This is a genomic window from Allochromatium warmingii (assembly GCF_900107145.1).
Taxonomy (GTDB): Bacteria; Pseudomonadota; Gammaproteobacteria; order Chromatiales; family Chromatiaceae; genus Thermochromatium; species Thermochromatium warmingii.
In genome coordinates, this window is record NZ_FNOW01000003.1 from 1 (window position 1) to 57671 (window position 57671).

The 57671-nt window shown below is 53.5% G+C and carries 52 protein-coding genes (1 of these 52 running past the window's edge); 18 read left to right on the forward strand and 34 right to left on the reverse strand.

Annotation, left to right across the window (positions count from 1 at the left end; genetic code table 11):
* Positions 1 to 122: 122 nt before the first annotated feature.
* From BLW10_RS01295 to BLW10_RS01310, 4 genes are all read left to right on the forward strand, one after another.
* Positions 123 to 1256, forward strand: a complete 1134-nt coding sequence (locus tag BLW10_RS01295) for an NAD(P)/FAD-dependent oxidoreductase (protein WP_091331725.1) — start codon at positions 123 to 125, stop codon at positions 1254 to 1256.
* Between the two features lie 444 nt (positions 1257 to 1700).
* Positions 1701 to 3296, forward strand: a complete 1596-nt coding sequence (gene ilvA / locus BLW10_RS01300; protein ID WP_281241121.1) for a threonine ammonia-lyase, biosynthetic — start codon at positions 1701 to 1703, stop codon at positions 3294 to 3296.
* Positions 3293 to 4585 carry a nucleotide sugar dehydrogenase gene (locus BLW10_RS01305; RefSeq protein WP_091331729.1) on the forward strand — a complete coding sequence of 431 codons (1293 nt, stop codon included), beginning with the start codon at positions 3293 to 3295 and terminating at the stop codon, positions 4583 to 4585. Before ilvA ends, BLW10_RS01305 begins: the two co-directional genes overlap by 4 nt.
* 21 nt (positions 4586 to 4606) lie before the next feature.
* The gene (locus BLW10_RS01310; protein WP_091331731.1) at positions 4607 to 5614 is read left to right on the forward strand and encodes an NAD-dependent epimerase; all 1008 of its coding nucleotides are present in this window, start codon (positions 4607 to 4609) and stop codon (positions 5612 to 5614) included.
* 121 nt (positions 5615 to 5735) lie between these two features.
* Here BLW10_RS01310 and gorA read toward each other — a convergent pair whose 3' ends face one another.
* Together gorA and BLW10_RS01320 are read right to left on the reverse strand one after the other, a co-directional pair.
* The gene (gorA, locus tag BLW10_RS01315; protein ID WP_091331732.1) at positions 5736 to 7112 is read right to left on the reverse strand and encodes a glutathione-disulfide reductase; all 1377 of its coding nucleotides are present in this window, start codon (positions 7110 to 7112) and stop codon (positions 5736 to 5738) included.
* Between the two features lie 112 nt (positions 7113 to 7224).
* Positions 7225 to 7959, reverse strand: a complete 735-nt coding sequence (locus BLW10_RS01320; RefSeq protein ID WP_091331734.1) for a glutathione peroxidase — start codon at positions 7957 to 7959, stop codon at positions 7225 to 7227.
* A 305-nt stretch (positions 7960 to 8264) separates the two neighbouring features.
* Between BLW10_RS01320 and BLW10_RS01325 the strand changes: the two genes are divergently transcribed.
* From BLW10_RS01325 to fliT, 3 genes are all read left to right on the forward strand, one after another.
* Complete coding sequence (locus BLW10_RS01325; protein ID WP_177168956.1) at positions 8265 to 13196, forward strand: cadherin-like domain-containing protein; 4932 nt, start codon at positions 8265 to 8267, stop codon at positions 13194 to 13196.
* A gap of 152 nt (positions 13197 to 13348) precedes the next feature.
* Positions 13349 to 16852, forward strand: coding sequence for a DUF4347 domain-containing protein (locus BLW10_RS01330; RefSeq protein ID WP_091331737.1), 3504 nt, complete (start codon positions 13349 to 13351; stop codon positions 16850 to 16852).
* Positions 16853 to 17057: 205 nt separating this feature from the next.
* Complete coding sequence (fliT, locus tag BLW10_RS01335) at positions 17058 to 17393, forward strand: flagellar protein FliT (protein WP_091331739.1); 336 nt, start codon at positions 17058 to 17060, stop codon at positions 17391 to 17393.
* A gap of 6 nt (positions 17394 to 17399) precedes the next feature.
* Here the strand turns inward: fliT and BLW10_RS01340 are convergent, their stop codons facing one another.
* The 4 genes from BLW10_RS01340 to BLW10_RS01355 all read right to left on the reverse strand — a co-directional run bounded on the left by BLW10_RS01340 (position 17400) and on the right by BLW10_RS01355 (position 22645).
* A complete protein-coding gene (locus tag BLW10_RS01340) occupies positions 17400 to 18209 on the reverse strand; it encodes a competence/damage-inducible protein A (RefSeq protein ID WP_091331740.1) in 810 nt (269 codons plus the stop codon).
* 145 nt (positions 18210 to 18354) lie between these two features.
* Entirely contained in the window at positions 18355 to 19644 is a 1290-nt protein-coding gene (gene hemL, locus BLW10_RS01345) for a glutamate-1-semialdehyde 2,1-aminomutase (protein ID WP_091331742.1), read from the reverse strand.
* Positions 19644 to 20285, reverse strand: a complete 642-nt coding sequence (gene thiE / locus BLW10_RS01350) for a thiamine phosphate synthase (protein WP_091331743.1) — start codon at positions 20283 to 20285, stop codon at positions 19644 to 19646. Before thiE ends, hemL begins: the two co-directional genes overlap by 1 nt.
* A 44-nt stretch (positions 20286 to 20329) precedes the next feature.
* Positions 20330 to 22645, reverse strand: a complete 2316-nt coding sequence (locus tag BLW10_RS01355) for a DNA internalization-related competence protein ComEC/Rec2 (RefSeq protein ID WP_091331745.1) — start codon at positions 22643 to 22645, stop codon at positions 20330 to 20332.
* Between the two features lie 58 nt (positions 22646 to 22703).
* On the opposite strand from BLW10_RS01355, the gene BLW10_RS01360 reads away from it, so the two are divergent.
* Positions 22704 to 23258 (forward strand): DUF2062 domain-containing protein, encoded by a 555-nt coding sequence (locus BLW10_RS01360; RefSeq protein ID WP_091331747.1) that lies wholly within the window; start codon positions 22704 to 22706, stop codon positions 23256 to 23258.
* On the opposite strand, the gene BLW10_RS01365 is transcribed toward BLW10_RS01360, so the two are convergent.
* The 3 genes from BLW10_RS01365 to BLW10_RS01375 form a co-directional block, all read right to left on the reverse strand.
* Positions 23201 to 23917, reverse strand: coding sequence for an ABC transporter ATP-binding protein (locus BLW10_RS01365; RefSeq protein ID WP_091331749.1), 717 nt, complete (start codon positions 23915 to 23917; stop codon positions 23201 to 23203). The two genes, BLW10_RS01360 and BLW10_RS01365, sit on opposite strands and share 58 nt — an antisense overlap.
* Positions 23910 to 25160, reverse strand: coding sequence for a lipoprotein-releasing ABC transporter permease subunit (locus BLW10_RS01370; RefSeq protein ID WP_091331887.1), 1251 nt, complete (start codon positions 25158 to 25160; stop codon positions 23910 to 23912). Before BLW10_RS01370 ends, BLW10_RS01365 begins: the two co-directional genes overlap by 8 nt.
* 248 nt (positions 25161 to 25408) lie before the next feature.
* A complete protein-coding gene (locus BLW10_RS01375; RefSeq protein WP_091331751.1) occupies positions 25409 to 25987 on the reverse strand; it encodes an OmpA family protein in 579 nt (192 codons plus the stop codon).
* Between the two features lie 386 nt (positions 25988 to 26373).
* Between BLW10_RS01375 and BLW10_RS01380 the strand changes: the two genes are divergently transcribed.
* Positions 26374 to 28509 (forward strand): HAD-IIB family hydrolase, encoded by a 2136-nt coding sequence (locus BLW10_RS01380; RefSeq protein WP_091331753.1) that lies wholly within the window; start codon positions 26374 to 26376, stop codon positions 28507 to 28509.
* Positions 28506 to 29345: an HAD-IIB family hydrolase gene (locus tag BLW10_RS01385; RefSeq protein WP_091331755.1), complete on the forward strand. Its 840-nt coding sequence runs from the start codon at positions 28506 to 28508 to the stop codon at positions 29343 to 29345. The genes BLW10_RS01380 and BLW10_RS01385 overlap by 4 nt, the downstream gene beginning before the upstream one ends.
* 152 nt (positions 29346 to 29497) lie before the next feature.
* Here BLW10_RS01385 and BLW10_RS01390 read toward each other — a convergent pair whose 3' ends face one another.
* The 10 genes from BLW10_RS01390 to BLW10_RS01435 form a co-directional block, all read right to left on the reverse strand.
* A complete protein-coding gene (locus BLW10_RS01390; RefSeq protein WP_091331757.1) occupies positions 29498 to 30298 on the reverse strand; it encodes a DUF4412 domain-containing protein in 801 nt (266 codons plus the stop codon).
* A 110-nt stretch (positions 30299 to 30408) separates the two neighbouring features.
* Positions 30409 to 31071, reverse strand: a complete 663-nt coding sequence (gene lipB / locus BLW10_RS01395) for a lipoyl(octanoyl) transferase LipB (protein ID WP_091331888.1) — start codon at positions 31069 to 31071, stop codon at positions 30409 to 30411.
* Positions 31068 to 31337 (reverse strand): YbeD family protein, encoded by a 270-nt coding sequence (locus tag BLW10_RS01400; protein WP_091331759.1) that lies wholly within the window; start codon positions 31335 to 31337, stop codon positions 31068 to 31070. Before BLW10_RS01400 ends, lipB begins: the two co-directional genes overlap by 4 nt.
* A gap of 4 nt (positions 31338 to 31341) precedes the next feature.
* Positions 31342 to 32481: a D-alanyl-D-alanine carboxypeptidase family protein gene (locus tag BLW10_RS01405; protein WP_091331761.1), complete on the reverse strand. Its 1140-nt coding sequence runs from the start codon at positions 32479 to 32481 to the stop codon at positions 31342 to 31344.
* Positions 32482 to 32601: 120 nt separating this feature from the next.
* Entirely contained in the window at positions 32602 to 33132 is a 531-nt protein-coding gene (locus BLW10_RS01410; protein ID WP_091331890.1) for a septal ring lytic transglycosylase RlpA family protein, read from the reverse strand.
* Positions 33133 to 33177: 45 nt separating this feature from the next.
* Positions 33178 to 34308, reverse strand: a complete 1131-nt coding sequence (rodA, locus tag BLW10_RS01415; RefSeq protein WP_091331763.1) for a rod shape-determining protein RodA — start codon at positions 34306 to 34308, stop codon at positions 33178 to 33180.
* Positions 34298 to 36172: a penicillin-binding protein 2 gene (gene mrdA / locus BLW10_RS01420; protein WP_091331765.1), complete on the reverse strand. Its 1875-nt coding sequence runs from the start codon at positions 36170 to 36172 to the stop codon at positions 34298 to 34300. The genes rodA and mrdA overlap by 11 nt, the downstream gene beginning before the upstream one ends.
* Before the next feature lie 5 nt (positions 36173 to 36177).
* The gene (mreD, locus tag BLW10_RS01425; protein ID WP_091331767.1) at positions 36178 to 36696 is read right to left on the reverse strand and encodes a rod shape-determining protein MreD; all 519 of its coding nucleotides are present in this window, start codon (positions 36694 to 36696) and stop codon (positions 36178 to 36180) included.
* Complete coding sequence (gene mreC / locus BLW10_RS01430) at positions 36693 to 37583, reverse strand: rod shape-determining protein MreC (protein ID WP_342707495.1); 891 nt, start codon at positions 37581 to 37583, stop codon at positions 36693 to 36695. Before mreC ends, mreD begins: the two co-directional genes overlap by 4 nt.
* Before the next feature lie 84 nt (positions 37584 to 37667).
* Complete coding sequence (locus BLW10_RS01435) at positions 37668 to 38714, reverse strand: rod shape-determining protein (RefSeq protein WP_091331771.1); 1047 nt, start codon at positions 38712 to 38714, stop codon at positions 37668 to 37670.
* A 235-nt stretch (positions 38715 to 38949) separates the two neighbouring features.
* On the opposite strand from BLW10_RS01435, the gene gatC reads away from it, so the two are divergent.
* Together gatC and gatA are read left to right on the forward strand one after the other, a co-directional pair.
* A complete protein-coding gene (gatC, locus tag BLW10_RS01440) occupies positions 38950 to 39237 on the forward strand; it encodes an Asp-tRNA(Asn)/Glu-tRNA(Gln) amidotransferase subunit GatC (protein WP_091331892.1) in 288 nt (95 codons plus the stop codon).
* Positions 39237 to 40691 carry an Asp-tRNA(Asn)/Glu-tRNA(Gln) amidotransferase subunit GatA gene (gene gatA, locus BLW10_RS01445; RefSeq protein ID WP_091331773.1) on the forward strand — a complete coding sequence of 485 codons (1455 nt, stop codon included), beginning with the start codon at positions 39237 to 39239 and terminating at the stop codon, positions 40689 to 40691. The genes gatC and gatA overlap by 1 nt, the downstream gene beginning before the upstream one ends.
* A gap of 83 nt (positions 40692 to 40774) precedes the next feature.
* Here the strand turns inward: gatA and nifM are convergent, their stop codons facing one another.
* The 10 genes from nifM to BLW10_RS01495 form a co-directional block, all read right to left on the reverse strand.
* A complete protein-coding gene (nifM, locus tag BLW10_RS01450) occupies positions 40775 to 41626 on the reverse strand; it encodes a nitrogen fixation protein NifM (protein WP_091331894.1) in 852 nt (283 codons plus the stop codon).
* Positions 41627 to 41688: 62 nt separating this feature from the next.
* Positions 41689 to 42141 carry a nitrogen fixation protein NifZ gene (locus tag BLW10_RS01455; RefSeq protein WP_091331774.1) on the reverse strand — a complete coding sequence of 151 codons (453 nt, stop codon included), beginning with the start codon at positions 42139 to 42141 and terminating at the stop codon, positions 41689 to 41691.
* Complete coding sequence (gene nifW / locus BLW10_RS01460; protein ID WP_091331776.1) at positions 42125 to 42475, reverse strand: nitrogenase-stabilizing/protective protein NifW; 351 nt, start codon at positions 42473 to 42475, stop codon at positions 42125 to 42127. Before nifW ends, BLW10_RS01455 begins: the two co-directional genes overlap by 17 nt.
* Positions 42468 to 42995, reverse strand: a complete 528-nt coding sequence (locus BLW10_RS01465) for a hypothetical protein (protein ID WP_091331778.1) — start codon at positions 42993 to 42995, stop codon at positions 42468 to 42470. The genes nifW and BLW10_RS01465 overlap by 8 nt, the downstream gene beginning before the upstream one ends.
* Before the next feature lie 11 nt (positions 42996 to 43006).
* Positions 43007 to 44161 carry a homocitrate synthase gene (gene nifV / locus BLW10_RS01470; protein ID WP_091331780.1) on the reverse strand — a complete coding sequence of 385 codons (1155 nt, stop codon included), beginning with the start codon at positions 44159 to 44161 and terminating at the stop codon, positions 43007 to 43009.
* Positions 44162 to 44291: 130 nt separating this feature from the next.
* Positions 44292 to 45107, reverse strand: a complete 816-nt coding sequence (locus tag BLW10_RS01475; protein WP_091331782.1) for an undecaprenyl-diphosphate phosphatase — start codon at positions 45105 to 45107, stop codon at positions 44292 to 44294.
* Between the two features lie 12 nt (positions 45108 to 45119).
* Positions 45120 to 45542, reverse strand: a complete 423-nt coding sequence (locus BLW10_RS01480; protein WP_091331895.1) for a universal stress protein — start codon at positions 45540 to 45542, stop codon at positions 45120 to 45122.
* Between the two features lie 80 nt (positions 45543 to 45622).
* Positions 45623 to 46618: a DUF4124 domain-containing protein gene (locus BLW10_RS01485; RefSeq protein WP_091331784.1), complete on the reverse strand. Its 996-nt coding sequence runs from the start codon at positions 46616 to 46618 to the stop codon at positions 45623 to 45625.
* A gap of 3 nt (positions 46619 to 46621) precedes the next feature.
* On the reverse strand, positions 46622 to 47263 hold the full coding sequence (gene pyrE, locus BLW10_RS01490) for an orotate phosphoribosyltransferase (protein ID WP_091331785.1): 642 nt from the start codon (positions 47261 to 47263) through the stop codon (positions 46622 to 46624).
* Between the two features lie 79 nt (positions 47264 to 47342).
* The gene (locus BLW10_RS01495; protein WP_177168957.1) at positions 47343 to 47954 is read right to left on the reverse strand and encodes a D-sedoheptulose-7-phosphate isomerase; all 612 of its coding nucleotides are present in this window, start codon (positions 47952 to 47954) and stop codon (positions 47343 to 47345) included.
* Positions 47955 to 48296: 342 nt separating this feature from the next.
* Between BLW10_RS01495 and nifB the strand changes: the two genes are divergently transcribed.
* From nifB to draG, 6 genes are all read left to right on the forward strand, one after another.
* Positions 48297 to 49808: a nitrogenase cofactor biosynthesis protein NifB gene (gene nifB / locus BLW10_RS01500; protein ID WP_091331787.1), complete on the forward strand. Its 1512-nt coding sequence runs from the start codon at positions 48297 to 48299 to the stop codon at positions 49806 to 49808.
* Between the two features lie 37 nt (positions 49809 to 49845).
* The gene (locus BLW10_RS01505; RefSeq protein WP_091331788.1) at positions 49846 to 50124 is read left to right on the forward strand and encodes a 4Fe-4S dicluster domain-containing protein; all 279 of its coding nucleotides are present in this window, start codon (positions 49846 to 49848) and stop codon (positions 50122 to 50124) included.
* Positions 50125 to 50229: 105 nt separating this feature from the next.
* A complete protein-coding gene (locus BLW10_RS01510; RefSeq protein ID WP_091331790.1) occupies positions 50230 to 50514 on the forward strand; it encodes a 2Fe-2S iron-sulfur cluster-binding protein in 285 nt (94 codons plus the stop codon).
* 40 nt (positions 50515 to 50554) lie between these two features.
* Positions 50555 to 50902 (forward strand): 2Fe-2S iron-sulfur cluster-binding protein, encoded by a 348-nt coding sequence (locus tag BLW10_RS01515; protein ID WP_091331791.1) that lies wholly within the window; start codon positions 50555 to 50557, stop codon positions 50900 to 50902.
* Between the two features lie 2 nt (positions 50903 to 50904).
* The gene (locus BLW10_RS01520) at positions 50905 to 51489 is read left to right on the forward strand and encodes a nitrogen fixation protein NifQ (protein ID WP_091331793.1); all 585 of its coding nucleotides are present in this window, start codon (positions 50905 to 50907) and stop codon (positions 51487 to 51489) included.
* A complete protein-coding gene (gene draG / locus BLW10_RS01525) occupies positions 51461 to 52384 on the forward strand; it encodes an ADP-ribosyl-[dinitrogen reductase] hydrolase (protein ID WP_091331794.1) in 924 nt (307 codons plus the stop codon). The genes BLW10_RS01520 and draG overlap by 29 nt, the downstream gene beginning before the upstream one ends.
* On the opposite strand, the gene BLW10_RS01530 is transcribed toward draG, so the two are convergent.
* The 5 genes from BLW10_RS01530 to pstC form a co-directional block, all read right to left on the reverse strand.
* A complete protein-coding gene (locus BLW10_RS01530; protein ID WP_091331796.1) occupies positions 52343 to 53176 on the reverse strand; it encodes an SIR2 family protein in 834 nt (277 codons plus the stop codon). The two genes, draG and BLW10_RS01530, sit on opposite strands and share 42 nt — an antisense overlap.
* A gap of 235 nt (positions 53177 to 53411) precedes the next feature.
* Complete coding sequence (gene phoU, locus BLW10_RS01535; protein WP_091331797.1) at positions 53412 to 54182, reverse strand: phosphate signaling complex protein PhoU; 771 nt, start codon at positions 54180 to 54182, stop codon at positions 53412 to 53414.
* Between the two features lie 18 nt (positions 54183 to 54200).
* A complete protein-coding gene (gene pstB / locus BLW10_RS01540) occupies positions 54201 to 55067 on the reverse strand; it encodes a phosphate ABC transporter ATP-binding protein PstB (RefSeq protein WP_091331799.1) in 867 nt (288 codons plus the stop codon).
* A gap of 76 nt (positions 55068 to 55143) precedes the next feature.
* Complete coding sequence (gene pstA, locus BLW10_RS01545; protein ID WP_091331800.1) at positions 55144 to 56448, reverse strand: phosphate ABC transporter permease PstA; 1305 nt, start codon at positions 56446 to 56448, stop codon at positions 55144 to 55146.
* Positions 56441 to 57671, reverse strand: partial view of a phosphate ABC transporter permease subunit PstC gene (pstC, locus tag BLW10_RS01550; RefSeq protein WP_091331898.1) — the 3' portion only. Its footprint extends 161 nt past the window's final position; only the last 1231 of its 1392 coding nucleotides appear in the window; the start codon falls outside the window, past its right edge — the gene reads right to left on this strand; it ends in the stop codon at positions 56441 to 56443. Before pstC ends, pstA begins: the two co-directional genes overlap by 8 nt.

Here is a 57671-nt window from a genome sequence, read left to right on the forward strand (position 1 = left end):
CAATCAACTGATCAGTCGACAGTGTGTAGTTAAGCATAAACTAAATGAATGCAAAGCTGGTTTCAAAAACGAAAATTTCAAATGAGCTTAGTATAACTTCTGTCAATTGGAGCAAGTGCATCATGCAGCAACAGCGCATCACGATTGTCGGCTCAGGTTTTGCGGCACTCACCGCCGTTATAGAACTGCGTCAACGCGCACCGAATGCGGCGATTACGCTGGTGAGTCGCCGTCCGGAATTTGTTTATTATCCGGGCTTAATTTGGGTGCCCTGCGGTTTGCGCACGGGTGATGATTTAGTCATTGATCTGCGACGCTTTTTTGAGCGGATGCGGGTGCAGCATGTCGCGGCTGAAGCGACTGGCTTACAAAGTGGTGGGCGGCTGCTGGAAACCACAGCAGGCACAATTGACAACGACGGTTTAATTATTGCGAGCGGCGGGCGCTTTATTAAAAAGCTTCCGGGTATTGAACATGCGATTGTTCCATGCGAAGGCGTCGAGGCGGCCAAAGCCATCCGCGACCACGTGCGGGCGATGAGCGGCGGGCATATTGCGATGGGCTTTGCCGGCAATCCGAATGAACCTAGCTCGATGCGCGGTGGCCCGATTTTTGAGTTTTTATTCGGGATGGATAATCAACTCAAGCGTGAAGGGCGGCGCGAACAATTCACACTGCATTTCTTTACCCCCGCCGAGCGCCCCGGTAATCGACTTGGCCCGAAAGCCGTTGATGGGCTGCTGGCCGAAATGCGGCGGCGCACTATTCAGACCCATCTCGGTCATAAACTCAAAAGTTTCAGCTCAACGCAGGTGATAACCGAGGCCGAGAGCTTCGACGCGGATTTAATTCTGTTTATGCCCGGCATGACTGGCAATGCTTGGTTTGATAATACGACGCTGCCGCGTTCTTCGGGCGGACTGCTGCAAGCGGATGCCCAGTGCCGCGTGTCTGGTTTTGAGCGCGTTTATGTTGCCGGTGATTCGGGCAGCTTCCCCGGGCCGGATTGGATGCCCAAACAAGGCCACATGGCCGATCTGCAAGCGCGAGCGGCAACGCGGAATTTGCTCGCTGAGTTCGCTGGGCACACGCCAAAAGAAACCTTCCGTGTTGAGCTGATCTGTATCGTGGACACCAACGACAGCGGGATGCTGGTCGCTCGTAACGAGAAATTCAATCTGGTGCTGCCCTCGCTGCGGCTATTTCACTGGCTCAAGCGGTTTTTTGAGTGGCTATATTTGCGCCGCTATCGTTAAGTCAATCAGTCACTTAAGACTAATTCCGCAGTAAAATAGTGCGAAATAACCCCTGACTTAAAGCGGTATTCGTTGAAGTCGCTGGAACAGTAGCCATCTTGCTCACCGTAGGCGGCGCAATGTAGCGACTGAGCACCAAAAGCTCACGCTAGATCATGCGCCGTCTCATCTCCATCAACCCTCGATTGACACGGTGATCATCATGAGCGAAGAAACGTTGCGTGCCCAAGACCGTCGTGCCTTCTGGTATATCGTTGCAATTTGCTTGCTGCCGTTGGTGCCTTACGCACTTCGCGGTTAAGTGTGTAAGCACGCATTTGGCTGGTGATGCGGCTGATCTAGCTGCATCACCCGTTTCAATCAACACAATTTATACACCATCCGCATTCATCCCACCGCCCGAGCGACCGTTCCCCGCCATACCCGACACCCGAGTGCTACCATGTGCAGATTCCGAGCTGGAGCCAAAACACTGCACGTATGCCTGATTCCTACGTTGATCGCATTCTCAAAGCGCGTGTCTATGATGTCGCGGTCGAAACGCCGCTGACGCTCGCCCCGCGTTTGTCAACCCGACTTAGCAACACCGTGTTGCTCAAGCGCGAAGATTTACAGCCAGTGTTTTCCTTCAAATTACGCGGCGCGTACAACAAGCTCATTCATCTCGATGCCGAAGCCCGCGCACGCGGCGTTATCGCGGCCAGCGCGGGCAATCATGCGCAGGGCGTGGCGCTGGGCGCGAATCGGCTTGGACTTCAGGCCACCATTGTTATGCCGCGCACCACGCCGGCGATCAAAGTCCGCGCCGTGCGTGCTCACGGCGGCAAGGTGGTGCTGCACGGCGACTCGTATGACGACGCCTATACACATGCCCGCGAATTGGTAGCCGAAAAGGGGCTGACCTTTATTCATCCGTTTGATGATCCCGATGTGATTGCCGGTCAAGGCACCATTGGCATGGAAATTCTGCGTCAGCATCCCGAACCACCCGCCGCGATTTTTATTCCGGTCGGCGGCGGTGGACTGATTGCCGGCATTGCGGCCTATGTCAAATGGTTATATCCCGAGGTCAAAATTATCGGCGTTGAACCCGAAGATGCGCCGACACTTCATGCGGCGCTGGCCGCTGGCAAGCCGGTCACGCTGCCGCAGGTTGGGCTGTTTGCCGATGGTGTCGCGGTGCGGGTGATCGGCACGGAAACTTTTCGTGTTGCACAAGCACGGGTCGATGCTGTTGTATTGGTCAGCACAGATGAAATCTGCGCTGCAATCAAAGACATCTTCGATGATACCCGCGGCATTGCAGAACCAGCTGGCGCACTCGCTGTGGCCGGTCTCAAACGCTGGGTTGAAACAACTGGCACCCGCAATGCGCAACTGATTGCGATTGAAAGCGGCGCAAATATCAATTTTGACCGCTTACGCCATGTTGCCGAACGCGCTGAACTCGGTGAACATCGTGAGGCACTGATTGCGGTTGAAATTCCCGAACGGCCCGGAAGTTTTCTCAGCTTTTGTCGCGCTTTGGGTAAACGCCAAATTACCGAATTTAATTATCGTTATGCCGATCAGCAACGCGCTCAGGTATTTGTTGGGTTAGAATTATCTAAAGGCGACGAAGAACGCGCTGAATTACTGGCGCGTTTAGCTGATAAAGACTTTAGCGTGCTCGACATGACTGACAATGAAATGGCCAAGCAACATATTCGCTTTATGGTCGGCGGCCACGCCCCCGGACTAGCGCATGAGCGATTAGTTCGCTTTGAATTTCCTGAACGCCCCGGCGCGTTATTAGATTTTCTCAGCGGACTGGGCAAACGCTGGAATATCAGCTTATTTCATTATCGTAATCATGGTGCTGCCTATGGCCGGGTGCTAATGGGCTTACAAATTCCGCCTAATGAATACGCTGATTTTATGCAGGCGCTCGACGGTCTGAGTTATCCGCATTGGGATGAGACTGCTAACCCTGCTTATCGGATTTTTGTCGGTAACGGATCAATCATGGCTGCTGATATGACTAAGGCGCATCAAATATGACGGCTGCGTTTCATTCAGATCTTGCAACAACCCAGATTGGTATTTTGGGACTCGGTTATGTCGGATTACCGCTTGCAGTTGAATTTGGCAAGCATTATCGCACCATTGGATTTGACATCAATGCCGCCCGCATTGCTGAATTGCGTGCTGGACGCGATGTATCGCTTGAAGTCGAAGCAGATGAATTACGCGGTGCCAGCCAACTTGAATTGACTGAAACAGTCGAGCCACTTGCTCACTGTCATATTTTGATTGTCACAGTTCCCACACCGATCAATGACCACAAGCAGCCGGATTTCGGCCCGCTCCAATCCGCAAGTCGAGCGATTGGCGCTATTATTAAACCTGGCATGATTGTAGTTTTTGAATCAACGGTTTATCCCGGTGCAACTGAAGAAGTATGTATCCCGATTATCGAACAGCTTTCAGGATTAACCTACAATCAGGATTTTTACGCCGGTTATAGTCCGGAACGGATCAATCCAGGCGATAAAGCGCATCGACTCACCACAATTAAAAAAGTCACCTCCGGCTCAACACCTGAAGTCGCACGCTGCGTCGATGCGCTCTATGGCTCAATTATTACTGCTGGTACGCATTTAGTTAGCAGTATCCGTGTAGCTGAAGCAGCAAAAGTCATCGAAAATACGCAACGTGATCTGAATATTGCGCTTATCAATGAATTGGCGCTGATTTTTAACCGATTGGGATTAGATACACTTGAAGTACTGGAAGCGGCTGGAACTAAATGGAATTTTTTACCGTTCCGACCTGGCTTAGTTGGCGGTCACTGTATCGGCGTCGATCCCTATTATCTGACCTATAAAGCGCAGGAAATCGGCTATCATCCCGATGTAATTTTAGCCGGACGGCGCGTTAATGATCAAATGGGTGCGTATGTAGCCGGTGAGGTGATTAAACTGATGGTGCGACGCGGCGGCTTGAATCCAAACAGCCGCGTCTTAGTGCTTGGTTTAACATTTAAAGAAAATTGTCCTGATTTGCGTAATACCCGTGTCGTCGATATTATCCATGAATTGCAAGACTATGGATTACGCTGTGATGTGCATGATCCTTGGGCAAATTTAGCAGATGCGCAGCATGAATACGGTTTAACGCTTACCGAACAACCGCAGCACGGTATCTATGATGCAATCATTATTGCGGTAGCGCATCGTGAATTTGCCGCATTGAGCGCCGAACAATTACGTGCTTTCGGTAAACCTGAAGCGATTCTATATGATGTCAAGCACATTTTGCCGCGTGATGCAGTTGATGGGCGGCTGTAATTCTTAGCTTCCGGAGTCATAATGAAAATTTTGGTCACCGGCAGCGCCGGTTTTATTGGTTCTGCTCTATCACAGCGCCTATTGGCACGTGGCGATACGGTGATCGGGGTTGACAATCTTAATGATTATTATGATGTGCGGCTGAAAGAAGCGCGATTAGCACGCACACGCGATCATCGACATTATCATGATGTGCGTTTAGATATTGAAGATGCTGCCGGATTAGCGGAAGTCTTGCGCATATATCAGCCGGAACGTGTGGTGAATCTTGCAGCTCAGGCGGGCGTGCGCTATTCGATTGACAATCCAATGGCGTATGTGAATACCAATTTAGTTGGTTTCGCGCATATTTTGGAATGCTGCCGTCAATATCATGTTGAACATTTAGTCTATGCGTCGAGTAGTTCGGTTTATGGTGCGAATACCACAATGCCATTTTCGGTGCATGATAATGTCGATCATCCGTTGAGCCTGTATGCCGCGAGCAAAAAGGCAAATGAATTGATGGCGCATACCTATAGCCATTTATATCAGCTTCCCACCACGGGATTACGTTTTTTTACTGTTTATGGCCCATGGGGACGGCCAGATATGGCGCTCTTTAAATTCACCCGATCCATATTAGCGGGTGAACCGATTCAAGTGTTTAATTACGGTCAGCATCGCCGTGATTTCACTTATATTGATGATATTGTCGACGGTGTGATGCGCGTGCTTGATCGGGTACCAGAGGGAAATCCGGCGTGGCATGGCGCTCAACCTGATCCGGCAAGTAGTCAGGCACCCTATCGGGTGTATAACATCGGCAATCATCAGCCAGTCGAATTGATGGATTATATTGCGACACTGGAGCAGTGTTTAGGATGCAAAGCTGAAATGGAATTGCTACCGCTGCAACCTGGAGATGTGCCCGATACTTTTGCGGATGTCGCCGATTTGGTGCGTGATACTGGCTATAAACCGGAGACGCCCGTTGCGATTGGTGTGGCGCGATTTGTCGAATGGTATCGCGAGTTTTATGCGGTTTAAGCGGATTACTCAATCAATTTGACAGGATTAACAGGATGCTTAAAGATTAACAGGATTTATAAAAAAACTTATATCTTGTAAATCCTGAGCAATCCTGTTAATCCTGTCTATGAAAAGTTATTTAACTGCCCTGCCCCGGTCGGCGCACCGGCTCTTTCATCGTCACCAATTCCTCGGCACTGCACGGATGAATGGCGACGGTATGATCTAAATCGGCTTTAGTTGCGCCCATTTTGACAGCGACCCCAAAGCCTTGCAGCATTTCATCGACACCATCGCCAATTAAATGAATGCCGACGATTTGCTCTTCAGCACCTGCACATACTAGCTTCATTGCGGTTTTTGGGCCATGCGCATTCAATGAATAGCGCATTGGGGTGAAACTGGTTTCATAAATCGTCAGCGTATCGCCGTAACGCTCGCGTGCTTCCGGTTCAGTCAGTCCCACTTTGCCAATTGGTGGATGCGTAAACACCACAGTTGGCACATTTGTGTAATCAAGTTTAAGATCAGGTTTGTTATTAAATAACCGTTCTGCGAGCCGCCGACCCGCAGCAATTGCAACCGGCGTCAGTAATTCACGTCCGGCAGCATCACCAATCGCATAAATACCCGGAATATTGGTGTTTTGATAGGTGTCGGTTGGAATCACACCGTTGCGCTCGATCTGTACACCGGCTGTCTCTAAATTCAAATCGCGGGTATTGGGAGCGCGTCCAACCGCCCAAATGACTTGATCGAAGCCGGTTAAACGCTGGCCATCGCGGGCCACTAATCCTAATCCTTGTGCATCACGTTCAATTCCAGCGACCTCAAATTCTAGGTGCATGGCGATATGATGTTGGCGCATGTTTTCAGTTAGGGTGGCGCTGATGAGTGGATCAAAGAGCGCCAATAACCGATCTTCTAGTGCGACGATGGTGATTTCACTGCCTAGCGCACTGAGCACACCGGCTAATTCAACGCCGATATACCCACCGCCAATAATGGCAACCCGCTTGGGCTGTTGTTCTAAAGCAAAAAAGCCATCTGAGGTAATACCCAATTCTGCGCCAGGCAGACGCGGGACAATTGGGCGGCCACCGGTGGCAATCACAATATGATCAGCGGTGTAATGCGTATCGCCAACGGCAACGGTTCTTGCATCAATAAACCGCGCAAAGCCGTTGATGCGCGTTAAGCCAAGCTGTTCGACATAGCCATCCCAATAAGCGTTGATATTGGCAATGTATTGATTGCGACCGGCAATTAATTTCCCACAATCAAAACCATTTGACTGGGCGTGAATACCATAATCAGGCGCGTCCGCGACAGCAGTAGCGAGATTCGCAGCATACCACATGACTTTTTTGGGCACGCAGCCGGCATTGACGCAGGTACCGCCCAGTTTTGCACCTTCAATTAAGGCGACGCGCTGGCCGAATTGTGCAGCTTTTTCAGCAACGGCTAGACCACCGCTCCCACCACCAATAGCGATTAAATCAAAATGTTGCGTCATAATGTCGTGTCACTCCCAATCATAAAAAAGGCTTCGGGCAATCTATAATGATCGCCCGAAGCCTAAATCATTAGCCGTTAAGAATGAGCGGTTGATCGCTCAAATTACCGCCTCAGCGCGATTTCAGCCATTCGATCACGGCATCTGAGCCGCCGATCAATTCACCATTGACGAACACTTGGGGCACAGTCGCGGCATTGGAGACGGCGCGTAAACCGTGTTCGGTGTAGTCTTCGTTGAGTACCAGTTCTTCGAAATCGAGTCCGGCATTGCGCAGGGCTTCTTTGGCGCGGACACAGAACGGGCAACCATCGCGGCTGAATACAGCGATATCGAGCGGCTTGGGCTTGCCCGGGGCCAGATAGTCGAGCATGGTGTCGGCGTTGGAGACTTCGTAGGGGTCGCCTTCGACTTCGGGTTCAATGAACATTTTTTCGACCACGCCATCGCGCACCAGCATCGAGTAGCGCCACGAACGCTTGCCGAAACCGATGGCATCCTTGTCAACCAACATGCCCATGCCGTCGGTGAACTCGCCGTTGCCGTCGGGCAGGAAAATCAGGTTATCGGCGTTCTGGACTTTTTGCCATTCGTTCATGACAAAGGTGTCGTTGACGGAGATACACACGACGGAATCAACGCCCAGTTCCTTAAAGGTCGGGGTCAGTTGGTTGTAGCGCGGCACATGCGAGGAGGAGCAGGTGGGCGTGAACGCGCCAGGCAGCGAGAAAACAACGACGGTTTTACCGGCGAAGATCTCGTCAGTGGTCACATCGACCCACTCATGGCCCTGGCGAGTGTGGAAGGTAACGCTGGGGATACGGCTTCCGGTACGATCCTGGAACATGCTTTAGTTCTCCCGATTCAGTGACAGTGTGTCGTGGTGGTTGAATGGTGCGGCTTGGTTGGCCGACGGGGAATAGCTTACTCCGCGCACGGTGACAAATTGAAATGGATTATAAAAATCGTCTTGATTGGATTTGCCTATGATGCCAGCTTCTAACCGCTTGCCATCAGCTTTCAACTGATGAAGGTAGATCGTTTTTCACATACTGGTTCTCTACGCTATACTATTCCCCGTATGTTTGCGATGGTTTTGCTGTTTAACTTTCGATGTGTGTTAAACCCAACTTAACTCATAGGATATTCGATATGAAAACTAATCTTACCGCCACAAATGCTCAATCGGACAGTAACAACCTATTGAGCATTGATCCCATGATTAAAACATCCGAGCCGCTTGCTTTTAATTTAGTAAGCGATTTTTCAGTACAGCAAGCGATGTTTTTATATTCGCCTGATGAGTTATCTGGATTTTTTACAGGCGCGAAAAAAGTGCTTGATTATTTTGTGCCAGCTAAAAATGGTGATCTAGCTTCTTTAGAAGATGGTATTGAAGATCAGGTTTATATATTAGATTCATCAAAGTTGCTACAGGGATTAGTATCTAAAGCATCGAATGATCTACGTGTTGAAAATATTGCTGCTTATACCTTTGATAACCGTACTTTTGATAGTGTTGATGCACAAATTCAATCTTATAACAAAGATGGAATTTACTCATTTATTTTTCCAGAAAACTACAATGGATCAGTCACCATAAAATATTCAGTTTATGATGGATATGTTGAGTATAAGCAAAGTCGAGATATTAAAGTTTTAGCTGTCAACGACGCCCCTATTTTAACAGGAACACCGAAAAATTCAGGAAATTACATCAAAAATCAATCTACTACTTTATACGCTTACGATCTTTTGCAAGGCTGGGAAGACATTGAAGGCGATCCATTACAAATTACTGATATTGCTGTTAACCAGGGCGTATTGATCGATAACCAAAATGGAACCTATACCTTTACGCCACCTGCTAACTATACTGGTTCAGTAACGCTAAGTTATCGTGTGAGTGATGGCGTTGCTAAATCTGACATGGAAGCGTCCATCATTTTGAAAAATGAAACATATTTACCTGATGAGCTTAAAAATGATTTAGGAATCGTTGTTACTGAATCTGGTCAATATTCTATTACGCCATCCGAAATATTAGAGAAAGTATTTGAAAATAAATTGAGTGATTTGTTAGATTTAGATTTAAGTTCTCTGCAAAATGTCATCGGAGAAAAGATTTTAGCCAGTGAATCGCTAAAAATATATGAAACAAATGATTATAAGTTATTTTCATTTGAAGATCAGAATCAAAATGTTACGTTAGTGCTTTTAAACCCTAAAAACGATCTGTATCAAGATGTAGCACTTGTTTATACACTTTCAGATTTTTCTCTGGACTTTCTTGGTGTTTGGTTTCTTTCAGACATTCAGTTTGATGAACTTCAACTGATTGCCGCGTCAGCCGAATTTGAAACAGAAGCCGTCGATTTTGATAACAATAACACAATAGATTTATCAGCGATTGAAGGCGGCAAGGGTTTAACATTGCTTGGAACGCTTAATATTGCTGATTCTGAAAATAAAGCTTTCCAGTTTATTCATAATATAACTAAGGCTCAGACACTTTCAGCGTCTTTAAATATTAACCCGCTTGCGACAGGTCAAGATGAATCGCTTTTTAAATTTGAATCCAATATTAATCTTAATGCTCCACTGATTAACGAGGATGTATTCAAAGTATATCTCACTGATTTAAATTTAGCGGCTGAAATTAACGCAGCTAGTTCTGAGCCATCGTTATCTTTAGGAAGTACGCTTAAACTTGATGGATATGATTTTACTCAAAAAAATGAGCCAACACTAATTTTTAATAGTGGTATTACATTTGAGCCAGAATCAGCAACATTGTCCGCAGATTTAGTTCCGAAAGAACCTTGGAAGAATCCGTTTGGATTGACAAAACTATTTGGGATGCAAAAGAGCGAACTCAGTAACTTTGCTATCCAAGCAGGTCTGACGTATATACCGCCCTTTATTGATAATTTTGGGCTTCTCTTTGATGTCAAGTTAGCTACTGAAAAAACAGTTGTTTATGATGTAAATATGGGATTAGCTTTTGATGTCAATGATCCTCAAAAAACAGCACTGACGTTAACATTTAGAAACGAAGTTAATGTGCCGACATTATTAACACATACTGTAATGATGACGCAGGCTTTGAATCCTGCTGCATTAATCGTTGCGCCAGCTCTTGGCAAGGTAAGTGATCTTTTTAGCTACATTCCTTTTACAATTGTTTCAGTCGATAGTGATGATGCTGATAAAGATTTAGATCCGTTGATTAATTTCGTACCACAAGATACGAAAATTTCTACGCAAGAGTTGAAAGAGGGATTTGGTATCAATGGTCAAATCAATTTATTTGGCCAAAAAGGTTTGTTATCTATTAACTATGATAAGCCTTCTAAAGCTCTAACAGGAAAATTTAATATCGATCATTTAAAGATCGGCAACTGGATAGAAATTGGTGGAGTCAATGGCGGTGATGTCGTAGCTGAAATTTATGCTTCAGAAAATAACGCCTATTTTAAAGGCAATGGCATGATCAAAATTCTTGGTTATACATTGGCAAGCGTAAACTATGAAATCAATCCGCAGGGTATTCATGTTTCTAATACAACATTACCAGTAATACCAGCATTGTTACAGTTTAACATCAACAAGTTTGATATTTCTTTGAATAGTCATTCAGCTAGTGGCAAGGCTGATATATCATTTTTTCCGTTGCTGAACAATGGAGGGTATAAGATCGTCGGTGCTGATTTTAAAATCAATGACGATTTAATTCAATTTAAAGGTTCTTTGAATTTATTAAACATAATTTCTCTTAATGGAGATTTTACGTTGGATTCTAAGACAGAAACGCTAACAGCAACAACTTCATTAAAAATTGGTGAAGTTTCAATTGCTAATGCTATGCTTAGCTTTAATGAACAAGATGGCTTCGCTATTTCTGGTGGTTTAAAACTAAATATTCCTGTAATTGGCAAAGCTCTTGATGTTGCGCTTAAAATACAAATTGGAACAGATGGTGTGCCTGCTGTTTCCGCTTCAGGTGAAACATTTTTGGGCGATTTTGATGTTAAACTGGATTTAAAAGAAATTTCTAATATAGACAATTTAAGCAATTTTATTTCAAAGCAAATCGGAAACCTACCGGGGCCAGTATCATCGTGGTTTGCTGAGGCATATGGAAATACAGCATCTGTCATTTTTAATGGAATTGAAGTGGCTTATGATAAAGTAGCTGCTTTCACAGAAAAAACTTTTAATGCCGCTGTGGATATCGCTGGTAATTTTCTAAAAGATGTTGGTTCTTTGTTTGGTTTGTTTACAAATCCGATTAACATTAAAGCTGGAAACGACGCTAATCGCCTTGAAGGAAATATAAAAGATGATGTAATTTTTGGTAATGGCGGAAATGATTTAATTTTTGGAGGTGAAGGAAATGATCGCTTAGACGGCGGCAGCGGAGACGATGTGGTGCATGGTGAAAATGGAAATGATGAAATAGATGGTGGAAGTGGTGATGATGTTTTAACAGGAGGCAATGGGTCTGATAAGATATATGGAAGTACTGGAAATGATCGCATATATGGCGAAGCATATGGAGATAAACTATATGGTGGTCTTGGTAACGACATAATGTTTGGTGGGTCAGGGTATGATGAAATTTATGGGGATGGAGGTGACGATACTATTTTTGGTTCTGAATTGAATATCAATATTACGCTTGATAATATCAACGATATTATGAAAGACAATAACTGGGTCGGCAATATAAGTATTGTGAGCGATGATAATTCGGTCGATTATTTATTTGGTGGTGCAGGAAATGATACATATTATATAGCAAAAGGCGACTTTATAACGGAGCATCCAAATGAAGGAATAGACCGTGTTTATACAATGATAAGCTTTAGTTGTCCTGCCGAAATTGAGGATATAATTTTGTTTGGTGGTGAGCAAATTAATGCAACGGGAAATGCTTTAAACAATATTCTTAATGGTCAAAAAAATAACAACAAAAATACATTAACTGGGTTAGGGGGCGATGACAGCTATTATGTTGGCATCGGTGATACTGTAATAGAAGGGGCGGGACAAGGTAACGATACTGTATATAGTACCTACACATACACATTGCCTGCAAATGTTGAGAATCTTGTTTTATTAGACGGCAATCTATCTGTCAATGGGACGGGCAACAACTTAAACAACATAATCACAGGAAACTTGTCGCCCAATACTTTAAAAGGCGAAAAAGGTGATGATGTTTACATTGTGGGGCTAAATGATTTAGTTATCGAAAAAGCTAACGAAGGAATTGACACAGTTATAGCTTCTGCTGACTGGCAGCTTGGTGCGCATATCGAAAATCTAACATTAAAGAAAGGTTCAACAGCTAAAAAAGGCACAGGCAATGATTTAGATAATGTGCTAAAAGGTAACTCTCTTGCAAATGAGTTATCAGGTGGGAAAGGTGACGATACATATTATATCGGCGCTATTGATAAAGTTTTTGAAATATTAGATGGCGGAATCGACACTGTATATAGCTCGGCAAATTTTGCTTTGCCCGATCATGTAGAAAATCTTGTTTTGATAGATAAAGCACAAAACGGTAAAGGTAATAGTTTAGATAATATTTTAACTGGAAATAGTGCTAACAACACTTTAGAAGCATATTTGGGCCGTGACATTGTTTATGGTGAAGGTGGAGACGACACGCTAATTAGCAAAGAAGGTAACCACACCTTAATCGGTGGTGAAGGAAAAGATCTTTTCGTTATGACGAGTTTTGATATAACAACTATTGCTGATTTTAACTCCACACAAGATGAGATCGGCTTAACAAAAGCAGTATTTGAGAGTATTACTGGAACCTCTAAAAAATCTTCAGTTTATACATCATCTGCAACCCTAAGCAATCCAAAAAAATCTTACCTTGATAGTGATGCCTTTTATATGGACAACAACGGTGTTGCTACGCAAGCAAGTCATCGTATTTTGTATGATAAGGATGATGGAATACTTTACTACGATCCAGATGGATCAGATAATCAAGAAGCCATTTTATTTGGCGTCATTGGCTCTAACATTGCTTTAAATGCTGACAACTTTGTTGTGATGTAAAAACAGGCGCTTTTATTAAGTAAGGGCATTTCCGAACAGCATAAGCGAATGGTATGCCCTTTTCACTGCTGCTATTAGGGTTAACAACCCAGAGTTATCCGTCGCCTTACTCGTTTAAGGTGTAAAAAAACAAACTTTTTAGGAATGACACAATGACTCAGCTCCACATCCGCGACATCCTCATCATCGACGCACAGCTCACTGAGCTTAATACACTGCTAACTGGTCTGAAGCCAGGCGTAGTCGCCTGGCCGGTTCAAGCAGAACAAAATGCACTCAGTTTAATCTTCAAAGCACTAACAATTCCCGGACTAGAACGCCTGCATTTGCTCGCGCATGGCGCACAAGGTGAAATTCACTTTGGCCACCAAGTACTCACAGCCGAAGATTTTCGGCGACATTTCGATGGTGCAGCCAAGCGCGATCTGGACATTGCTTTTTGGTCGTGCGAAACCGGCGCAGGCGAAATTGGTCAAGTCTTTGCCAATACCCTAGCCGAAGTAACCGGAGCGCGTGTGCATCTCAGTCAGCACTTAGTCGGGGCAGAACATCTTGGCGGTAGTTGGTCATTGAATAGCTCGATTGAGGCACCCTTTAAAGCACATGCCTTAGCGAGTTTTAATAGCGTACTTGCTGAACCATCGAATGTTGATCTGGATATTAATATGACTGCTAATACTGATTCTGATGCAACCGCAATTAACACTGCACCGATTTTTATGGAAAGTGTTGGTGGCAAAGTTACAACTGATTTTGGTAGCTATGAATTTGGTTACAGCATCAAACAGCAAACTGACGGTAAAATCCTCCTAGCGGGAAGTGGTTTTAATATAAACAGCTATTATGATTTTACGCTTGCACGTTACAATCCAGATGGTTCATTGGATACCGGTTTCGGTAAAAATGGACGATTAAAAACAGATTTTGGTGGCTCAGAAGGTGCTTACAACATTACAATGCAGTCTGATGGTAAAATTTTAGTAACAGGGCCAAGCGATGTAACTGGAAGCATTGACTTTGCATTAGCACGCTATAACATTGATGGCACATTGGATACCAGTTTTAATGATGATGGATGGGCAACCGTCGATTTTGGCGGCTGGGATGAGAGTTTTTATGTCGCTACGCAATCAGATGGAAAAATCTTGATCGCTGGATCAAGTAACGTAGACGATGATTATGATTTTGCATTAGCACGCTACAATCAAGATGGCACACTAGATACGAGTTTTGATAACGACGGATGGTTAAAAACTGATTTAGGTGGTCAGGATGAAGCATTTAGCATCGCTCTACAAAATGATGGCAAAATTCTGTTAGTAGGTAGTACAGAATTAAATGATAACGGTAATTTATCTTTAGCTCGCTACAATGCTGATGGCTCATTAGATACTAGTTTTAACAGTTCTGGATGGGTAACGACTGATTTTGGCGGTTGGGATGAAGGTCTGAATGTTACATTACAAGATGATGGCAAAATTTTAGTCGTCGGTGCTACAGATTTAAACGAAAACGTTGATTTCCTTTTAGCCCGTTACAATACTGACGGCTCGCTTGATACGAGTTTCGCTGATGACGGATGGATTGTCAGCGATTTTAGTGACTGGGATGTCGGTTACAGTATCATGCTGCAAACCGACAATAAGATATTAGTAGCTGGCTCAGCTAATAACGATTTTGCGTTACTGCGCTATAATGCTGACGGTACACTTGATAATAGCTTCAATGAAAATGGTTTAGTAACGACTGATTTCGGTACTGATGAAGATTATGGCCAAAGCATTGTATTACAAGCTGACGGTAAAATCTTAGTTGGCGGTCAGGGTGGTAGTGATTTTGCACTAGTGCGCTATAACGCTAATGGTACATTAGATGCGGATTTTGGTGTTCGCAATACATTAGAACACACTGCTTTTTATGTACAATCGGGCAGTTCCGTTGTGCTAAGTCCAACTGTTCAGCTTTTTGATAGCGAACTCACTACTATAGGTCATTATAGCGGCGCTGAATTGACACTGATGCGCACAGGTGGTGCAAGCACAGATGATGTTTTTTCATCATTTGACAGCGGAACGTTATCACCGTTAGTAACAGGCGAGGAGTTTTCGATTGCGGACACCTTTATTGGTTTTGTTAGCATCAACGCAAATGGAACTTTGACGCTTGAGTTTAACGCTAACGCTACTCCAGAATTAGTTAATAGCGCACTTCAACAAATCACTTATAGTAATACCGCTGATACTCCTCCCAGCCAAGTTCAGATTGAATGGGTTTTTAATGACGGTAACACAGGTACACAAGGAACAGGTGGTGCATTGAGTGTCACAGGTCATAGTTGGGTAGAAATCACTGCATCTAATTATTCTCCAGAAAGTACTGATTTATTAACCGATCAAACGGCTCAAACTGGGATTCCATTTCTTTATACGCTTCCACACGGCGCTTTTATCGACGCCGATCAAGAAAATTTAACGTATACTTTAAGTCTAGTTGATGGTTCAGAGGTACCGTCTTGGCTGTCAATTGATTCAATTAGCGGGACAATAAGTGGCACGCCCGATACACAAGATGCAGGTATCTTAACTGTACGCATCACTGCTACCGATAGCACTGGCGCAACAGCAGAAGATACTTTTCAATTGGTTGTTGATGCACTGACCTCAACTATCAATGGCACATCTGGCCATGACACGCTAATTGGCACTATTAGTGACGATATACTCAACGGATTAGATGGTAACGACCAACTCGACGGAAAAACTGGAAATGATGCCATGTTTGGCGGTAAGGGCAATGACACTTATCGCGTTAGCGACACTGGCGACAGTGTAATTGAGCTTGCAGGCGAAGGTATTGATTTAGTCTCTAGCGACTTAATTGCCTATACTCTGGAAGCCAATGTCGAAAACGGTCGCCTGATGCATCGAGGAACAGCTAATCTCACCGGAAACGAACTTGATAATACGCTTTATGCTGGTATAGGCGACAATGTGCTTGATGGCGCAATGGGTAGTGATACTGTCAGCTATATTTACGCAACAGCTGCTGTTACAGTGAATTTAAGTGTGCGCGGCAAGCAAGATACTGAAAGTTCGGGTTTTGATACTTTAATTAACATTGAGCATCTAACTGGATCTCGCTACGACGATATTCTCATTGCTAACGCTAATTCTAATACCATTCTCAACGGTCGTAATGGTGCGGATACCCTTCAGGGACGTTTGGGTAATGACATACTTTTTGGTGGTCTAGGTGAAGATGTGCTTAGTGGCGGAGCAGGCAATGATATTCTCAAGGGTGGAGCAGGCAACGACATGCTCACTGGTGGTCAAGGTCAAGACAGTTTTGTCTTTGGTACCACACCTTCATTAATCAATAACCGCGATATGATCGTCGATTTTAATGTCGCTGATGACAGCATTCATCTCGAAAATCGGATTTTCAAACAATTGATCAAAACTGGCACGCTGTCCGACGATTGCTTTGTTTCTAACATCTCTGGCATCGCTCAAGATGCCAATGATTATATTATTTATGATAGCGATAGCGGGGTGCTCGCTTATGATGCCGACGGCAGCGGAAGCGGAGCCGCTATTCAATTTGCTGTTATCGGAGTAAATCTCAACCTAACAGCAGCGGATTTCATCGTTATTTAATTCGCTCTGCTTGATATATATCTAAATAGGCAACCGCGTACAGCTGCCTATTTCAGCTTTATAGAGCAGGCAAGATTTCAACTTTTTGTTTTAAGTAGATGATGCGTAGATTGATTGGGATCAAGGTCGCAGGCGGGCGCCCGGCTTACTCTTGGTAACAGCCGCTTGATGGTCGCTGCGTCTAAATCTGGAGAATTTTTTAAAGATGACCACGCTCACCGACCTCATCAACGACCTCACCGCCGCCACCGACCAGATGCACCCCGCCGCGTTAGGCAATGATTGGGAACTGGTCGAGCGTCTACAAAAACGCCGTCGCGTTCTCATTGACACCATCGTTGCTCGCACCGAACGCGAACCGATCACCGACGCCGACGCCGAACGCCTACGGGCTGTGCAGCGTCAAGAAGCGATGGTCGCCGCCCTGGCTCGCACGCGCCGACGTGCGTTGGCGCAAGCGATTGCACAACTGCCCAAAACAGTCCGCAGCGATAATACCCTTAGCCGGATGCAGCGTGCTTACCGCGACGGCAGCGGCTAACGGTTCTCATCGCGCCCGCTCGCCGTCAGCGCCCGCCGCGCTATAGTCGATTTGGGCCGCATCAAGCGCCGCACAGAGCGCCGCCAGCGCGTCATCGAGTCCGACCCGCCCACGAAATCCGAACCGAATATGCGGATCGGTACCCAGGTGCGGGAGACTGAAATGCTTGAGTTCCGGATAGGCCAGCGTCAACTGTTCCATCAGCGGAATCAAGGTACTTTCCGGTACACCACGCACCAACACCGCCACCTCACGCAGTGGCAAACAGCGCCGAAACTGTTGATCGAGCACCCATTCAGCCATCGGCCACGCCATGCTCGGAAAGCCAGGCAGAAACCAATGCCGCGCCAACGTAAAGCCCGGCATTTGATTCACCGGATTCGGAATCAACTCCGCTCCGGCCGGTAACTCGGCCATCAGGATGCGATGCGGATAGGCCGCCGCGCCGAAGCGATCTTCGATCAACTGCACCGCTTCGGGATGACGCGCCAGCTCGACATGCGCTGCCGCCGCAGCACAGGCGCGGGTGTGATCGTCGGGGGTTGCGCCAATACCACCGCAAACAAACACTGGCTCCGGTCGCCCCATCGAAAACCGTAAATGCGCGATCAGCACATCGGGATCATCGGGGAGCAGCCAATACCGCGCCAGCGTGTGCCCGCGCTCGCCGATCAGCCGCTTGAACGCCGCTAAATGCCCATCGACGCGCGCCCCATTGAGCACTTCATCGCCGATGATGATTAAGCCAAAGGCGACCGGCTCTGCTGCCGTTTCGTCATCTAAATCATCGTGTTCAACAGCGATGAAGTGATTCATCGTACATTGATACTCATTCAGATTATTTCATTAGACAGGATTAACAGGATTGCAGCGGATTGACAGGATATGAAATTTATTTTAATTCATAATCCTGTTAATCATGCAAATTTTGTTAATCCTGTCTAATTTCAGACCTAGTTTTTTAGCCGTTGGCGGCAATCACTGCGAAGGTTTCAGCGGCAGCATCCAGCGTGGCCTGAATATGCTCGGCAGTGTGCATGATCGACACAAATCCGGCCTCAAACGCCGAGGGCGCGAGATAAACACCGCGCTCTAGCATTCCGTGGAAGAACGCCTTGAACTGCTCCTGATTACATGCGGTCGCTTGCTCGTAATTCGTCACCTGTTGAGCGGTGAAGAAAATCCCGAACATGCCACCAGCCTGATTGGTCGTTAGCGGCACCCCAGCCGCAGCAGCGCGTTCGCGCAGTCCGTTCATCAGCGTCATCACCTTGCCCGAGAGTTCATCATAGAATCCGGGCGCGGAGATCAATTCCAGCGTTTTGAGACCAGCGGCCATCGCAATCGGATTGCCCGACAGCGTACCGGCTTGATAAATCGGGCCGAGTGGCGACAGCCGCGACATAATCTCCTGCTTGCCGCCGAATGCGCCGACCGGCATTCCGCCGCCGATCACCTTGCCCAGTGCGGTCAGATCCGGCTTGATACCGTAATACCCCTGCGCACCGCCAAGTGCGACACGGAAGCCCGTCATCACCTCGTCGAAAATCAGCACCGCGCCATATTGATCGCACACTTCGCGCAGACCTTCTAAAAAGCCCGGCAGCGGCGGAATGCAGTTCATATTACCGGCAACCGGCTCAACGATGATGCAGGCGATCTCAGAACCGATGTCGGCGAAGGTCTCGCGGACTTGGGCCAGATCGTTATAACGCAGGGTGATCGTCAGTTCAGCCAGCGCCGCCGGAACACCAGGCGAGCTGGGTTCACCGAAGGTCAGCGCCCCGGAACCGGCCTTGACCAGCAGCGAATCCGCGTGCCCGTGATAGCAGCCTTCGAACTTGACGATCTTGTCACGTCCGGTATAGCCACGCGCCAATCGCAGGGCGCTCATGGTCGCCTCAGTGCCGGAGCTGACCATGCGCACCATGTCCATGCTCGGCACCAGCTCACAGACCTTATCGGCCATGATGGTTTCTAGCTCGGTCGGCGCACCGAACGATAAACCCTTGTCGAGCCGTTCGCGCACGGCGGCCAGCACCTCGGGATGAGCATGACCGAGAATCATCGGCCCCCAAGAGCCGACATAATCAATATAGCGTTGACCATCGGCATCGACGGCATAGGGGCCGGCGGCGCTCTCAAAAAACACGGGATCACCGCCCACGCCGCGAAACGCCCGCACCGGCGAATTGACGCCGCCGGGAATGTGACGTTGCGCAGCGGCGAACAGGTCATGGGATCGGCTCATTACAAGGGGTCTCCTGATAGAAATAGATCGGTGTAGGCACGCGCAGCGGCGGTGATGTCAGGCTGATCGAACACGCCCGTGACGACCGCGAGCATGTCAGCCCCCGCTGCGATTAAAGACCCGCCATTGTGTGACGTGATGCCGCCAATCGCAACCAATGGCAACGCGAGGCGGCGGCGGGCTTCGGTCAAGAGGCTGAGATTGGGACGGGCGGCGTTGGGTTTGGTCGGCGAGGGAAAAAAGCTCCCAAAGGCGACATAGCTGGCACCGGCAGCAGCGGCGGTTTCGGCCGGCGCGAGTTGATCGTAGCAGGAGACGCCGATAATGGCCGATGCGCCCAGCCGCTCGCGGGCGGTGCGTGGATCGGGGTCATCGCGCCCCAGATGCACGCCGTCGGTACCGAGTGCGACCGCTAAGTCCAGATCGTCATTGATAATCAGCAGCGCACCGGCGGCACGGCAACCGGCTAACAACGCGCTGGCGCGGCGGCGGCGCTCATCGCGGCCGTGGGTTTTGTCGCGGTATTGAATCAGCCGTGCGCCACCAGCAATCGTGGCACTGACCTGCTCGATCAGTGTGGCAAGCGGCAGCGCGGTGTCGGGAGTGATGGCGTAAAGGCCGTGGAGGGGTGTTGGAGTCATGCGGTTGCGGTGGGTCACAGGAATTTCATAAGTGTACCATCGACTCACAGCCCCACCGGCCGATGCGTCCACAGCCGCCCGGCCCGCTCGCGCCAGCCCTGCGGCCGATCAATCCAACCCGATGCGCCAAGCTTGAACTGAATCGCCCCCACCAGCGCCGTGTTCAAGGTTGCAATCCCGCGTGCCGCCAGCCGCTCGCGCACGGCGGTTGCCGGAAAGCCAAACTGATTGGCATAACCGGACGCAATCAACACCCACTCGGGGTGCGTCGCCTCCAGCAGCCGCGCTGAGGTGGCGGTCGCGCTGCCGTGATGTCCGGCAACCAGCACCGTGATTGGCCAATTCGCACCGCGCTGCGCGACAAGCCGTTGCTCAATCCGCGCACTCGCATCGCCGGTGAGCACAATCGTCTGATGCGCCGCCGTGCGAATCTCCAGCACGCACGATGCGTCATTGCCCGTGAGCGTCGTGTCGGCGGCTGGATGTTGAATCGCAAAGTCCACACCCGACCACTGCCACTGTTCCCCAGCCACACAGGATTCTGCGCCCGCCAATCCGAGGCGTTGCGGCTCGCCGGTCAACACGCGGTCAGCCGGAATCCGCGCCAGCAGACCCGCCGCGCCACCGGCATGATCTAAATCCGCATGACTGAGGATCAGGCGGTCGATGCGCTCAATGCCACGCGCTTGCAAAACCGGCGCAACCGTCATCGCGCCACTATCAAAGCCCCCCGGATAGGCTGGCCCAGCGTCATACACGAGCACACCGTCCTGTGTCTCGATCACAGCCGCCAAGCCCTGACCGACATCGAGCAGCGTGAACCAGACCTCACCCCAGCTCGGTGCGGCTGGTCGCACCGTCACCAACGGCAGCAGCAATACCCAGCCCGCCCAGCGTCCGGGCAGACCAGCGGGCGCAAGCCACAGCAGCGCACCCAGCAGCGCCGCTGCCCACACCCAGAGCGGTCGTGCTGGCAGTTGCACCGCCGCGCCCGGCAGGGTGGCTAACCAGTCCAGGCCGCGCACGCACCAATCCAGCACCTCCGCCACGCCGCACAGCGGTAGTTCCGCGCCGGAGAGTGGCAGCAAACTCAGCAGACTGGCAATCAGCACCAGCGGCAACAACGCGCTGAATAGCGGCACGGCCACGACATTGACCAGCGGCGCAATCAGCGACGCCTGCCCGAAAAACAACAGCAGCAGCGGCAACAGTCCCAGACCAATTGCCCATTGTGCGCGTCCCCAGCGCGTCCACAGATCGCGGCTCGGCAAGCGTTGCCCCAGATGCAGCAGCAACAACGCCACTGCGCCAAATGACAACCAAAAGCCATAGGACAGCACCGCCTGCGGATCCCAGACCAACACGCCGACGAGCGCCAGCAGCAGTGCCTGCCCAGAACGCAGGGTACGCGCCCAGAATCGCGCCCCGAACACGACCGCAAGCATAATCAGTGCGCGTTGCGTGGAAATCGCAAATCCGGCTAATCCGGCATAGCCGACGGCTGCCAACAGCCCAAATAGCGCCGCCGCACGCGGAGCGGCGAGCCGGTCGGTCAGCGTGGCACTGCGTGACCATAGCCAGTGCATGAGCCAGTACAGGCCGCCCGCGACCAGCCCGACATGCAGCCCGGAAATGGCGACCAGATGATTGGTGCCGGTGCGGGTGAAACTGTCCCAAATATCGCGTTCGAGCGCCCCGCGTTCGCCGAGGGTGAGCGCCTGAATCAGCCCGAGTTGCGGGGCATCGGCGAGCACAGCGGCCAGATGTTCGGCCAGCCGCTGCCGCCAGCGCGTGAGCCAATAGCGGCCCGGCCCAGCATCCAGCCGCGCAAACGCAGCGCGTCCACGCGGATAGCCGGTTGCAGCGATCTGCTGTTCAAATAACCAGCGTTCATAATCAAAGCTACCCGGATTGTGTCCGCCGTGTCGCGGTTTGAGGCGCACGGCGATGCGCCAGCGTTCACCAGCGGCGAGCGTCGGGCAATCACGATAACAGGCCAGCCGCACCCGCCCGCTGAACGCTAGTTCCGTTCCGTGTTCATCGCGGGTGTGGGTGATGTCAAATAACCAGCGGGTGCGGCGCTCGTCTACGCTCGGAATTGAGGCGACCTGCCCCTCGATGACCAATGGGGCGCGAGCGAGGGTATCGGGGAACGCAGCGGCGAGCTGGTGAGCGACCTGTAACCAGGCCCAGCCCAAGCCGAGCGCGACGCACAGGGCGATCCGCGTGCGCGGTGCGTACCACGCCAAACTGCCGCTTACCGCGATGCCCAACAGCACTGCCCAAACTGACGGCATCTGCGGCAACAGATGCAGCCCGGCGATGCCGAGTGCCAGGCCGAGTCCGACATCAAACCGCATCGTGGTGCGCCTCTCGCTTTATACTCGCGCCGCACGTCCAAGCGAGAGAGGTCAAGGCGTGAAAAAATGGCTCCGCCGGGTCATACCGACTCCGGCACAAGTACACGACAATCGTTTCGTGAATATCTTTGGGACGTTGCTGCATGACCCGAATCTGTGGCATCTCAATCGGCGCTCAGTGGCCAATGCAGCGGCGGTCGGGTTGTTTGTGATGTATCTGCCGGTTCCGATGCAAAGTTTGCTTGCGGCGGCTGTGGCGATTTGGCTGCGGGTGAATTTGCCGATTGCGATGGCGCTGGTCTGGATTTCCAATCCGTTGACCAGCCCACCGATGTATTATTTTGCCTATGTGCTCGGCTGCTGGGTGCTCGGCATCCCGTTTGCCGGATTCGATCCGGCGTTTTGGCTCGACTGGCACCACTGGCTGGAGATTGTTGAGCCGCTGTTGATTGGCTGTCTGATCTGTTCAAGCCTCTGTGCGCTGCTTGGCTATGTAACGGTGCGACTGCTGTGGCGCTGGCGCGTGGTGCGCCATCTGGAACGCCGCCGCGCCCGTTATCGTGAACTATTTTCGACGGTGGATAACACGCCGTCATCGAGTCGCCAACTGTGATCTAAACGCCCGGCCAGTTCCAGATCATGGGTCACGATGACCAGACTGGTGCCGATCTCGCGGTTGAGTTCGAGCATCAGTTCATACACACCAGCGGCGGTCTGGCGGTCGAGATTGCCGGTCGGCTCATCGGCCAGCAGACAAGCCGGACGGGTGACCAGCGCCCGCGCCACTGCTGCCCGCTGGCGCTCACCGCCGGATAACTCGCCCGGCTTGTGCGTACCGCGCTGCCCCAGCCCGACGCGCTCCAACACCTCTGCGGCCCGCGCCCGCGCCTCAGTCGGCTTGGTGCCGCCGATCAGCAACGGCATGGCGACATTTTCCAGCGCCGTGAACTCGGGCAGTAGGTGATGGAATTGATACACAAATCCGAGATGCTGATTGCGCAGCCGCCCAAGCGCCGCTTCACGCAGTCGGCTCACATCCACCCCGCGCCAGTGAATCTGTCCCGAAGTCGGGCGCTCCAAGCCGCCAACGGCATGGAGCAGCGTGCTTTTGCCTGAACCCGAGGCGCCGACAATCGCAATCCGCGCCCCGGCTGGAATGGTAAAACTGACGCCCTTGAGCACCGAGACGGCGTGCGGCCCCTGACGAAAGGTTTGCACTAAATCCTGCACCGCCAGCACCGGCGCGGCGGCATTCGGTTCGAGTTTATTCATAGCGCAGTGCCTCCGCCGGTTGGGTTTTGGCTGCACGCCACGCCGGATAGAGCGTTGCCAGCACCGACATCACGAACGCCCCGCCGCCGACGCGCAGCACATCGCTGACTTGCACATCCGAGGGCAAAACGCTGATGTAATAGATTTCGGGATCAAGAAAATGCACGCCGAAGAGCTGTTCAATTCCGGCAACCACGGCTTCAACATTTAGCGCCAAGATGGTTCCGGCAATCACGCCGACCAGCGTTCCAATTACCCCAATCGCAGTGCCCTGCACCATAAAAATCCCCATCACTCGCGCTGGTGATAAACCCAGCGTGCGCAAGACCGCAATATCCGATTGTTTATCGGTGACGACCATTACCAGCGTTGAGACGATATTAAACGCGGCGACTGCGACAATGAGAAATAAAATAATGCTCATCATCCGTTTTTCCATCGCTAAGGCGCTGAAGAAATTACTATGAACCTGTGTCCAATCCACTAAGCGATAGACACCATCGAGTTCATAGGCAATTTCACGCGCCAAGCGCGGCGCTTGCCAAAGATCATCGAGTTTTAAGCGCACACCGCCGACTGCTTCACCGAGATTCATTAAGCGTGCGCCATCAGCGAGATGAATAAAGGCGGCATTGCGATCATAATCAGCCATGCCGACGGCAAATAACCCGCTGACGGTAAAGCGTTTTAAGCGCGGCATCACGCCAATTGGCGTTGAACTGACTTGCGGCGTGACGACCGTGACTTTATCACCCGGCCCGACGCCGAGATAATGAGCTAAATCACGGCCTAAAATAATCCGAAATTCGCCATCACTTAAATCATCGACCGAGCCGTTGACCATGTGCGCACGTAAATCGGCAACCGCATCTTCAGCAACCGGCTCAATCGCCCGCACCACGGCACCGCTGACTTGAGCGCCGCTGGCCAACATCCCTTGAATTTCGACAAAGGGTGCCGCGCCGCGAACATGCGGATGGGCGCGTACCTGCTCCAGCACGGTCGGCCAATTGGCAATGCCGCCGCCATAGGGATCAGACAGCGTGGCATGGGAGGCCATCGCCAAAATGCGCTGCTGGATTTCTTTATGAAACCCGTTCATCACCGAGAGCACGACGATCAGCGCGATAATTCCGAGCGCAATCCCGACCATCGAGGTGCCAGAGATAAACGAAATAAAATGATTGCGGCGCTTGGCGCGGGTGTAGCGCAGGCCGATATAGAGCGGCAATGGATGAAACATAGGCTTGGCATTTAACCACAGGCGTTGGGCAGCGATCATGCGCACCCGACAAACAATAAAAAAAGGCCGATCACGCGCACGCGCAACCGGCCCTGCCATAAGCCTCAGTCGGGGGGGATGAGGCTCATCGGACTCATCAAATCAGGCACCCTTCGGGCCAGATTCGGGCAAACTTCAGACACACTTCAGAGGGGAGCGCGGCGCGGCGGCTGTAAAGACGGGGCCGCGCTCGCGCAAACGGCAGGCGCTTAGTATTCGGCTTTGATCCGCACGCGACGCTGTTCAACGGAGAAAATATCGACGCCGGAGAGCATCTCGGACTTGCCACGGCTGTCAACGGAGATGATGTCTTCCGCCGGAATACCTCGGCTAATCATGTAATCTTGCACGGCTTGCGCACGACGCAGACCGAGTTGATAGTTGTAGGCATCCGAGCCTTTGGCGTCGGTATGGCCGGTCATGGAAATGCGCTCGCGCACCGAAGAGTTCTTGACCTTTTCGATATAGTCATCTAAGCGACGCAGTTCGTTATCACTGACGACATTTTCGATGCGGTATTTATCGAACTCAAAATTCAAGCGCACGGTGAAATCTTTGGGCGCGGCTTCATCGGACACGCCGCCGTAGCAGGGTTCGAGTTCATCTGAACCGTGTATACTCTGCCAGCATTTGTCGTAATTCGTGACCCAAGCTTGACGTTCGGGCTTGGCTGACCAAAAGTGCTCGTCATCATAGCCGCCGGCCAGCACTGCTGAGGTTGACAGCATGGCTGCGACAACCGGAATTGCGAGGGCGGACAGGCGTTTTACAACACTGTGTTGGCGCATTTTATGAGCTTCCCATTTAGGTGGTAGGAGAGACTGGCATCATCGCATCCGCTGCTGCGCGGTGAGCGCCGATCTGTTGCAAACCGTCGGCATCCGGAGGCGACACAAAAAAACGGGTCGTTGTGACGACCGAGACATTTTAGCCGACAAACGCCGCTTGAAGTGCAACTTTTTATACATTCGCTGCATATTTACAACATTTTTCGCTGAAAGGCAAGATCCGTGACACGACACCGGCCTTGAACTCAAGCCGAATCAAGTTGTTGACCGCGAATCGCGCCTGTTACATCTTTACAACAAAGCGGCGGCGTCCGGTTTTAGTGCTGTGACACATTTGGAGAGGCACCGCTCGTCGCGGTCGCCAAAAAACGGGGAGATTTCACCCAATGTATATTTTGATGCTCAGTATTCACGGCTTGATCCGAGGCCATGATCTCGAACTCGGACGCGACGCCGATACCGGCGGCCAAACCAAATATGTGGTCGATTTGGCCCGCGCTCTGGGTGAACGCGCTGATGTGTCGCGGGTTGATTTGGTGACGCGGCGCGTAGTCGATCCGGCAGTGAGTGCCGATTATGCCGCGCCGCTGGAATCACTCAGCGACCGCGTGCGGATTCTCCGCCTCGATGCCGGCCCGGACGGGTATCTGCCCAAAGAACAGCTTTGGGATCATCTCGATAGCTTGGTTGATACGCTCACCGCGCTGCTGCATGAACAGGGTCAGTGGCCGGACATCGTACACAGTCATTATGCTGATGCCGGGTATGTCGGGGCGCGGCTGGCTAATCTAATCGGTGTGCCGCTGGTTCACACCGGCCATTCTCTCGGACGCGATAAGCGCCAGCGGTTGCTGGCTGCTGGTCTCGATAGCGATCAAATTGACGCCCGCTATAACATGCTGCGCCGCATTGACGCAGAAGAAACCACGCTCGCCAGTGCTGAATTAGTGATTACCAGCACGCACAACGAAATCGAAGAGCAATACGGCCTCTACGATTATTACCTGCCGGAGCGGATGTGTGTGATTCCGCCGGGCACGGATCTCAAACAATTTCATCCGCCGACGGATACCGATCCGCCGCCGCCCTTTGCCGAAGACATCGAGCGGTTTCTCGATGAGCCGGATAAACCGCTAATTTTGGCGCTCTCACGGGCCGATCATCGCAAAAATATCGTCGCGCTGGTCGAAGCCTATGCCGAGCATCCGCGTTTGCGCGAGCGGGCGAATCTGCTGATTGTCGCTGGCAACCGCGATGACATCCGCGATCTCGACGAGGGCGCACGCACGGTGCTGACCGATCTGCTGATTACTATTGATGCCTATGATCTCTATGGTCAGGTCGCAGTGCCGAAACATCACAGCGCCGACGAGGTGCCGGAAATTTATCGGCTGGTGGCGCGTTCGGGTGGCGTGTTTATCAATCCGGCACTCACCGAACCATTCGGGCTGACGCTGCTGGAAGCGGCGGCAACCGGCTTGCCGTTGGTGGCCACCGAGAACGGCGGCCCGGTCGATATTATCGGGAATTGTCATAACGGGCTGTTGGTCGATCCGCTCGACCGCACGGCGATTGCCGAGGCGCTGTTGACGATCTTGGAAGACCGCACGCTCTGGACGACCTATTCACAGAACGGTCTAGCTGGTGTGCGGCGGTTCTATTCGTGGCAGGCTCATGCCGAACGTTATCGCGCTTTGATCGGCCCGCTGGCGGAACGCCATGAGCACATCCCAGACACGCCGCCGATGCGCCGCGCACTGGTCTATCGCGATCGGGCGTTGTTTACCGATCTCGATCAAAGTCTGCTCGGCGATCCCGAGGGCGTGGAACAATTTGTGGCGATGATGAAGCGCAATAAACGCTGCGCGAATTTCGGCATTGTCACTGGACGGCGGCTCGATTCGGTGTTGATTGAACTCAAGCGCCACAGCATTCCGGTGCCGGATGTGCTGATTACCAGTCTTGGCACCGAGATTCACTACAGCGGGCAATTGGTGCTCGATGATTACTGGGCCGATCATGTCGATTATCTCTGGCAGCCGCGTGCGGTGCGGCGGGCGCTGGCTGAGGTGCCCGGACTGGTGCCACAACGCCAGATTGAACAGAGCCGCTTCAAGATTTCCTATCACTATGATCCGACAGTTGCACCTGCGGTGGACGACATCGCCACGCTGTTGCGCACCTGCGAACTGAGCGTCAACGTGATTCATGCGTTTGGACAGTTTCTCGACATCGTGCCGATTCGCGCCAGCAAGGGGCAGGCGGTGCGCTATGTGGCGCATCGCTTCGGCATTCCGCTGGAACAGGTGTTGGTGGTCGGCGGTTCGGGCGCGGATGAGGACATGATGCGCGGCAATACGTTGGCGGTGGTGGTGGCGAATCGTCATCACGAAGAGTTATCGCAGCTTGCCGAACTCGACCGGATTTATTTTGCGCAGCAGGCCCATGCAAAGGGGATTCTGGAAGCCATTGAGTATTATGACTTTTTCCGCACCTGCCGCGTGCCGGAGGTGAGCGCATGAACACCCGCCCACTGCTGCTCTGTACTGACTTAGATCGCACGCTGCTGCCGAATGGACAGCAACCGGAATCCCCGCAAGCGCGTCCGTTGTTTGCGCAGCTGGTTGCGGAACCTGATGTGACGCTGGCCTATGTGACCGGACGCCATCAGGTGCTGATTGAGGCGGCGATTGCGGATTATGCGGTGCCGGTGCCGGATTTCATCATCGCTGATGTTGGAACCAGTTTGCTGGTCAAGGTCGGCAGTGGTTGGGAGCGGGTGCGCGAATGGGAGACGGAATTTGCCAGCGATTGGGCCGGGCCAGCGATGATTGCCGAATGGCTGGCGGATATGGCGCAACTGCGCTTACAGGAACCAGACAAGCAGGGGCCGTTTAAGCTCAGTTATTACACGCCACTCGAACTCGATGTGGCGGCACTGCGGGCGCAGATTCGGGCGCGGTTAGCGGCGCAGGGAAGTGGTGCGAATCTGATTTGGAGTGTTGACGAGGCCGCCGGTGTGGGCTTGCTCGATGTGTTGCCGCTGAATGCGTCTAAACGCCATGCTATCGAGTATTTGATGCGGCGCACTGGACATACGCTCGACAGCACGCTGTTTGCCGGTGATAGCGGCAATGATCTGGAGGTGTTGGTCAGTCCAGTGCGGGCGATTCTGGTTGCCAATGCTGCACCGGAGGTGCGCGAGATGGCACAGGTGCAGTCGGCGGTGCTGGGGTTGTGCGATCAGCTTTATTGTGCGCGCGGCTGGCGCGGACTCAATGGCAATTATGCGGCGGGGATTCTGGAAGGTGTGGCGCATTTTCGGCCTGATTTGGTGGCGCGGTTTGCAAGTAGTTAGTGCCCTAATCGTGTCAAGTCCCGCGAGATTATAGACACGCTTTTTGAAGCGTTCGGGGCGCTGATTCGACATGTGTTTGGCGTCCAGCCGCCAGCAATTAACCAACCGCGAAAAAATTGGGTTGCCGCCTTTGGCAACCCAACCTTATAAACTCAGGGATGTCCAGCCGGAGCACCAGCGGCTCCAGCAGCATCAGGCGCATCCATCTGCCGTTCCTTATAATCAGCCGGAATTTCAAACTGACTCGCTGCCATTGACTCACGGCGAATCACGCGCACTTCGCTTTCGCTTTCCATATCCGTGCCCATCAGCTGCATTTTGGATTTGGTTAAAATAGGATAACCCTTAACTTTATCCATTTCGGCTTGTTGTGCGCGACCGGCGTCAGAATTGGCCAACAAACCATCTGGGCCAGATAGACTCATTAAATCGGTATAACGCTCCAATTCTTTTAAATCTACCTCTTCAGTCGCCCAAATTTCCTGCTCAATATCCATCATGCCGGTTTTAGTGACGCGATATTTACGACAATTCCAGCCATTGATTGTGCGTGTTTCATCGGTCACTTCAACGGTGATCTGGGTTTGTTCCATCATGGCACGCATTTGATCCATGCCTGGCTTAGACATACCTTCCATCATGCTTTTGGTATTGATTTTATAAAACTCTTTGACGCCGCGATTCATAAACAGCATATCACCGGTCGCCGGATCGAGGATCATATCGGTTCCATTCGGATCAGCACTTGCCACCTTCATTTTGCCGTATGCAACAAAGGTGTGACTAATTTCTTCAGTCGGTTCCTCACCGCTCAATCCCGAACTGCGATTGACGGTTTCAATAAAAATACCGTCCTCGTCAGCCAGCACCAAAGCTGGAGCGAGCATGAGTGCTAATAACGCAGCGAGTGCTAATGCAGTGAGCCGCGTAGAACGCATAATAGGATGAAACATCGGTTTTCCTGTATGTTGATGAGAGAGCATGATTGATTGAAACCGTCACAACATGCAACGGCATTTGAGACCATATAAAAGCACCGTGAATAATCGACTCGCGCCACTCATTAGTGCTGAAAGCTGGAAGCCGCAAGCGGGTTGCTAAACGCTAAAATTGTGCTCTGTAATTGGGTACTCAATGCCTGCCGCACATCAGCAAATTGAATACTCGGGCAGAAATCAGCTAATTGCGTCACCGCTAGGCCGGAATAACCACAGGGATTGATGCGCTGAAATGGCGCTAAATCCATATCAACATTAAGCGCCACGCCGTGATAACAACACCCCTGCCGCACGCGCAATCCAAGCGCCGCAATTTTCGCCTCAGCGACATAGACGCCCGGCGCATTCACGCGACGCTCACTCTGAACACCGTATTGTGCTAACAACAGCATCACCGCTTGTTCCAGTTGCGCCACGAGCCGCTTGATACCGATACCCGCTCGCCGCAAATCGAGTAGCAAATATGCAACAAGTTGCCCCGGGCCATGATAGGTCACTTGACCACCGCGATCCGTCTGAAACACTGGAATCGCGCCCGGAGCGAGCAGATGTTCGGGACGCCCCGCCTGACCGAGCGTAAACAGTGGCGGATGTTCGAGCAACCAGAGTTCATCGGGCGTGGTTGCGGTGCGGGTCGCAGTAAACGCCCGCATCGCCGCCCAGGTCGTCGCATAATCCTGCAATTCGTGGAATATTTGCACCCGCAACGGCGGCAGCGTGCGATTCACAGCGCCCACGCAACGAGTTCATGGGCGCTTAATTCCCGATAGATGGCGTCGAGCTGGGGTTTGCTGTGCGCCTCAAAAGTCAGGGTGACTGCAATCCAATTGCCGCCTCGGCTCTCGCGCACCGACAGCGCCGTTTCATCGACGCCCGCCGCGTGACGGCTGACGATCTCGACTACCACTGCCTCCAGCCCGCGCTTAGCTGGCCCCATCGCTTTAATTGCAAAGCGACACGGAAAGGTTAATAGTGTTGCGTGTTCAGCGGTCATGCTATTAAAACATCCGCAAAAAGCTGTCTTTAGCATATCGCCAAAGACCGCCCTTCGGTAATTCTTGCAGCGCAACCAATGGAATGCGCGTGACTTCTTCTGTACCTAATGCAATCACCACCTCACCGAGTCGTTCACCCTGCGCAATCGGAGCATTTAAATCGGGGGTTTTTTCAAGCCGCGCACTCAGCTTGTCATATTGACCACGCGGAATAGTCGCAACCACATCGCGTTCTGGCCCGGCGGCCAGTGTTTCCTGCTCACCAAACCATACACGCAAATTTTCAATTGGCTGACCAACTGGATAAAGCTTATGGCTTTCATAGGTGCGAAAACCATAATTCAATAATGCCAAACTCGCTTCAGCACGCGCCCGTGGACTCGATGATCCCATCACTACCGAAATCAAACGCATATCATCGCGTTTCGCTGAACCGATTAAACAATATCCCGCTGCTTTGGTATAGCCAGTTTTAATGCCATCGGCTGACGGATCGCGCCGTAACAATGGATTTCGATTCGGCTGCGTGATGCCATTATAGGTAAATTCCAAATTGGAATACCACGCATAATATTCGGGAAACTCACGAATTAATGCCACCGCCACTCGCGCCATATCGCGAGCGGTTGTATAGAGTTCTGGGTCGGGTAAACCATTCGGATTGGTGAAATGACTGTGCGTCATACCAAGACGTTGCGCATGCGCGTTCATTAAATTCGCGAAAGACTCGACATTCCCCGAGACATATTCTGCCAGCGCAACACTCGCATCATTGCCCGACTGAATAATCATGCCTTTAAGCAAATCTTCTAAACTGACACGCTTACCGACTTCGATAAACATTTTCGAGCCGCCAGTGCGCCAAGCTTTTTCACTGACCAATACCTGATCATCGAGTTTAATCCGCTGTGCCGCTAATTCACGGAACACCGCATAAGCCGTCATAATTTTGGTCAAACTCGCCGGCTCAAGCCGCTCATCGGCATTCAGTTCAGCTAATGTCTTGCCGGTATGGAAATCGACCAGCAAATAGCCACGCGCATCGAGCTCCGGCGGCGCTGGAGTCGTCGGTTGCGCCATGACCGGCACTGCGCACACACAGAGCAGCAACCATAGAAGCAAAGAGTGTAAAGAGGGTTTCATTAAAACGGTATCCACAACGCTAAAGTCGCAAGAGAAAGATTGTGGCGCATTTTACTCTTCAAATCGCAAAAATGGCACAGTGTTTCAGTTTTGCGCCGACCGCTCACTGGCAGCTAACAGCTAATCCCGTCCCGCCAGCACATCCCACACAGGGCGTTTCGGCTCAACCGTGCGCACTTCGACCAACGCCGTGCCGCTGCGTTTTAGCCCTAATTTCACCGCCGCCGTGTACGAAAGGTCGATCACGCGATCTGCATGAAACGGGCCGCGATCATTCAGCCGCACAATGATACTGCGACCATTTTCCAGATTAGTGACGCGCACATAGGTTGGCAGCGGCAGCGTTTTGTGTGCAGCACTCATCGCATACATATCGTAAATTTCGCCGCTACTCGTTTGGCGACCATGAAATGGACGGCCATACCAAGACGCTTGGCCGCGCTCGACATGGCCGCGTGCTGATTTTTGCGTGAAATACCGCTGCCCTAATACCACATAGGATTCGGGATTACCGGATTTAGCCAACGGCTCAAATTTTGGCACCGCATCGGGAATCCGCATGATTGCAGCTTCATCGAGTTCACCCTGACTGGCACAACCCGCTAAGATAAGCAGCAACAGACTCACAATAAATAAGACTGGATAGCGCATAGCGATCAAGCTTTTAGTTGATTTGTCGATTTTTTGTTTATCAATTTATTGTTTAGCGCGATGTGTTTCAATCGACATTAACATACCAAAACCAGCCATCAATGTGACCATTGACGTGCCACCATAACTAATTAACGGAAGCGGCACACCGACCACAGGTAAAAGTCCGGTCACCATGCCGGTATTCACAAAAAGATAGATAAAAAATACCAGCGTTAGCCCACCAGCCAGCAGGCGCTCATAATTATCTTGTGCCCGTGCCGCAATCATCAAACCGCGCCCAATAATAAACAAATAAATCACCATCAGCGCGACAATTCCAGTAAACCCGAACTCTTCGCCAATGACGGCAAAGATAAAATCGGTATGCCGCTCGGGTAAAAATTCCAGATGGGACTGCGTACCATGCAGCCAGCCTTTCCCTGAGAGTCCACCTGAACCAATCGCAATTTGCGATTGAATAATATGATATCCGGTGCCCAATGGATCGGCCTCAGGATTCATAAAAGTCAGCACCCGCGCTCGCTGATAGCCGTGCATATTCATCCAGACTACTGGCGCAACCGCTCCAGCAATTGCAGCGAGTCCGGTAATCATGCGCCAACTTAATCCAGCGATAAAGAGCACCGTGATACCAGCACTAACAACGAGCAGTGAGGTGCCTAAATCGGGCTGTTTGGCAATTAACCCGACTGGAATCATAGTCAAAATTGCCGCTAATAATAAACTCGGCCAGCGCGGTGGTAGACGTTGGCGCGATAAGACCCAAGCCACGGTCATTGGGACTGCGAGCTTGAGTATTTCCGACGGCTGAAATCGCACTATACCAAAATCGAGCCAACGCTGTGCGCCCTTGCCAATATCACCAACAATCAGCACGGCAATTAACATCAGCACGCCAAATCCATAGAGCGCCAATGACCAACGTTTTAACTGACGCGAATGAATTTGCGCAATCGCCAGCATGAATGCAAACGCCATTCCGAGACGAATGACCTGCCGTTCAATCACAATCCATTCATGATCACCGGCGCTATAGAGCACGACTAGCCCAAATCCGCACAACGCAAGCAAGCCAGTCATCAAGGGCGCATCAATATGCAGTCGTCGTAACCAGCCATTTTCGGGCGCATCAACTTGCCAATTAAAGCGCGAATCTAACGGATTAATCGCCATCAACAACCTCGGTAGGCACTTCGGGCAGCGGGGTACCGCCGAGATAGGCGTCAATTACGCGCCGCGCAATGGGGGCAGCGGTCGCACCACCAGAACCGCCATTTTCAACCAGCACGGCGACTGCAATACGCGGATCTTCAACCGGCGCAAAAGCAATAAAAAGCGCGTGATCGCGGAGTAATTCCGAGATTTTGGTCGCGTCATAGCGTTCTTTTTGCCCGATGGTGAATACCTGTGAGGTGCCGGTTTTGCCGGCGATGCGGTAATCATTTGAGCGAATGCGTTTACCAGTGCCGCGCTGACTTTCAACCACTTTAGCCATATTTTCAATCGTAATATCCCAATCACCGGAATTGGTAATCGAAATTTGCCGACTCATCATCGGAAAGACAGTTGCGGTATCTGCACCCGGAACACGCCGTGCATAGGCTAAACGTGGTTGAATCAGCCGTCCTTTATTCGCTAATGCGGCAGTTGCGGCGGCTAATTGCATCGGTGTCGCTAAAAAATAGCCTTGACCGATGCCCATAATCAGTGTTTCACCAGGATACCAGGGTTGATTGCGTACCCGTTCTTTCCAGTCCCGCGACGGTAATAATCCAGGCAATTCACCGGATACATCGACGCCTGTCCGTTCACCAAAGCCAAATTCAGCAAGAAAGCCGTGCAACTTATCGACGCCCATTTGATTGGCTAACCAATAAAAATAGACATCACAGGATTCTACGATGCTTTGTTCTAAATCAACGGTACCGTGTCCGCCGCGTCGCCAACAGCGGAAGCGATGTTTTTGTCCGGGGAGCGAAAAATACCCGGGGCAATAGGTAGTTTTACGTGGTGTAATAAAGCCGAGTGATAACCCGCCGAGACCGACAAAGGGTTTAATGGTTGAGCCGGGCGGATATTGACCGCGAATAGCGCGGTTATAAAGCGGTTTATCGGGTGAATAGAGCAGGGCATTATAATTACTTTGGCTGATACCCTCGACAAAGAGATTCGGGTCAAAACTCGGCGTGCTGACCAATGCCAGCACGCCGCCACTGCGCGGATCAATCGCGACAATTGCGCCGCGTGATTCACCTAAGGCAGCAGTTGCGGCGCGTTGTAAGCCAATATCAAGATAGAGATATAAATCCTGTCCGGGCGCAGGTGGTGTGCTCGAGAGGGTGCGTAAAATTCGCCCGCGAGCATTGACTTCGACTTGTTGATGTCCAACTTTTCCGTGTAAAACATCTTCATGGGCTAATTCAACACCGCTTTTGCCAATAAAATTAGTGCCGGCATAATTGCCTTTATCAATGCGGGCTAATTCTTTTTCATTGATGCGCCCGACATAGCCGAGTACATGCGCGGTGAGTAAGCCTTGCGGATAGGTGCGAATTAACTCGGCTTGTACTTCAACGCCGGGAAAGCGATGTCCATCGACTGCAAAGCGGGCGACTTCTTCGGGGGTGAGATTTTGGCGAATTGGCACCGGCTGAAAACGCATCCGCTGCCGTTTGAGCCGTTCAAACCGCGCTAAATCGCTTTCTTCAATCGGAATCAGGTGTCTGAGTTCGGCAATGGTCGCGTTGAGGTCATCGACTTTTTCAATCATGATCGCCAATGAAAATGACGGATGATTTTCCGCTAACACAATGCCTTTAGCATCGAAAATCAGGCCGCGATTCGGCGGGACGGGTTGAATTTTGACGCGGTTTTCTGTGGAGAGCACCGTAAAATGATCGTGGCGCTCTAATTGCAGATGAAACAGCCGCATGAGAATAGCGCCCACACCGAGCAGCACGAATGCGCCTGAGACCAGAGCGCGAGTGCGCACCAGCCGCTGTTCGCGCTGGCGATCCTCCAGACTGCTTTCGAGCATGGGGTTCAACCCGGCCCCAGACGGCGCTCAAATGGAGCCAGTAGCCAGGCCATGAGCGGCCAAAATGCCAAGCCGACCAGCGCCGAACCCCAGTAGGTGAGCGCCGGCATCGGCTGTCCGGTTGCGCCGATGATCCAGAGCGTCAGCAGGCGCTCGGCGAGCAGGATCAAGGCGACAAAGAAAGCTTGTTGCCAGGGCGGAAAGATGCGGATACGTGGACGCAACACCAGCGCCAGATACGCCGTGACCGAGAGCGCCAGCGCGTGTTGTCCGAGCAACGCGCCAGTGAGCACATCGAGCATCAGCCCGACGATAAAGGCGGTAAAAATGCCGACGCGCTGCGGCGTGGCAAAGCACCAGAACAGAATCGTGAGCACCGCCCAGGGTGGTCGATAATCCCAGGGCCAGCTTGGAATCGGCAGGATGGTCAGATACATCGCCAGCGTGAGCGTGAGCAGAATCGGCCACAGCGGTTGCTGCAACTGATAGGCAGGCTTGATCGAACGCTTTTTGACCAGCTTCACTGCGGCATCTCGCGCGGCTGGAACGCTTCAGCCGTCAGCGCTTGCAGGCGCGAGGTTTCGTTGAGATTCCACACTAATAACACTTCGCGGCTACGGTCGAGGCGGGCGGTTGGGTCAGCGAGCACGGTTGTAAACGGATTGTCAGGATCTTGGCGCACGGTTTTGACCCGCGCCACCGGATAGCCAGCTGGAAAGCGCCCATCCATGCCCGAGGTGACTAGCAGATCGCCGACGCGCACATCGGCATTTTTCGGGATATAGAGCAATTCGAGATCCTGATTCGGCCCGGTACCGGCGGCAATGGTGCGCAAGCCGTTGCGGTTGATTTCCACCGGCAGCGCATGATCGGAGTCGGTAATCAGCAGCACCACCGATGAAAACGAATTGGTGCGAATCACCTGCCCCATCACCGCATTGGCATCGAGCACCGGCTGACCGACGAACACGCCAGCATTGGTGCCTTTATTGAGCAACACCTGCTGGCGATATGGGGCCAGCTCGACGCCCATAATCTCAGCAATCAACACCCGCTCGCCAACATCGAGCGACGAACCGAGCAGGTCGCGCAGTCGGGCGTTTTCGGCTTCCATCGACTCAAATTGCTGCAACCGCGCTTTGAGCAATAGATTTTCACGATGTAGCCCGGAGTTCTCATCACGCAATTGATCCTGACCGGCCAACCGTTCCCGCGCCTCACGAAAAAGCTGACTGGGGCGATCAGCAGCCAGTTGCAGCGGATAGGTCACCAGCGACAGCGTGGTGCGCAACAGCTCCAGATGATGCTGATGATGGTCGGCAATCAGCAGTCCGAGCGCCAGCAGCACCGCGAGGATGACGCGGACGTTCGGAGAAGGGCCAGGGTTAAACAGCGGTTTAATGGTCGCAATCCTCGGCGCAGGCCGTCAGCAGAATGACAGGGTGACAGACTGATTCTAGGGTGATTGGCGGTGATTCGGGATCGTTCGGGATGGTTATTCAGTCGCAAACAGCGAGCTTTCCTGGGTATCGAACATTTCCAGTACCACGCCGCCGCCCCGCGCCACGCAGGTGAGCGGATCTTCAGCGACGAATACCGGCAAGCCGGTTTCTTCTTCGATCAGTCGATCAAAGCCGCGCAACAGCGAACCGCCGCCGGTGAGCACAATGCCGCGCTCGGCGACATCCGCGCCGAGTTCGGGCGGGGTTTTTTCGAGCGCCATTTTCACCGCCTGCACCACCATCGACAGCGGCTCTTGCAGGGCTTCGAGAATCTCGTTGCTGTTGAGGGTAAAACTGCGCGGCACGCCCTCGGCGAGACTGCGGCCCTTGACATCAATTTCGAGCACTTCATTGCCCGGAAACGCCGAGCCGATATTGTGCTTGATGCGCTCGGCGGTCGCCTCACCGATTTGGGTGCCATAGTTGCGGCGCACATAATTGATGATCGCATCATCAAAGGTATCGCCGCCGATGCGCACAGATTCGGCATAGACAATGCCGCTTAAAGAAATAATTGCGACCTCGGACGTGCCGCCACCGATGTCGATGACCATGCAGCCGCGTGGCTCATGGACGGCTAATCCAGCACCGATGGCGGCTGAGATCGGCTCTTCGATCAAATACACCTCACGCGCTCCCGCGCCAGCGGCGGATTCTTTGATCGCCCGCCGTTCGACCTGGGTTGAGCCACAGGGCACGCAGATCAACACCCGAGGACTCGGGCGCAAAAAGCTGGTCTCATGCACTTTATGAATAAAGTACTGCAACATTTTTTCAGTGACGGTGAAATCAGCGATCACCCCGTCTTTCATCGGTCGAATCGCGGTCACATTTTGCGGCGTGCGCCCAAGCATCTGCTTGGCTTCTTCACCGACGGCGACGACCGTTTTGGTGCCGCCTTGACGCTCGTGCCGAATGGCCACGACCGAGGGTTCATTGAGCACAATACCGCGACCTCGGGCGTAGATCAGCGTGTTGGCCGTCCCCAGATCAATGGATAGATCATTGGAGAACATTCCGCGAATGTTTCTAAAAAGCATCGGTAAAGATACCTTCCGGGTGGTGAGGAACGCCTAGATCGGTTTGGCGTCGCCGAGGGAGGAGAGTGGCCCGGGTCTCGGTTCCGATACGGGATCCCTGGATGATTGGGGCGCTAATCTAGCAATGCCGACGGGGATCGGCAAGGCGTTCGCCGCTGTTGTGCGGTCATCGCATCGGCGGCGCGGCGAATGTATGCTATTTTCACCCGTTTTTACTGCCAACGGCGACTGTACTATGTCCCTAGATTGCACCGACATTGACAAGATAGCCCATCTGGCGCGTTTGGCGATTGCGCCTGACGACCGGACACGGTATGCCACCGATCTAAGCCGCATTCTCGATTTAGTCGCGCAGATGGCGGCGGTTGACACCACTGGGGTCACACCGATGGCGCATCCGCTGCACATGGCGCAGCGCCTGCGCCCCGATCTGGCCAGCGAACCGAATCAACGCGAACGTTTTCAGTCCATTGCCCCGTTGACTGAGGGTGGACTGTATCTGGTGCCAAAGGTCATCGACTGATGCAGAATAAATCCATTGCGCAACTGGCCGCCGATTTGCGGCTCCGCACCTATTCAAGCGTCGAGCTGACGCAGCATTATTTAGAGCGTATTGCGCGGCTGGATCCGACGCTCAATGCCTTTATCACCGTCGCCGCTGACGCGGCGCTCGATGCGGCGCACCGCGCTGATGCCACGCTCAAACGCGGCGACGCTGGGCCGCTGACCGGCATTCCGATTGCGCATAAGGATATTTTTTGTACCCAGGGTCTCAGAACGAGCTGTGGATCGCGGATGCTGGATAATTTTATCGCGCCCTATGATGCCACCATTGTGGAACGCTTGGCGGCAGCAGGTGCGGTGGTGCTCGGCAAGACCAACATGGATGAATTTGCGATGGGGTCGAGCAATGAGACGAGCTGGTATGGCCCAGTAAAAAATCCCTGGGATACAACGCGCGTGCCGGGCGGCTCGTCGGGCGGCTCGGCGGCAGCGGTAGCGGCACGCTTGTGCGCAGCGGCCACCGCGAGTGATACCGGCGGCTCGATTCGCCAACCGGCGGCGCTGTGCGGCATCACCGGCATCAAGCCGACCTATGGGCGTTGCTCGCGCTGGGGCATGATTGCCTTTGCCTCGTCGCTCGATCAAGCGGGCGTGATGGCGCGGTCGGCGGCAGATGCGGCCTTTATTCTCGATGAGATGGCCGGATTTGATGAGCGCGATGCGACCAGCGCCGCGCTGCCGGTGCCGGATTATGTCGATGCGCTGGATGACGATTTGCACGGTCTGCGCATCGGCTTGCCCAAAGAATACTTTGGGGCCGGACTGGATGCGCGGATTGGTGATGTCGTCATGGCCGCGATCAAGGAATACGAAGCACTGGGCGCGGAGCTGGTCGAAATCAGCCTGCCCAATAGTGCCCTATCGGTGCCGGTCTATTACGTGGTTGCGCCTGCGGAATGCTCGTCGAATTTGGCGCGATTCGATGGGGTACGCTACGGACATCGCTGTGCCAATCCGGTCGATCTGGAAGATCTTTATAAACGCAGTCGCGCCGAAGGCTTTGGCCCCGAAGTGCAGCGACGCATTATGATCGGCACCTATGTGCTTTCAGCGGGGTATTACGATGCCTATTACCTGAAAGCGCAGCAAATCCGCCAGTTAATTGCTGCGGATTTCACCCGCGCCTTTGAACAGGTGGATGTCATCATGGGGCCGACGAGTCCGACGCTGGCGTTTCCATTGGGGTCAAAGCTGGATGATCCGGTCGCGATGTATCTCAATGATATTTATACCATTGCGACGAATCTAGCGGGCTTGCCGGGGATGTCGATTCCGGTTGAGCCGGTCGCTGGGCTGCCGGTCGGGTTGCAGATTATCGGCAATTATTTTCAGGAAGCGCGTTTGCTCAATGTCGCGCATCGCTATCAGCATGTGACCCACTGGCATCAGGCTGCACCTGAGGGGTGTGAGTAAATTCAGCTTCCAGCTTTCAGCCGCTAGTTTTCAGCTTTCAGTAGGGTACGCAGTGCGTACCCTACTACTACTTTAGGATACAACTACAACCGCGCCAACCAGTCCTTTTGCGCGGCCTGCTGCTGACTCGCTTCGAGTCGTTCACGGATATGCGAAGCGGCCTGTTCAAACGTCACAACCCGCGCCGGTTCAATGCGCTCGCACCAGAGCAGATGAAAACCAAGCTCCGATTCCAGCACGCCGCTGATCGCGCCGGCTGGCAACGCAAACAGCGCCGCATCGAGTTCAGGATACAACCGCCCTCGCGGCAGCGTGCCGAGTTGCCCAGCTTCGAGCGCCGTCGGGCATTCCGAATGCCGCTGCGCCAGCGTACCAAAGCTATCAGGTTGTGCCTGTAGTTCGGCGGCAAGCTGTTCAATCCGCGCCCGCGCTGCCTCACGGCTGTTCTCGGGATAATCGGCGTTAATCGTAATCAAAATGTGCCGCACGGTGCGCCGCTCCGGAGTAGTGAACTGCGCCGGATGTGCATCATAAAATGCCCGCACCGCCTCAGCCGTGACCGGCGCGGCCCGCGCTCCAACACGCATCATCACCGCATCAAAGATCAACTCACGCTGCAACGCCAAACGCAGTGTTGCGACATCCAGCCCATTGCGGGCGAGATCGGCGACAAACTCGGCTTCATCGGCATAGCGCCGCCGCACCTCAGTGCAGGCTTCAGTTAAGCGCCGTTCAGAAATCACCGTATCGCGGGCTTCAGGGGTACGCAACACCCGCGATTCGAGCGCCCACGTCCGCTCGGCGAGCCGCTCGACTTCGCGCTGTTGCGCCGTTTCCAACGCCTCAAACTGACACTGAAATCGCTGACTCGCCGCCCGCAGGCGGTGATAGCGATATGCAGCGGGCGGAGTGGAATCCTGTGGTTGCGTGGACATCGGCATCGACTCTCGTTCGGTCTTAAGCTGGTCGCTGAATGCTGGCGGCTGAACGCTGAAAGCTATTCCGCCGCTGCCTCGACTTCGCTCAACGCATTCTCTGGCACAATCAGCGTATTGCGGTCAGGAAAATGCACATGATAGGCCACCCCGCCCGGCGCATCTCGTAGCACGCGAATCACCTCGCCGACCTCACCCGGCTGCACCAAAACGCGCCCCTGAATGCCCAGCGGTAGCCGAGCGGCGACCTGATCGCGGAACTCAAAGCGACTCGGAACCCAGGGTTCATCGGCGCGTTGCAGTTCCTCAGCGCGACAGCCGACAATGCGGTCGCTATCGAGAAAATGCACCGAATAAATGATCTGATCTTGCAAAAACGTGCCGACATCGCGCACGAATCCGGTACTACCGCGCCGAATCAGCAACGCGCCGGTTGGTTCGCCCGGGTAGGTGCCATCATTGCGCACATTACGCAACACCCGCACCGCATCGCCGTAGTCATACTCGGGTCGCATGGGCATGACCCTCCAGCAACTCAGCAAGCGGCACCGCGACGCGCCGAGGTTCAGTCATCCGAAATACACGAAAGACTTTCTCAGTACGCGCATCGGAGGTGAGGAAATCGTGATAAGCCATGCGCAGGCGGTCGGTATACAGCGCCCGTTTTGCCGCCACCGAATCGGGCAATTCATCAAGCTGCCCGAGATAATCATGGAAGCGTTGCAAAATATGCAGCCGATTGACCTGCACCACAGCGGGCTGATAATCAATGCCGAAGTAATCTAAAAAATCTTCGGCGCTCACTAATTCACTCAGCTCTAGCTCAAATTCCAAATCATCATCAGTCATCGTCATGGGGGTCGTCTCCAGTGGAGTGAGCCGTGGCCGCGTGCGCCACCTGTTGCAGTTCTAGCACGCCGAGTCGGTCATGCGTATCGAGGGCAACCAGCCGGTCGAGTCGCTCCAGCGCGGCGGGCGCATCACCGAGCCGAAGCAGCAGATAACTCGCGCCCTTGAGCGCAAACAGCACAAAGCGCGTCAACGGCATCGACACCTGTGCGGCGGCGTTCAGATCGGCTTCGGTGAGCGTGCGCCAATCGAGCGGCAGCTTCAGCCGTTGCGCGGCGACTGTGATTGCCCGTTCCGCTGTCAGCAGCGCATCGGCATAGCGATGTTGGTAATAAAAATAGCGATAGAGCGCAACTAACACGGTTAGATGCTGTGGCTCCAAAAAATAAGCGCGGAGCAATGCGCATTCGGCGTCCGGCTCGCCGTAATCGTGCGCAGCTTCAGCCAATAATTGTTCGACTTGCGGGCTAACTGGCTCGTCGAAGTACATCGGCTCGCCGCTGAAATCGAGTAGATCCATCGTGTCTGACCCTATTGCAAGCGGGCGCGATGCGGTGCGCCGATTTCAGTCAAAAAGCGCCGCAGATCGCCGCTATCAGGACTACGCTTGGTCTCGGTGACAAAGCGGCGCACCAGCGGCAATACGCGCTCGGCTTGCTCGGTGTTAAGTTCACAGCGCAGTGTTTCCGCATAAACACATTGCACGGCATGGCGTCCCGAATGCTTGCCGAGCACGAGCCGATGATGCCGCCCGATCTCGGCGGGATCGACGCCTTGATAATTCAGCGGATCTTTCAGCAAACCATCAACATGAATCCCCGCCTCATGCGTGAACGCACCGGCCCCGACCAAGCTTTTATGCCAGGCGACTGGCTTGCCCGATGCCTGCACTACCAGCGCCGAGAGCGCGGCAAAGTCTTTCAGATCCACGCCACAGTCCAGCCCATGCACATGCTTGAGGCCCATGACCACTTCTTCAAGCGCAGCATTGCCCGCCCGCTCACCGAGACCATGCACCGTTGTGTTGACATGCGTTGCCCCAGCGCGGACGGCGGCCAGCGTGTTCGCGGTCGCCAGTCCGAGATCATCATGCGCGTGCATTTCAAGATCGAGATCAACCCGCGCCCGCAGATCGCGCAGCCGTTCGTACAAGCCAAAGGGATCGAGCAGACCGACGGTATCGGCGAAGCGAAAGCGCGTCGCACCGGCGGCCTGCGCCGTCTCAGCAGCTTGCCAGAGAAACTCGGGATCGGCCCGCGAAGCATCCTCACCGCCGACGCAGACTTCGAGTCCAAAATCCTGCGCGAGCCGCACTTTGCGGGTAATTTGCGCCAGCACCCAAGCACGGTTGCGCCCGAGCTTGCGGGTAATTTGTTGATCGGATAAGGGAATTGAGAGATCGACTCGCTGTACGCCCAGATCGCGGCATTGCGCGATGTCGTCGGCGAGCATCCGCGTCCACACCATCAACTGCGCTGAGAGTCCCAATGCCGCGACAGCGCGGATCGACTCGCGTTCTTCCACGCCCATCGCCGGAATGCCGATTTCCAGCTCAGGCACGCCGAGCGCATCGAGACCGCGTGCAATGGCGAGCTTTTCGTCGAGCGAAAACGCCACCCCGGCTGACTGTTCGCCATCGCGCAGGGTGGTGTCGTTGATGATGACCGGATGATCGAGCGGGAACATGGCGCACTCCACAGACAGATTACTGTCGTGTTAAGCATAGAGTGGGCCATGTTTTTTAATGCAGTTAAATCAATCTGTTACGCATTGAGTCGGGCAGATTGGGCTGTGCGGTTTCGGACAATTCGGGCGTTCACCAAGCGACCCAGCCCATATAAGCTGTCAGCAGCACCAGCCCGCCAAAGGCGATGCGATACCAAGCAAACACCTCAAAACTGTGACGTGAGACATAGTGCAGCAGCGCCTTGACCGTCAGCAGCGCGGCGACGAAGGCGGCTAAAAAACCGACCGCAAATACCGGCAGAGCGTCGAACACCAGCAAATCCCGCGCCTTGTAAACATCGTATACGGTCGCGGCAAGCATGGTCGGAATGGCGAGAAAAAACGACAGCTCAGTGGCCGCCTGCCGCGATAGCCCGAAAATCAGGCCGCCCATGATGGTCGCGCCCGAACGCGAGACGCCGGGGAACATGGCCAGCGTTTGCGCAAAACCGACCTTGAGCGCCTCGCGCCAGGTGATCGACTCAACTTCGGTGAAGCGCACCCGAGGCGGACGGCGTTCCAGATAGAGAATCAGCACCCCGCCGGCAATTAACGCAGCGGCGACGGTGAGCGGATTAAACAGATAGGTTTTAATCAGCGAATGCAGGAACACGCCGAGTACAAGCGCCGGCAGAAAGGCAATCAGAATATGCAGCGCGAAGCGTTGTTCCGGCGAGCGCGTCCACAGGCGCATCACCATCTGTGTCAGCCGTTGGCGATAAAACCAGCACACAGCCAGAATCGCGGCAAGCTGAATGACGATCTTAAACACCTTGCTTTGCTCATCGGTATAGTCGAGTAGACTGCCGACGATGATCAGATGTCCGGTCGAAGAAATCGGCAGAAACTCGGTCAGCCCTTCGACGAGACCGAGAAGCAACGCCTTAAATAATAGCCAGCTATCCACGTTGCGCGACCTTTAGCGAACCAGCGTTACGGGCAGATGCGTCAGATGGAGGACTTTGGTCGCCACCGATCCCATTAGCATCTTTGCCAGCCCACCGCGACCATGACTGCCCATCACAATCACCTCGCAGCCCTGTTCGACGGCATAGTCGGCGATGGTCTGGGCGACCGCGCCAAAACGCACTTCAGCCGTGTAAGGCAAACCGGCGGCCTCTAATAACGCGCACGCTGAGCGCAATTCGGCCTCACCTTCGGCGCGTTGAATGGCGGTGATTTCTTCAGCGGTGAGAAAGCGCCGCACTTCCCAGACGGCGACCGGATCGCGGACAGTGAGCAGATGGATGGTGACGGCATCAAACGCCTTGACCAAGCGGATCAAGTAACTGACGGCATGATCTGCCGATTCGGAGCCATCAACGGGCAGTAAAAAAGTCATGTGATTGTCCATAGCCGTGTTTTTCAAACCTGTTTTTTGGATGGAGTATCGAGGATGCGTGCCTGTTCGTGTTCAAGCAGTTAGCGGCGATGCGTGCTGGATTCGCCGGTCACTGCCGCCTGAAAGCCCTGCCGCATTGTCGGTATCGTCGCATCGGCGCACAGCAGACTGGCGGTGCGGCGATTTTTGCACTGAATATCGAGATAAATCTGCACCGGCTGATCGGCGGCTTTTTGCGCCCAAGCGACAGTAAAGGTACGGGTTTCGCGCTCATCATCCTGAAACGCAATCAGCAAGCCGGTTCCCAAGACCTCAAATTCCCGATCTGAATGGGTGCGGACATATTCAACAGCGCGATCCCAATACGCATGACACTGCGCTTGATCGCGACAATTGACCAGCGGCACGGTATCAACATCGGCTTGCGATCCGCTACTCGGCTCGGGCGGCGCAGCGGGCAGACGGCGGAGCACCCGAAACCGCGCCAGCGTCTCGGCAAATTCCGCTTGAATCACCTGTTTTTGCTGTTCATTGGTGATGATGTCGCTGTAGCCGTCGCGGATGGTAGTCATGGCCGTGTCGATCTTGCTCATCAAGTCGATGGGAACCGGTTTGTCGGCCTGTTGCAGGCTCCGCATATCTTGATAGAGCGCAATCAGCGTGCGCGTCTGGTCGCGCATCTGACTGCGTTTGGCTTGAATCCGCGCTTCCGCACCGGCGATCTGGCCAGCTCGCGCTAACTCCATATCCTCAATCGTGCGATACCGCCGCAAAAGCTGTTGATCGGCAGCCTGCTGGCGTTGCGCTGCGCGGGCCTGTTCCAGTTCGGCAGCAGATAGCTTCCCCGGCACGCGCTCGACAACCATCCCCTGCTCGGATAGCCGTGACCGTGCTTTATCGGCCTGATTGGGTGGCACCTTGTCGGTATAGTGTACGGTGCCTTGGTCATCGACCCAGCGATAGAGCATCTGCGCCAACGCTGTGGTCGAGGCCAATCCCAGCGCCATCAGCAGCCAGAGTGCCGCGTGCGGGCGTTGCTGGGCACGCGCTTGGCTGGAATGCGCCCGGGATGACATGGCTTAAATTCCGTAGGTGGTTCGATAGGTGCGCATCGCATCCAGCAGGCCGGAATCCATCTGGGTTTCTTCAAGATAGGCAATCAGATCGGCCATCGTCAGCAAGCTGATAACGGGCAAGCCGAATTGCGCTTCGACATCTTGTACAGCGGACTGTGTGCTCTGGCCGCGCTCTTGACGGTCGAGGGCGATGACCACGCCGACTGGAATCGCACCGGCAGCGCGAATGATGTCAACCGATTCACGCACCGAGGTGCCAGCGGTGATGACATCATCAATGATGAGCACGCGCCCAGCGAGCGGCGTGCCGACGATTAAACCGCCCTCGCCGTGATCTTTGGTTTCTTTGCGATTGAAGGCATAGGGCGTATCACGTCCGTGTTCAGTCGCTAAGAGCACGGCGGTTGCGGCGGCGAGCGGAATGCCTTTATACGCCGGGCCATAGAGCACATCGAAGTCGATGCCAGCGGCTTGAATGCCGTGCGCATAGGCCTGCGCGAGACGGGCGAGACGCTGACCGCTGGCGAACTGACCGGCGTTGAAAAAATACGGGCTGTGGCGGCCCGATTTGAGGGTAAACGCACCAAAACGCAGGGCGCCGATCTCGGTGGCAAACTGGAGTAGATCACGTTGGTAGTCGTGCATCGCGGAAATCCTGTCGGCTAAAGCAGTGGCCGGATAAGTACAGTGTAGCGGTTGCAAGTGTCTTGAGCGATTGCGCCAGTTAGCGATTTAAGGCTTCGACCGCTTCGCACAAAAAGTGCCCGAGCACCAGATGCAGTTCTTGAATGCGCGGCGTTTCACGCGATGGGACAGCAAGCACCAGATCGGTCTGTGCGGGTAGTTCAGCATGAGGTGCGCCGGTCAACAGCACACTGAATACCGAGCGGCTCGCGGCGGTTTCGATCACGCGGCGAATATTGGGCGAACGCCCGCTAGTTGAGAGCGCCCAGAGCACATCACCGGGACGCGCCAGCGCCGCAAGTTGGCGGGCAAAGACTTCATCAAAGCTGAAATCATTGGCGACGGCTGAGGTGGCGCTGGTGTCGAAGCCGAGCGCAATCGCGGGCAATGGGCGGCGCTGTTTATCGAGAAAGGGGCCGATGAGTTCGCCGCTCAAATGGGTTGCTTCGCCGGCGCTGCCGCCGTTGCCGCAGATAAAGAGCGTACCGCCACGTTGAATGGCTTCAGCGGTGCGGGTGGCAGCGGTGAGGGTCGCGGTCAAGAGTTCCGTGTCAGCGCCCACCCGGTCGAGCAGCTCGCGGGTGGCGGCGAGACGGTCGCGCAACACGTTGAGCAATGGCGATGCGGTCTCAGGTGCGGGAGGTGCGGTCACAGTAGTTATCCGGTGCAATTTGATAAGAATGAAGCAAGCGGGCGCGTATTCTACAGTCCAGCGCGTTCGCGCCGCAGGTGAACGATTGAGACAGGATTAACAGGATGTTTCAGAATTGACAGGATTTCTTTAAATACTGGTTTTTTAACTATTTTTAATTCTGTTCATCCTGAAGCATCCTGTTAATCCTGTCTCATGCGCCCCGCTCCGTCCTGTCGCACTTCTCACAAGCGCGGTAGTGCCTGTCAAAAAAAGCATTCCGAATCAATCGCTTAAAAAATAATTCAGATTGGCGCATGATTTGCTTAACCGCCTCCAGACACCTGATTGACCGGAGGCCGCATGTTGGAGTTAAACAGATCAATTCACGGGGCAAGCGCCACAGGCGGCAGCACGCCCGCCGCCGACCGCTTGGCGCAGTTGCCAGCGGCGATCCGCGCCAAGATCAACACCCATCCCTGTTTCTCCGAGGATGCGCATCATCATTATGCGCGGATGCACGTTGCGGTCGCTCCAGCGTGCAATATCCAATGTCATTACTGCAATCGCAAATACGACTGCTCCAATGAATCGCGCCCCGGGGTGGTTTCGGAGCTGTTGACGCCGGATCAAGCGGTGAAAAAAGTGCTCGCCGTCGCCGCCGCGATTCCACAGATGACGGTGCTCGGCATCGCTGGCCCGGGCGATCCGCTCGCCAATCCTGAACGCACGCTGGAAACCTTCCGCCAGCTTGCCGAGAAAGCACCCGACATCCGCTTGTGTGTCTCGACCAATGGCTTGGCGCTGCCCGAGCTGGTCGATGAATTGTGTCAATACAACATCGAACACGTCACCATTACGATCAACTGCGTTGATCCCGATATTGGGGCGAAGATTTATCCCTGGATTTTCTGGAATCATCGCCGTATCACTGGCCGCAAAGCCGCTGAAATCCTGATTCAGCGCCAGCAAGAAGGCTTAGAAAAACTGGTGGCGCGGGGCGTGTTGGTAAAAGTCAATTCGGTGCTGATTCCGGGCGTCAATGATGCGCACTTGCCGGAAGTCAGCCGCGTGATTAAGGCGAAGGGCGCGTTTCTGCATAACGTCATGCCGTTGATCGCCGAGCCTGAGCACGGTACGTTTTATGGGCTGATGGGCCAGCGTAGCCCGACGACCGCTGAACTCGACGCGCTGCAAACCGCCTGCGCTGGGGATATGGCGATGATGCGCCATTGTCGGCAATGTCGCGCTGATGCGGTCGGGATGCTCGGCGAGGATCGCAACCAAGAATTTACCCTCGACAAGATCGAACAGCTCGAAATCGACTATGCCGCCGCGATGCAGCGCCGCGCTCAAGTGCAGGCCGAAATCGAAGCCAAACGCGCCGCTGCGCGTCAGCCGTCGCCTTCAGTGCTGGTGGCGCTGCCGCTGATCGAGCGGCCACGCGCTCAACCTCAGCCCCAAAAACTGCCGACCACGCGCCCGCTGCTGGTTGCCGTAGCCAGTCACAGCGGCACCCATATCGACCAGCATTTTGGTCATGCCCGTGAGTTTTTGATCTATGAAGCGACCGCTGAGGCGGTGCGCCGTGTTGCGGTGCGTTCGGTCGATCTGTACTGCACAGGCGCGGCAGAGTGCGACGATACCGACAATCGGCTGGCGCAGACGCTTCGCGCACTCGACGGCTGCGAGGCGGTGTTGTGTGCGCGGATTGGCTATGAACCCTGGGGCAAGCTGGAAGCAGCGGGGATTACGCCGAATGGTGAACACGCGCTAGAGCCGATTGAGATGGCGATTGCCGCCGTCTATGCCGAGTGGCAAGCAGCGGGGCGGTTGACACCGCAGACCGCCGCGCCAGCGCGGTTGTCGGCGTGAGTGCATCTTCAGACACAGCACACAGGAGCGTCTGCTCATGGCTTTTCAAATCATCGCCGGTTGCGTCAACTGCTGGGCTTGCGCACCGCTCTGCCCGAGTGCCGCCATTGTTGCTGCCACGCCGCATTTTCGCATCGACGCAAAATTGTGTACCGAATGCGACGGCGTCTACGCTGATCCGCAATGCGCCAGCATCTGCCCGATTGAGGGCGTCATTCTCGACAGCGCCGGAGTACCGCTGAATCCACCTGGGTCGCTGACCGGCATTCCACCTGAGCGTCTGGCCGCTGCCAGCGCCGAGATCCGGGCGCGTTAAAGCCTGAAGCGCGTGATGGGGTTGTGTACGCGCCCGCTGTTTCTCAACGCCCCATCGCTGACGACGAACCATCCACACCCAATCCAAACGAAGGAGTCCAGCATCATGGCGAAAGCCAAAATTACGTTTACTGACATCGGTCAAACTGTCAATGTCCCCGCCGGTACCCGTGTCATCGAAGTGTCCGAAAAAATCGGCGCGGGCATTATCTACGGCTGCCGCGAAGGCGATTGCGGCACCTGCATGATGCACGTCGAGGAAGGCTGGAATAATCTCACCGAACCCTCAGTGCTCGAAGAAAAGGTGCTGCGCGAGAACATGGCCAGCCGCCATGATCGTCTTGCCTGCCAAGCCCAGATTTTGGGCGACTGCCGCGTCAAACCGGCCTGAGCAGATTTCACCTCGCTTCGATTCGACGGAGACAATCCCCGTGGCCCTCGTAACCTTTTCCAATCCCGAGTACAAGGACAAAACCGTCTACGCTGTGGCCGGTAGTCACACCGAGACGATTCTGAAGATCGCCAAAGAGCATAAGATCCCAGTCAAGCACGACTGTCAGGATGGCGAATGCGGCAGTTGCATCGTGCGCGTCACCAGTGTGGACGCCAAGCAGCGCATGGGCTATCACCTGACTGATAAGGAAATCAGCGTGTTACGGCAACTCGGCAAGCTGACACAGGAGGACATCGACCGACTGATGCTCGACGATATGCCAAGTGAATGGCGGCTGGCCTGTCAGATGATCGTGCGTGACGAAGATATTCTCGTGGAGTATTGAGCATGTCCACCCTAGCCCGCGACCTAACTCGGGAAGTCGATCATGTCTTCGCCCGCCTGATGGTTCGTGCGGCTGGGGATGACAATGATCGCGCCTTTGCCAGCATGATCGCCACCCGCGCCGCTGGGGGCGGGGCGCTGCCGGCGTGGCTTGGCTTGGATCAAGCCGATTTCAAACGGCTGATGGCCGCGCATTTCCCCGGAATTTCACCGGATGTGCTGGGTGCCGCCGATGGCGCCAGCCCGATTTTGGCGAATCGGCTGAATGAACGCGCTGAATTGCTTGAATTATTATTGACCTATCGCGCACCGTCCGTGCCGTCTGCGCCCTGGATGGCGCAGATCGTCGCCAGCGGCTGCATGGCCAGCGATCATCTCTGGCATGATCTCGGATTGTGGAATCGCGCCGAGTTGACCGCATTGATGCAGCGCAATTTTCCCGAACTCGCCGCCCGCAATGTCTATGATATGAAGTGGAAACGCTTTTTGTATAAACAGTTGTGCGAAGCAGACGGCCTCGCTGTTTGCCGCGCACCATCCTGCGGGGTTTGCGTCGATTATGCCGACTGTTTTGGATCCGAAGATTGAGCAACGTGCGATTGCGGCCTATTTAGGGCTGGCGCTGGGTGATGCCCTGGGCGCGACGGTCGAGTTTATGACCCCGCGTGAGATTCAGGAACACTACGGCGTGCATCGGGCGCTGATTGGCGGCGGCTGGTTGCGGCTGCCGAAAGGTCGCGTGACCGATGATACGGAGATGAGCTTGGCGCTGGGTCATGCCATTCTCACGCACGGCGGACTCGATGCCCGTGCCATCGCCGAAGCCTTTAGTGACTGGATGCGCCGCAAGCCGGTTGACATCGGCCACACTGTGCGGCGCGGTCTGAGTCTTTACCGGCGCACCGGCGTGACCGCGATGCCGGAGCATGAATTTGATGCCGGAAATGGCGCTTGTATGCGCTGTCTGCCGATTGCGCTCTACATGCTTGGCGCGACAACAGATCAGCTTGACCGCGCCAATCAGCTCCAAGCCCACATCACCCATCACAACGCTCTCTCAGATCGCGGCACGCTCACGGTGCTGCAACTGGTGCACTGCGGACTGCGCGGCGGCTCGCGTGAGGATTTACACGCCTGTATTACGGCACTGGTCGCCGCTGAACCGCGTTTTGCCTTTGATGGGCGGCGTCAGGACAATCCGGGCGGCTATATCGTCGAGACGCTCCGCGCCGTGTTTCAGGCGCTATTGAGCACGACCAGCTTTGAAGCGGCGCTGATTGATGTCGTCAATCGCGGCGGGGATGCCGATACTACCGGCGCGATTCTCGGCATGATTGCTGGCGCGTTCTATGGACTTGATGCGCTGCCGATGCGCTGGCTCAAAGCCCTCGAACGCGAGACCGCCCAACACTGTCAGCGGCAGGCGGTCGCGTTGCTGGCGCTAGGCGCAGGCCGCGAGCAGCTCGGCAATATCGGCCTCTAAAATCTCCAGCCCGCGTTTGTCACAAAACCGCCGCTCTTTGTCGGTCGGTTCGGGAATTAACGCCCAGCCGGTCGGCGTCCCCGCCCCATAGCTGAGATCAGCAAATAACATCCGCTCGGTATCGCGCACAAAGCGCAGTCCGAGGCAAACGTATTGTTTGCCGATACGCCGTGTTTTCACAAAACTGGGAATGGCAAAGCCGCCCATCAATTCGGTGAGATAGTCAACATAATCGGCATCTGAGGCGATATAGGTCGCATCGGGGCGTGGACTGCCGAGCGGTTTAAAAAGAATCGGCAGCGTAGGATCAACCGCCGTCTGCTCGACTTCGGTATAGCGTTCGCCATCATGGGCATGAATGCGAAAGCGATAATCGGTGCCGCCGGTGCGAGCAATGCCGCGAATCAGCGTATGCGGACGGGTGGCGTAGCTGTCCTGAAGCTGTAAATCGCGATTCAGATCAATGAGATAAGGCGGCTGAATCTGCGCCAGCCAATCATGCAGCGGCGAGCGTGTCCAAGTGCGCTCGGCGTAGGTGGTATGGAGAAACCGATGCACCGCGCCGCGTCCGCGCTTGAGTTCGACATTCATCGCGGCGCGTGAAAATTCCCACATCAGGCGCGGTGACATCGGCTGACCATTGTTCATGGCCAAAATCAGGCTGTCACTGTCGGCGGGGATCGGTGCGCCGGTTGTCGGATCGACAGCACCCTTGAGAGCACCTGGCCCGAGACAGGGCACGAGATCGCCGCTGATTAAACCGGCGGCGAGCGTTTCAAGACTGGCAGACATCTGTGTTACTTCTACGACAGCGAGGAGAGTGATGGGGGAGTATGCAAGGGGTTTGCCAAATTTTGCTGTCGTACTATTCAAAGATCATATCTTGTGAAGAGTAATAATAACTGAGACAGGATTTTCAGGATTTTCAGGAATAAACAGGATTAAAATTAAACTAAAAATCCTGTCAATCTTGAAAATCCTGTTAATCCTGTCTAATTATTAACTCTAAATTATTAAAATTCAGACATCAATACCCATGATGCCGCAGTGTTTCAATCAAAATCTCACGATTGCGATAGCGGACATCTTGACCGAGCGCGACATAAATCACCTGCTCGGCAATATTCGAGGCGTGCGAGCCGATATGCTTGAGCGCCTGCGCACAATGAAACAACGTAATAGCCTGACGCGGTACCAGCCCATCACTCCCCGAGGCGCTCAATTGCTCGCGGAGCGCCTGCGCTGCGGCATACAGCGCCGGTTCATTTTCAAAAATAGCCAGCGCCTGCGTGACGTCAAAGGTTGTCACGGCATGAACACTGCGCTCAAACATACAGCAGGCTTTATCGTCGAGTGCCTGAAATGCTTCGCGCAATGCTTCAGTCACCAGCACGCCATCGGTTTCTTGCTGGCGCAATTCCAGTGCCTGACGTGCAATCCGCGCCGCTTTATCACCAGCACGTTCAACCTCACCAGCAATTTTGGAGAGCGCCAACACAATGCGCAAATCCACTGCGGTCGGTTGACGACGCGCAATAACGCGAAACACCTCTTCATCGGCATCAAGCGAAAGATAATCGACCAGCGGTTCGCGGTCGAGCACGCGATAGGCTTGTGATTCATCCTCTTCAATCAAGGCTGCGACTGCCGCTTGCGTTTGATCGATGACGCGCTCGCCCATCTGCAAAATAATTGATCGCAGTTTGGCTAATTCTTGATCGTAGCGGCGCACGGTGTGGCCGCCCGTCAGATCCACCGTTGGCTTGGCAAGGGTGGTATCGCTCGTGCTGGATTCCATTCGCATTCCACCTGCGTTTTAACCGAAGCGCCCAGTAATATAATCCTCAGTCAGCTTATGCTGAGGATTGGTAAAAATTTGATTGGTCTCGCCGACTTCAATCAAATCACCGAGATGGAAATAGGCGGTGCGCTGTGATACCCGCGCTGCTTGCTGCATCGAGTGCGTCACAATCGCGATGGAATAATTCGCCCGTAATTCGTCGATCAACTCTTCAATAATCGCTGTAGCAATTGGATCGAGTGCCGAGCAGGGTTCATCCATTAAAATCACTTCAGGTGACACTGCAATTGTGCGGGCAATACACAGGCGCTGTTGTTGACCGCCAGATAATCCCGTGCCAGGCTGATCGAGCCGATCTTTCACCTCATTCCATAATCCAGCTTTGCGCAAACTGGTTTCAACCAGTTCATCGAGTTCAGCTTTATTATTGGTCAAACCGTGAATACGCGGCCCATAAGCGACATTTTCATAAATTGACTTCGGAAATGGATTAGGCTTTTGAAATACCATGCCGACTTGCGCCCGCAGTGGCACCGGATCGAGCGATTTATCATAAATATCTTGCTCGTCGAGCTTAATTGAGCCGGTGACGCGACAGCCATCAATGGTGTCATTCATGCGATTGAGGCAGCGCAAAAAGGTCGATTTACCGCATCCCGAGGGGCCGATCATCGATAACACTTCGTTTTTGCCAATATCTAGGCTCACGCCTTTAATCGCTTGTTTTGCGCCATACCACACATCAACACTGCGGCAGGTCATGCGCGGATCGGCGACCGTGACATCGCCAACAGTGGCGCTGGATGGCCGGTCTTTTGCTAGATCGGCGGAGCTAATGGCACCTGTCGTCGTCTTGTCCATTGTTTCAACCAGGGTATTCATAATGTTACCTCGCGCTCGCCCCGCGTCGGGCGCTGTAAAACGCCAGCACGTGGGGCGAGATGATGGATATTCGGCCCTACCAGCGTCGCTCGAACCGGCGGCGCAGCAGCACAGCGGCCAGATTCATCACGAAGAGGAAGGCCAGCAGCACGATAATGGCCGCTGAGGTGCGCTCGACAAATCCGCGCTCGGGACTGTCAGCCCACAGAAAAATCTGCACCGGCAACACGGTCGCCGCATCGGTGAAGCCTTTGGGCACATCGACGATGAAGGCGATCATGCCAATCATCAGCAGCGGCGCAGTTTCGCCGAGCGCCCGCGCCATGCCGATGATTGAGCCGGTGAGGATGCCGGGCAAAGCCAGCGGTAGCACGTGATGGAACTGGGTTTGTAGCGGCGAGGCCCCGACGCCGAGTGCCGCTTCACGAATCGACGGCGGCACCGATTTCAGCGCCACGCGGCTGGCAATAATAATCGTCGGCAGCGTCATCAGCGTCATCACCAGCGCCGCAACTAATGGTGTTGAGCGGGGCACGCCAAAAAAGCCAATAAATACCGCTAAACCGAGCAGACCGAAAACAATCGACGGCACGGCCGCGAGATTATTGACATTGACTTCGATTAAATCCGTCCAGCGATTTTTTGGCGCGAACTCTTCTAAATAGAGCGCCGCACCGACGCCAATTGGGAACGATAAGAGGAACGTCAAAATCAGCGTATAGAACGATCCCATCAGCGCCCCGGCGATACCAGCCAATTCTGGTTCACGCGAAGTGCCATGCGTAAAGAAGATCGTATTAAATCGCTTGGCAATGCGCCCTTCAGCATCAAGCTTGTCAATCCAGCTAATCATTTGATCGCCGACGCGCCGATCCGATTCAGGCGCGTTGCGATCAATATAACCCTTGACGAGCATGTCAATATCATCATCGGCCAGAATCCACAGCTCTTGCGTGGTGCCGATTAGGCTCGGATCAGCCATTACCCGTTCGCGCAATAAATCCGGTGCGCCAACGCTAATCATCGACGTGAGCAAGCGGCGGTCGCGGCGGTCAGTGACTTCGGGGAACTGCTCGCGCAATGCTTCGCGGATCAGCTTCATATAATCCGCACTGGCCAGCGTTGCCGGATCGCGATTACCGTCTGGATCAATGGTCGCAGCAGCTAATTCAACCGGCAATTGAATATAGGTCTGCTGAAATGCCGTGTAACCCTTAAGAATGATGTCGGCAAATAACAGGATGACAAACACCATGCCCAGCGTAACTGCGGTCGCGCCAAGCCAGCGGAAGCGCCGTTCACGGGCATAACGCCGTTTTAGTGAGGCGTTGACAATATCAATAGCACGACGCGATGTCGTGTTAGTAGCTGGATTATTCATATTGCTCTCGATACTTGCGCACAATCGACAGCGCAATCACGTTAAGTGTCAGCGTGACCAAGAATAGCGTCAAGCCGAGTGCGAAAGCGGCAAGTGTTTTGGCGCTGTCAAATTCTTGGTCGCCAGTGAGCAGAGTCACAATCTGTACCGTAACTGTGGTCACACTGTCGAGCGGATTCGCGGTCAGATTCGCCGCCAATCCAGCGGCCATCACCACAATCATGGTTTCACCAATTGCCCGCGAGACCGCCAGCAGAATACCGCCGACAATCCCCGGCAGCGCCGCTGGAATCACCACGCGGCGAATCGTTTCCGATTGAGTTGCACCCAGCGCATAGGAGCCGTCGCGTAATGATTGTGGCACCGCGTTAATCACATCATCCGAAAGCGATGAGACAAACGGAATAATCATCACGCCCATCACTAATCCCGCAGCTAGGGCGCTTTCTGAGGCAACATCTAGCCCAAAACTCATACCCAGTTCACGAATAATCGGTGCGACGGTGAGCGCGGCAAAAAAGCCGTAAACCACCGTTGGAATACCGGCGAGAATTTCCAATGCGGGTTTTGCAATAGCGCGTACTTTGCGATGCGCGTATTCAGACAGATAAATCGCTGAGAGTAAGCCAATCGGCACCGCGACCAGCATTGAAATCAGCGACACCATTAGGGTTCCGGTAAAAAGCGGAATGGCTCCGAATGCACCGGATGCGCCGACTTGATCGGCTCGCAGCGCAATTTGTGGACTCCAATTGATGCCGAAGAAAAATTCCAGCGGCGAGATTTTCTGAAAAAAGAGCAGCGATTCAAACAGCACTGAGAGCACAATGCCCAGTGTGGTTAAAATCGCAATCGAAGAGAAAATAATCAGAATAACGGTAAAGGTCGCTTCAACGCGATTACGTGCCCGTAATTGCGGTTGGGTGCGCAGCCAAGCATAGGCTAAACCCGCGACCGCGACCGCTAATACTACCGCCCACATCGACCACTGCGACAGCGTATTTAAACGCATGTATTGATCGGCGGCGGATTGAATGTCAGGCGTAACTGCTGTTGAAACGATATTGCCGGTCGCTAAATTGCGCACATCGTTAATCAGCAGCCCTAAGCGTCCATCTGATAAGCCATTGATTAATTCGGGTGGCAGATGCGTTGTAACTAAACTGATGATGATCTGATCCTGAAAACCAGTCCATAGCGCCATCAGCAATAAGGCCGGAATT

Coding starts and splice junctions, on each gene's coding strand:
- BLW10_RS01295 (WP_091331725.1), top strand. CDS start 123: ATGCAGCAACAGCGCATCACGATTGTCGGCTCAGGTTTTGCGGCACTC.
- BLW10_RS01305 (WP_091331729.1), top strand. CDS start 3,293: ATGACGGCTGCGTTTCATTCAGATCTTGCAACAACCCAGATTGGTATT.
- BLW10_RS01310 (WP_091331731.1), top strand. CDS start 4,607: ATGAAAATTTTGGTCACCGGCAGCGCCGGTTTTATTGGTTCTGCTCTA.
- gorA (WP_091331732.1), bottom strand. CDS start 7,112: ATGACGCAACATTTTGATTTAATCGCTATTGGTGGTGGGAGCGGTGGT.
- BLW10_RS01320 (WP_091331734.1), bottom strand. CDS start 7,959: ATGTTCCAGGATCGTACCGGAAGCCGTATCCCCAGCGTTACCTTCCAC.
- BLW10_RS01325 (WP_177168956.1), top strand. CDS start 8,265: ATGAAAACTAATCTTACCGCCACAAATGCTCAATCGGACAGTAACAAC.
- BLW10_RS01330 (WP_091331737.1), top strand. CDS start 13,349: ATGACTCAGCTCCACATCCGCGACATCCTCATCATCGACGCACAGCTC.
- fliT (WP_091331739.1), top strand. CDS start 17,058: ATGACCACGCTCACCGACCTCATCAACGACCTCACCGCCGCCACCGAC.
- BLW10_RS01340 (WP_091331740.1), bottom strand. CDS start 18,209: ATGAATCACTTCATCGCTGTTGAACACGATGATTTAGATGACGAAACG.
- hemL (WP_091331742.1), bottom strand. CDS start 19,644: ATGAGCCGATCCCATGACCTGTTCGCCGCTGCGCAACGTCACATTCCC.
- thiE (WP_091331743.1), bottom strand. CDS start 20,285: ATGACTCCAACACCCCTCCACGGCCTTTACGCCATCACTCCCGACACC.
- BLW10_RS01355 (WP_091331745.1), bottom strand. CDS start 22,645: ATGCGGTTTGATGTCGGACTCGGCCTGGCACTCGGCATCGCCGGGCTG.
- BLW10_RS01365 (WP_091331749.1), bottom strand. CDS start 23,917: ATGAATAAACTCGAACCGAATGCCGCCGCGCCGGTGCTGGCGGTGCAG.
- BLW10_RS01370 (WP_091331887.1), bottom strand. CDS start 25,160: ATGTTTCATCCATTGCCGCTCTATATCGGCCTGCGCTACACCCGCGCC.
- BLW10_RS01375 (WP_091331751.1), bottom strand. CDS start 25,987: ATGCGCCAACACAGTGTTGTAAAACGCCTGTCCGCCCTCGCAATTCCG.
- BLW10_RS01380 (WP_091331753.1), top strand. CDS start 26,374: ATGTATATTTTGATGCTCAGTATTCACGGCTTGATCCGAGGCCATGAT.
- BLW10_RS01385 (WP_091331755.1), top strand. CDS start 28,506: ATGAACACCCGCCCACTGCTGCTCTGTACTGACTTAGATCGCACGCTG.
- BLW10_RS01390 (WP_091331757.1), bottom strand. CDS start 30,298: ATGTTTCATCCTATTATGCGTTCTACGCGGCTCACTGCATTAGCACTC.
- BLW10_RS01400 (WP_091331759.1), bottom strand. CDS start 31,337: ATGACCGCTGAACACGCAACACTATTAACCTTTCCGTGTCGCTTTGCA.
- BLW10_RS01405 (WP_091331761.1), bottom strand. CDS start 32,481: ATGAAACCCTCTTTACACTCTTTGCTTCTATGGTTGCTGCTCTGTGTG.
- BLW10_RS01410 (WP_091331890.1), bottom strand. CDS start 33,132: ATGCGCTATCCAGTCTTATTTATTGTGAGTCTGTTGCTGCTTATCTTA.
- rodA (WP_091331763.1), bottom strand. CDS start 34,308: ATGGCGATTAATCCGTTAGATTCGCGCTTTAATTGGCAAGTTGATGCG.
- mrdA (WP_091331765.1), bottom strand. CDS start 36,172: ATGCTCGAAAGCAGTCTGGAGGATCGCCAGCGCGAACAGCGGCTGGTG.
- BLW10_RS01435 (WP_091331771.1), bottom strand. CDS start 38,714: ATGCTTTTTAGAAACATTCGCGGAATGTTCTCCAATGATCTATCCATT.
- gatC (WP_091331892.1), top strand. CDS start 38,950: ATGTCCCTAGATTGCACCGACATTGACAAGATAGCCCATCTGGCGCGT.
- gatA (WP_091331773.1), top strand. CDS start 39,237: ATGCAGAATAAATCCATTGCGCAACTGGCCGCCGATTTGCGGCTCCGC.
- nifM (WP_091331894.1), bottom strand. CDS start 41,626: ATGTCCACGCAACCACAGGATTCCACTCCGCCCGCTGCATATCGCTAT.
- BLW10_RS01455 (WP_091331774.1), bottom strand. CDS start 42,141: ATGCGACCCGAGTATGACTACGGCGATGCGGTGCGGGTGTTGCGTAAT.
- nifW (WP_091331776.1), bottom strand. CDS start 42,475: ATGACTGATGATGATTTGGAATTTGAGCTAGAGCTGAGTGAATTAGTG.
- BLW10_RS01465 (WP_091331778.1), bottom strand. CDS start 42,995: ATGGATCTACTCGATTTCAGCGGCGAGCCGATGTACTTCGACGAGCCA.
- nifV (WP_091331780.1), bottom strand. CDS start 44,161: ATGTTCCCGCTCGATCATCCGGTCATCATCAACGACACCACCCTGCGC.
- BLW10_RS01480 (WP_091331895.1), bottom strand. CDS start 45,542: ATGACTTTTTTACTGCCCGTTGATGGCTCCGAATCGGCAGATCATGCC.
- BLW10_RS01485 (WP_091331784.1), bottom strand. CDS start 46,618: ATGTCATCCCGGGCGCATTCCAGCCAAGCGCGTGCCCAGCAACGCCCG.
- pyrE (WP_091331785.1), bottom strand. CDS start 47,263: ATGCACGACTACCAACGTGATCTACTCCAGTTTGCCACCGAGATCGGC.
- nifB (WP_091331787.1), top strand. CDS start 48,297: ATGTTGGAGTTAAACAGATCAATTCACGGGGCAAGCGCCACAGGCGGC.
- BLW10_RS01505 (WP_091331788.1), top strand. CDS start 49,846: ATGGCTTTTCAAATCATCGCCGGTTGCGTCAACTGCTGGGCTTGCGCA.
- BLW10_RS01510 (WP_091331790.1), top strand. CDS start 50,230: ATGGCGAAAGCCAAAATTACGTTTACTGACATCGGTCAAACTGTCAAT.
- BLW10_RS01520 (WP_091331793.1), top strand. CDS start 50,905: ATGTCCACCCTAGCCCGCGACCTAACTCGGGAAGTCGATCATGTCTTC.
- draG (WP_091331794.1), top strand. CDS start 51,461: ATGCCGACTGTTTTGGATCCGAAGATTGAGCAACGTGCGATTGCGGCC.
- BLW10_RS01530 (WP_091331796.1), bottom strand. CDS start 53,176: ATGTCTGCCAGTCTTGAAACGCTCGCCGCCGGTTTAATCAGCGGCGAT.
- phoU (WP_091331797.1), bottom strand. CDS start 54,182: ATGGAATCCAGCACGAGCGATACCACCCTTGCCAAGCCAACGGTGGAT.
- pstB (WP_091331799.1), bottom strand. CDS start 55,067: ATGAATACCCTGGTTGAAACAATGGACAAGACGACGACAGGTGCCATT.
- pstA (WP_091331800.1), bottom strand. CDS start 56,448: ATGAATAATCCAGCTACTAACACGACATCGCGTCGTGCTATTGATATT.